Source organism: Enterococcus sp. DIV1067f (assembly GCF_050543505.1).
GTDB lineage: Bacteria > Bacillota > Bacilli > Lactobacillales > Enterococcaceae > Enterococcus_D > Enterococcus_D entomosocium.
Genome location: NZ_CP172940.1, coordinates 998,529 through 1,055,000, shown reverse-complemented (window position 1 = coordinate 1,055,000; position 56,472 = coordinate 998,529). Strand labels below are relative to the sequence as shown.

The following is a 56,472-nucleotide window of genomic DNA, read 5'->3' as shown; positions in this document are numbered from 1 at the left end:
CGTTGTACTTCCCATTGTAGCACGTGTGTAGCCCAGGTCATAAGGGGCATGATGATTTGACGTCATCCCCACCTTCCTCCGGTTTGTCACCGGCAGTCTCGCTAGAGTGCCCAACTAAATGATGGCAACTAACAATAAGGGTTGCGCTCGTTGCGGGACTTAACCCAACATCTCACGACACGAGCTGACGACAACCATGCACCACCTGTCACTTTGCCCCCGAAGGGGAAGCTCTATCTCTAGAGTGGTCAAAGGATGTCAAGACCTGGTAAGGTTCTTCGCGTTGCTTCGAATTAAACCACATGCTCCACCGCTTGTGCGGGCCCCCGTCAATTCCTTTGAGTTTCAACCTTGCGGTCGTACTCCCCAGGCGGAGTGCTTAATGCGTTTGCTGCAGCACTGAAGGGCGGAAACCCTCCAACACTTAGCACTCATCGTTTACGGCGTGGACTACCAGGGTATCTAATCCTGTTCGCTCCCCACGCTTTCGAGCCTCAGCGTCAGTTACAGACCAGAGAGCCGCCTTCGCCACTGGTGTTCCTCCATATATCTACGCATTTCACCGCTACACATGGAATTCCACTCTCCTCTTCTGCACTCAAGTCTCCCAGTTTCCAATGACCCTCCCCGGTTGAGCCGGGGGCTTTCACATCAGACTTAAGAAACCGCCTGCGCTCGCTTTACGCCCAATAAATCCGGACAACGCTTGCCACCTACGTATTACCGCGGCTGCTGGCACGTAGTTAGCCGTGGCTTTCTGGTTAGATACCGTCAAGGGATGAACGTTTTACTCTCATCCTTGTTCTTCTCTAACAACAGAGTTTTACGATCCGAAAACCTTCTTCACTCACGCGGCGTTGCTCGGTCAGACTTTCGTCCATTGCCGAAGATTCCCTACTGCTGCCTCCCGTAGGAGTCTGGGCCGTGTCTCAGTCCCAGTGTGGCCGATCACCCTCTCAGGTCGGCTATGCATCGTTGCCTTGGTGAGCCGTTACCTCACCAACTAGCTAATGCACCGCGGGTCCATCCATCAGTGACGCAAAAGCGCCTTTCAACTTTCTTCCATGCGGAAAATAGTGTTATACGGTATTAGCACCTGTTTCCAAGTGTTATCCCCTTCTGATGGGCAGGTTACCCACGTGTTACTCACCCGTTCGCCACTCTTTTTCTTTCGGTGGAGCAAGCTCCGGTGAAAGAAAAAGCGTTCGACTTGCATGTATTAGGCACGCCGCCAGCGTTCGTCCTGAGCCAGGATCAAACTCTCATAATGATTTGTTTGAATGACCATACGGTCATTAAGCTCATAAAAATTAACTTTGCTAGCTATTGCTTGCATGTATTTGTTTCAATAAATTGAAACGTCCTACACATTGGTTCGTTTGCTTGCTTTGTTCAGTTTTCAAAGGTCTACCGTGCTGTGTTAGCAACTTTTATATCATATCAGAGCGACAGTTGATTGTCAACTCTTTTTTAAAAGTTTTTTTCAAGAAGTTGTTATTTAACTTCTTTCTTAACCTCAGCGACTTTTTCATCTTACCATCTCAACCGTTATATGTCAAACACTTTTTTGAAAATTTTTTTTGATTTATTAGGTTTTTCAGAGATGATATTTTTTCGACTTTGTTATAATAACACTTGTAAAATGTTTCGTCAACAACTAATTTCAAAAAAGTTCAATCAGTGTTTGTTACAAATGTCTTAACAAGGACAAGTAATAATATAGCAATTCTTAAAGGAAAAATCAACTAAAAAAATAGGCTTTTGGGCAACTATTTTTATAAGCGAATTATTCATTGTCAAACGATTCGAACGTTCGCTTATAAGAAGTATTTCACGGCTAAATCTATCAATAATGGATAAAAAAAGAGAACTTAAGCTTTTCGCCTAACGTTCTCTTTTCGTCCGATCTTCCGTTTGAAGAATCGGTATATAAATTCGAAAGATTGTTCCTTGGCCAATGACACTCTCCGCCGTGATTTTTCCTTTATAGCTTTCCAATAGTTGTTTTGCTATAGATAACCCCAAACCATTGCCACCTTTGGTTCTAGCACGAGCTTTATCTACCCGATAGAAACGATTGAAGATCTTATCGAGGTCTTCTTTGGAGATGCCTTCCCCGAAATCTTGGATGGCAATTTCAAAAGATTGACGATCCAATGAAATGGATAGATGAACTTCTTTTCGATCAGTGGAATACTTTACTGCGTTATCCAAGACAATAATAATGATCTGTTCAAAATGATTGCGATAGATTTTCAGCTTCAACTCATGATACAAATCATCATCCAATGTAAAGACAAAATCCGGATACAGTATTTTAAAGTTATTGAACACTTGATAGACAACTTCTTTTGCATTAGTTGTTTCATTTGCATAATGAACATCCACTTGTTCCGCTCTTGAGAGATCCAACATTTCCTGTACTAGCGTCTTCATTCGACTGATCTCTTGCATACTGGCTGCGAGGGACTCATCCAAGATCTCTGGATCATCTTTCCCCCAACGTTGCAACAAATTCATGTGTCCTTCAATGATTGCTACGGGTGTCCGTAACTCATGAGAAACATCTTCAACGAATCGCTCTTGCTGCTCAATGTACAGGCGCATGCGATCCAACATCTCATTAAATATATCTGCTAAATCAGACAGTTCATCATTCGTATTTAATTCTGGCATATGCACGGTTGACTGCGGGTTTTTCCGAACAGTTTCCATCGTATCCCGTAGTACCTTTAACGGCTGAAGGAAATATGCTGATAAAAAGAACCCGAGTACACTGCTGAGAATCAGAGAGACGACTTCTAAGATAATCAAAGTCAGCAGCAGTTTGCTGCGTATTTCATAAAAAGAAGTCAACTCATAAAAGGTTTGTGCATAGCCAATCCGCTCTCTGGTGCCTTTTGAATAAATGGGTTGGATCGAGAGAAAGCCTGTGATACCATCCAGCGTTACGATAGTTGGCGCTTTGCGCTGCGTGTCGATCAGTGCTAAATCATTTTCATGGGTTTTAAACACAAGGTCCTCATTCAAATTATAAACAAACAGGCTCAATGGTGCTTGGCCTAATTCCGAAATAAAGGAGTCGATTTTCATTAAGTTGCCATCGATTGTTGAAGTGCGATCATAAATGCTCGTCGTTCCCGCATCATTTTTGGTTAAATTACGATACGTTCGGACCAATGTTAGTTCTTGATCCGAATTGGCTAAACGAGAAGCAACCTCTGACATCGTCCGCTCCACATTGTTTTCTTCTTTAGCGACGATCAAATTCACCGATGTTTTATAGGTGATCACGGCAAAGATCGTAAATACGACGAATATAAAGAAAGAACTTGCGAAGGCCCACTTTACAGTTAAAGAAGGCCCCTTCAGTTCTTTTAATTTTTTCATTCTTTTTTTAAGGTTCACGACCGCATCACATAACCTGTACCACGAACGGTTTGGATATAGCTTTCCTCCCCTGGTACATCAATTTTATTCCGTAAGTAGCGGATGTAAACATCGACAACGTTGGTTTCAACTTCTGTCTCATAGCCCCAGACTTTGTTTAATAAAACATCTCTGGCCAAAACGACATTAACGTTTTCCATTAAAGTCAACAATAGCTCATATTCGCGTTTCGTTAGTTCAATGACATCTGTTCCGCGACGAACGACACGATTTTCTTTTTCAATCGTTAGGTCTCGGTATGTGATCGTGGTTTGTTTTGCAACGTTTTTGTCCCCTTCGATATCGATACGGCGAAGCAACGCACGTAAGCGTGCCAGCAATTCTTCAATTGCAAAAGGCTTCACAATATAATCATCGGCACCATGATCTAAACCTGATACTCGATCAATCACGGAATCTCGTGCGGTCATCATGATGATCGGGGTGTTCTTCGATTGACGCACGCGGCGGCAAACTTCTAACCCATTTAACTCAGGAAGCATCAGATCCAATAAGATCGCATCCCATTCATTATTCAGCGCCGCATCCAGTCCCGTCCGTCCGTTGTAATGAACTTCAGTATTATACCCTTCATGCTTCAATTCTAATTCCACAAATCGAGCTAAGTTCTTTTCATCTTCAATGATTAGAATATTACTCATTATTGATAGCCCCTTTATTGATTATTCTGCCTTTAAATTAGACATTATCTGTCTTATTTTATCATGTATCTAAAAAATAAAAAAGAGATTGACCGAAAGTTCTCACTTTCGGCCTTTCTCTTTTGGATTCTCTTAAAGCTTACGCTTCGTCATACCATGAATAATGGAAAATTCCCTCTTTATCTGTCCGTTCATACGTATGCGCTCCGAAGTAATCCCGTTGTGCTTGGATCAAGTTCGCTGGCAAACGATCAGAACGATAAGAATCGAAGTACGCGATCGCAGATGAGAACGTCGGCACAGGTACACCGGCTTGGACAGCTAGTGCAACTACTTCACGTACAGAAGATTGATAACGTTTCGTAATATCTTTGAAGTAGTCATCTAATAGTAAGTTTTCAATGTCGGCATTCTTGTCATAAGCATCCGTGATTTTTTGTAAAAATTGAGCCCGGATGATACAGCCTGCACGCCAAATTTTGGCAATTTCACCAAAAGGAAGATCCCAATCATACTCTTTTGATGCTGTACGTAATTGCGCGAATCCTTGTGCATAGCTCATGATCTTACTGAAGTATAATGCTTCGCGGATCTTATTGATAAACTCTTCTTTGTTTCCTTCAAAAGCAACTGCTTCTGGTTTTGGTAAGACTTTGCTGGCATTGACCCGTTCTTCTTTGTAAGCCGAGATATAACGGGCAAAAACAGATTCAGTGATCAATGGTAGTGGTACGCCTAGGTCTAAGGCACTTTGGCTTGTCCATTTCCCAGTTCCTTTATTACCAGCAGCATCTAAAATCACATCAACGATTGGTTTGCCTGTACCTTGATCGTCTTTGCGAGTCAAAATATCCGCTGTGATCTCAATTAAGTAGCTATCCAATTCGCCTTTGTTCCATTCAGCAAAAATATCAGCCATTTCATCAACAGATAGACCTAATATGTTTTGCATCAAGTCATAAGACTCAGCAATCAGCTGCATGTCCCCATATTCGATCCCGTTATGAACCATTTTTACGTAATGGCCTGCACCGTTTGGTCCAATATAAGTCACACAAGGTGTTCCATCTTCGGCTTTTGCAGAAATTTGTTCCAAGATTGGCGCAACCAATTCATACGCTTCTTTTTGTCCTCCTGGCATGATCGAAGGACCTTTCAAGGCGCCCTCTTCCCCACCAGATACACCTGTACCGATAAAGTTGATTCCTGAGTTTGCCAACTCTTCGTTACGACGAACCGTATCTTTAAAGAAGGTATTTCCGCCATCGATCAAAATATCGCCTTTGTCTAGATGAGGCAATAATTCTTGGATCGTTGCATCTGTCGCAAATCCTGCTTTTACCATTAATAAAATACGACGTGGTTTTTCAATAGATTGAACAAATTCTTCTATCGTATAGGTTGCTTTAAAATTTTTATCTGGATGTTCTTTTACTACTTCTTCTGTCTTTGAACCAGTACGGTTAAATAAGGCAACTGAATAACCGCGGCTTTCGATGTTCAACGCTAAGTTTTTGCCCATAACAGCCATACCGACAACGCCGATTTGTTGTTTTGTCATCTTTCATCCTCCTAAGATTCAATTATCTTTTTCATTATAGCGCAAATGTACCTGCTTTTGAACTATTCTCTTTCGCTGGACAAAAATATTTCTGAAAAGTTCCATATTAGTCAAAAAAACAAAAAAACCTCAGGCTCCATGGTTAGCCTAAGGTTTTAGAATCCTCTTTCTGAAAAAAAGGAATTATGCTTCTTTTGTTGCTACGTCTTTGCCATCGTAATGACCACAGTTTGAGCAGACATGGTGGCTTTTTTTCATTTCACCACAGTTTGCACATGCGTTCAAACCGTTGATTGTCAATTTGTAATGTGTACGACGTTTTGCTTTCTTCGCTTTCGAAGTTTTTCTAGCTGGTACTGCCATTTTGCTACACCTCCTTGTTAATGAACGCAACCTTGAGGCTGCAATTTATTCCAATCCTACGCGTTATCGTCATCTGATTCAGTGAATAATTCGGATAATTTTGCAAGACGAGGATCAACTTGTTGAGCTTGCGCTTCTTTTTGATTTGCAAAGTCTTCTTCTGACAAAACAGCCCAATCGTTGCCAGATGGCATTGCTGAACCTTGCTTTTCTTCTTCTGTCAGGACTTGCAAAGGAATCGCAAGTAATAGGTTATCAGCGACTGATTCATCTAAGCTGATGGTTTGACCTTCAACGATCAAAACTTCTTCTTCGACGATCGTTTCATCGCGACGCTGAAATTGCTCTGGTGTCATGAAGTGTTCATCCACTGAAAAATCAAAAGGAATCGCTACAGGTGTCAAAGAACGAGTAGATGGCAATGTCATCGTCGTTTCTACTTGATAGTGCAGCAAGTATCCTTGCTTATCAACACTCATCAGCCCTTTTACTTTTACAGGAGACAAATCAATGATCTGTCCATCGCGTTTTATCAGTTGACTCTTTAAGTCAAGTGTTTCTTCAAACATCAGCGGTGTCTCTTGGTATTTTTTTAATTCCAATAAAGACCATTTCATTTTTATCACCCCTAAGCAACAAAAGCAATTATACAGGGCTTCTGAGGCTTTGTCAATGAAATTTTCTTGACACCTTTTTCATTTTTGATCGTGTCATTTTAATGCCCTTTCTCAAGGGATTTCGACCCTCTCAAAAAAACAACAGGAAGCGCACAACGTGCACTTGCCTGTTGCTTGATCAATCGTTAAAAATCATTAGATCGCTGTTGTTTCTCCACGATAAACGATACCGCGACGAGAATCAAGAGTAACCAATTCGCCATCTTTGATGGTTGTTGTTGCGTCTTTGGCACCAACGATGACTGGTAGATCTTTCGCGATTCCGACAACTGCTGCATGAGAAGTCAAGCCGCCATCTTCAACAACTAAAGCTGCTGCTTTTTCGATTGCTGGCATATATTCTTTATCTGTTGTTGGTACAACTAAAATCATGCCATCTTTTGCTTTCGCAATTGCTTCTTCGGCACTGTGAGCGATCACGGCATTGGCAACAACTGATTTTTCACCAATCCCTTGCGCTTCAAGCAATTTTGAACCGATCAATTGGATCTTCATGACGTTGGTTGTTCCGCGTTCACCAACAGGAACACCGGCTGTGATCAAGATTAGATCGCCTTCTTTAGCAAAACCTAAATCAACTGCTTGTTTTGCTGCTAATTCAAACATTTCATCAGTTGTTGATGGTTTTTCAGCAACGGTTGGGTAGACACCCCAGTTAAGCATCAAGCCACGTTTTGTACGTTCATCAAATGTAACAGCTAAAATGTCAGCATCTGGACGATATTTAGAGATCATTTTTGCAGTGTAGCCAGATTCAGTCGCTGCAACGATTGTTTTAACCCCTAGGTTTTTCGCCGCACGAGCAACAGATAAACCGATTGTTTCTGTTACATCTGTTTTATCGAATTGGTTGATTTGGAATGTGCTGTTTTCTGATAAAGCTTTTTCAGCTTCAACGTCGATCCGTGCCATTGTTGCTACTGCCTCAACAGGGTAGTCACCGTTTGCTGATTCACCAGAAAGCATTGTTGCATCGGTACCATCAAAGACAGCATTGGCAACGTCAGAAGCTTCTGCACGGGTTGGACGTGGGTTTTGTTGCATTGACTCTAACATTTGTGTTGCTGTGATAACTGATTTACCAGCAGCGTTACATTTTTTAATGATGCTCTTTTGAACCATTGGTACTTCTTCAGCAGGGATCTCAACACCCATGTCCCCACGGGCAACCATGATACCATCAGAAACTTTGATGATTTCATCGATATTATCGATACCCTCTTGTGATTCGATTTTAGAGAAGATTTGCACATGAGTCATGTCTTTTTCTTCTAAAATTTCACGAATTTCTAAAACGTCTTGCGCTTTACGTACAAATGAAGCGGCAATGAAGTCGATATCGTTATCAAGACCAAAACGGATATCTTCTGCATCTTTTTCAGTAATACCAGGTAAGCTGATTGATACGCCAGGAGCGTTGACCCCTTTACGTGATCCTAACATTCCAGCATTTTTAACAACAACCACTAATTCGCGGGTTGCTTCGTCTTTTTCTTTGATTTCCATGTCGATCAAACCATCATCAAACAAGATGTGTCCGCCCACATGAACATCTTCAAATAAACCAGGATAAGTTACAGCAATTTTTTCTTTTGTTCCTTTGTGTTCTGGATCCATTGAAATGCGTGTTTCATCGCCAACGTTAAATTGGATGTATCCAGCACGACCAAAGTCAGCTTCTGTCGTATTTTGTACAGTTGTACGGATTTCAGCACCTTTTGTATCTAAAAGGATACCGACATCTTTACCAGTTTTCTTCACGGCTTCACGAACCATTGTCATACGCGCTAATTGTTCTTCATGATCTCCATGAGAGAAGTTAAAGCGGAAGACATTCGCACCGGCTTCAATCAGTTGAGAAATAATTTCCACACTGTTACTTGCTGGTCCTAATGTACTTACGATCTTTGTTTTTTTCATTACTAAACGCTCCTATTCATTTATTTAAAATAGCTAATAAGCTTTTTTTACAAAATTACTGTTGCGTTGCTCTAAAAAATCTCTTTAGAATGAGATTTCTTTGTTCAAGTTATACAAGCTAAGATCTGGCTTGTGACGATTGTTTTCAAGGGTTTCGATAATATCAGAAGCAATCATTTCATTGTTTTCGATACCGATACATAGACCGCCTTTGCCTTGTTGCAATAATTCAACGGCATATGAACCAAATTTACTTGCTAACACACGGTCACGAGCGCTTGGTGAACCACCACGGACAACGTGTCCTAGAATTGATACACGTGTATGGAAATCGCCGTATTCAGAAAGTTTGTCAGCAAAATCATTTCCGCCCATCACGCCTTCGGCTAAAACGATCAAGCAATGTTTTTTCCCGCGGTCGCGTCCTTCACGGATACGATCAGCAACAACTTGCATGTCAAAATCATGTTCTGGGATGATGATTTCATCTGCACCACCGGCCACACCTGACCATAAAGCGATATCGCCAGCACCACGTCCCATTACTTCGATCACAAATGTGCGGACATGTGATGTCGCTGTATCACGGATACGGTCAATCGATTCTAAGACAGTATTGATTGCTGTATCAAAACCAATCGTGAAATCTGTTCCTGGAATGTCGTTATCGATCGTTCCTGGAATCCCGATTGCTGGGAAACCGTGGCGAGTAAGTGCCATCGCACCATGATAAGATCCATCTCCACCAATCACGACTAGCCCTTCGATGCCAAATTTCTTTAATTGCTCGATTCCTTTTAATTGCCCTTCTTGTGTCGCAAATTCTGGATAACGTGCTGAATATAAGAATGTTCCACCACGTTGAATTTTGTCACCAACATCAGCAACATCTAAGCGACGAATGTCGCCTGCGACTAGTCCGGCATAGCCATAGTTGATTCCGTATACTTCAAGTCCGTCAAAAATACCCTTTCTGACAACTGCGCGAATCGCTGCGTTCATTCCTGGTGCATCGCCGCCACTGGTTAGAATTCCAATGCGTTTCATTATTCTTTCACCTCATCAAAAGATTTTGTTTAGGGAAGCCCCTGTTTGCTAGTTTTCAAGTAATAACCACGAGACATATTCTACCATTATTCCATGAAAATGTCTTGAAATAGTGGGAAAAAGTTGAAAAAAGTGTAAGTTGAATTATCGTTTTCGGAAAATTACTTGAAAATTACATTTCCATTTCCTAATAATGCCTTCAGTTGTGTGACAAAGTTCGGCTCATCCGTTACCCAGTTTTCTTCTGCTAATAACACTTTTTTGCCACTACTTTCATAAAACATCACCACTGGAATATTTCCTTGATGCTGCTTCATTTCCTTCGACAATGCTTGCAGGTGCGACGTTTCGGCTTCAGCAGAAATCTTTAAGTAGCAAGTTTGTGGCGCAATTTTATTTTGAACGTTTTCTGCTAAGTCTATTTTATCAGCAATGAGTTGGATTTCACCATTGTAACGACTTACCTCGACCTTTCCTTCAATATAGAGAACAGCATTTTCTTCGATCAAGGAACGCACTTGTCGATAAACGATGGGAAAAATCGTTACTGAAACTTCTTTGCTAGCATCCGTTCCTTCAACAAATGCCATCTGTTCGCCTTTTTTTGTACGTATCTCCCGAATCTTGCGGACATACAAAAGGATGCGGACCCGTTCATTCGGAACCAGATCGGCAATATCGGTGATTTGTTTTAATTGATGCAATTTTTGAAACTGTTCTACGGGATGGCCAGACAAATAAACACCTAAGTATTCTTCTTCCAAAGCCAGTTTCTCTTCCAGTTTGTAATCGGCAACGGCTTCTTCTTTTAAAGCCATGGTTTCTAAGAGATCCAAACTGCCGCCACTATAAGTAATATTTTGGATTTTCCCTTCTAGTTGGATCAATGCTTGTTTTCGATTAGGCGCAATCACATCGAATACACCGATGCTCAAAAGCGGCAATAAATAGTCCAACTTTAACCACTTGCTGTTCCGCTGATTCAAGCGAAGTAAAAATTGATCCATGGACGTGAAATTGCCATGCTCTTTTCGTTCTGTCAAAATGTCTTGGATCATGTCGCGCCGAATCCCTTTGATACTGCTGAACCCAAAGCGGATTTGTTTCTCATTTTGCAGTTGAAAACTAAACCCACTGGTATTGATCGATGGTGGCAATACTTCTACGCCATAACGTGCGGCTTCATTTAAGTATTCTTTCATTTTGCTTGCAGTATTGCGTACCGAGTGCAAGATCGAAGCAAAAAAAGGTGCCGGATAGTGCACTTTCAAGTACGCCATTTGAAAGCCGATAAAGGAATAGGCAAACGCATGGGAACGGTTAAACCCATAGTTGGCGAAGCGCTCAATATAGTCATAGACCAAATTGGCGGTCTTCTCGTCATAATGATTGGCCAACGCACCTTGCACAAAATGGCGACGTTCTTCATCCAACACGTCTTTTTTCTTTTTACTGATTGCTCGCCGCAAAATATCTGCCTGTCCTAGGCTAAAACCAGCCATTTTGGAAGCTACTTGCATGATCTGTTCTTGATAAACAATGATTCCGTAAGTGTTTTGCAAGATTGGAATCAAGCTGTCATCCGGATAAGAGACCCGCTCTTGTCCTTTTTTCCGCTTGATAAAAGTATCAATATTTTGCATCGGTCCCGGGCGATACAAGGCATTGACTGCAGCAATGTCTTCGATACTTTCTGGCCCTAGCTTGCGCAAGACATTGCGTATTCCCGCTGATTCAAATTGGAAGATCCCTGCCGTCTCCCCTTTTTGAAACAAACGCAATGTTGCTGGATCATCAAGAGGAATCTCTTTTTGGGTTACGATTTGTTGGCTGATTCGTTTGATACCTTTCAAGGTATTATCAATGATCGACAAGTTTCTCAAACCTAAAAAATCCATCTTCAATAGGCCAATGGCTTCCACGTCATTCATGGTAAACTGGGTCAGCCAAATCCCATCGCTGCCTTCTTGCAAAGGCACCAAATCAAGCAGATTCTTGTCACTGATCACCACACCGGCGGCATGGGTCGATACGTGACGGGGCAGTCCTTCTAAGATTTTGGCGACTTGAAACATTACTTGATTCCGCTCATTGAACGAAACCAGCTCTCGCAGCTGATTGGATTGTTCATAAGCAAGATCTAAGGTCATTTTCAAGGCATTGGGGATGGCTTTTGACCAGCGATTAGCTTCACTTTGCGAGAGACCAAAGACCCGAGAAACATCTCGCAAAACCATTTTGGCCGCCATGGTACCAAACGTGGCAATCTGTGCCATATATTCTTGCCCATATTTTTGGCGCACATACTGTAAAATCTCGTCTCTGCGATTGTCAGGAATATCTAAATCAATATCAGGCATCGTGTAACGTTCTGGATTCAAGAATCGTTCAAACAAAAGATCGTATTTGATTGGATCTACGTCGGTGATCGATAAAACATATGCCACCAGTGCTCCAGCAGCCGATCCCCGTCCAGCGCCGGTAACGATCTCTTGTTGGTGGGCAAAGTCCATGACGTCCCAAATAATCAAGAAATAGTCATCAAAGCCCATCTTATGGATAACGGACAACTCATAATCCAAACGCTGTTCGTACGCCGATGTAACGTGGGCAACACGCTGAGGCAGACGCTCAAAACAAATTTTCCGCAAATAGTCCGCAGCACTTTCTTCGGCTGGTAGCGGGTAATGAGGCAACAGCCGCTGATGCAGCGGCAGCTCGACGGCGCATTCAGCTGCAATCCGCTGATTATTCATCAATGCCTGCGACGCTTCGCCAAATGACGCAGTCAATTGGTCTGCCGGTTGTAAAAAAAGCTGCGTAGTCGCTTGCTCTTTTGCCTGACGAAAGTCTTCAATTTGCGAACCATCTTTGATATGGGTCATCACTTTGACTGCAAAGGCTTCTTCTTGTGCTAAAGCCGCGATGGGTTGATACGCACATGGTGCAATGTTTTGCTCGTTAAACCAAGCGATCGTTTCTGGATCTAGCCCTTTGCTAGTAATCCCTAAAAACAAGCTCTCAGAATCAAATTTATGGCTGATTGCTCGCAGTGCTTCTTGATTGGCTTCTAGATCATCGTGCTGAGAAGGCAGAAACCCCTCGCCTTCAGGCAGCAAACCAAAGAGATCCTGCAAAGAATCACAAGCAGCTAAATTCAACTGCTCGGTGATCATTTTTTCACTTGATAAACGCATCAAGGTTTGATAGCCCTTGAGGTTTTTGGCAAATACGTACAATGGAAAGGACATTGATCCCTCTCCGAAGGTACAGTCGAACAAAGCGCCAAAAATCGGCTTGATGCCCTGTGCTAGGCATTGTTGATAAAACTCGACCGCGCCATAGAGAACATTATGATCGGTCAGCCCCAATGTCTGATAGCCCATCTTTTTGGCTTGCTCTATATAGTGAGGAATTTTGATCGTACTTTGCAGCAACGAATAGGCGCTTAAGGTGGTGAGCTGTGAATACATTGAAATCCCTCCAAAAATGAAAATTCTCTTTCTTTCTGCTAGTAAATAGATTTGAAAAACAAAATGAAAAAGTGAAAATCTTTACAATAAATATTTTTGTGATAAACTAAAGTCGAAATGGAAGATACGCAGAAAAGAGGTGTCGTCATGCGTTACCTAGTCACTTTATTTTGGACTTTTGTATTAGGTCAAGTCGTTGGCTATCTAGGCAGCTCACTTGCTGGAGCAACTTATGATTTTCAATTAACTTCAATCATCTCTTTGGTCACAGGTGTGGTGATCATTCTTGTTGGTATTATCGCACCAGCGCCTGAAAAGACAAGCCATTAAAAAAAAACCAGTTACCTTTATTGTAACTGGTTTTTTTTTCTTTTCAACTATTCACTGATGTCCGTTTTACGTAAGCTTTTACGGAAATTAAATCCTGAGATAAAAATATTGATCAGTACAAACCCACTAGTTACCCAAAAGACAGCGGGATAACCAAAACCAGCTGCCACCGTTGAACCGACCATCGGACCTAACACTTGCCCAAAGTTAGAAAACATTTGGTTGTAGCTGTAGATGCGGCTGACCCCTTCCATCGGGGTGATCTTGCTGATCAGTGTATTGATGGACGGCATCAAGGCACCGGTAGAAAAACCAAGCAAGAAGCGTAACACGCCTAATTGAAACGGAGTAGAAACAAAGCCCATCGGAATGAAACAGAAAAATGATAGCACTAAGCCCCCCAATAGTACTTTGTGATTGCCATAACGATCACCGATTTTGCCTAAAAACGGCGAGGAGATAATCGCTGAAACACCGGCAACAGAGACGATCAATCCGCTGACGAACAAAATATTGCCCGTATCCCCGCTTAAATCACGAATATACAATGTGAGGATTGGGCTGATGCTGGTTACACCTAGCTGTAAAATCAGTGACGTAATAAACAAGCCAACAAGCAACTGCATATTTTTGATTTGACCAAAAATTTCTTTGATGGACAGCAGATCGCCCTTTTCAACCGGCTCAAAATCTTCTTGAACGAGAAAAATCGTGAGCAAGAGCGTAATTAGCAGCACGACACCGGTAATGATAAAAACATTTTTCATGCCGAACCATTGCGCCAACGCCCCACCCATGGAAGGACCAATCAAATTCCCTGCGATGGCTCCTGTAGCCAATGTCCCAAGCGCCCAACCGCTTTTTTCTCGAGGCGCCTGCGAAGCGATCAACGCAGTCGCATTTGGAATATACCCCGATAAAATTCCGGTAAAGAAACGCATGATCAATAACCAATAGACATTCGGTACAAAAGCCAAAGAACCCATCGTCACTGTCATCCCCGCAGCCGCGCGAATCATCATTAAACGACGACCTTTTTGGTCTGCTAGATTTCCCCAAACTGGAGCAATGATAGCCGCCGCAAACGCCGTTACTGAGATTGCTAATCCAGAAAACAACTCAATTTGACTCTCTGGAGCGCCTAACTCTTCTATATATAAGGGAATGAATGGCATGACAAGACTAAAACTGGCACCCGTAAAAAAACAACCTACCCATGAAATCAGTAGATTTCGTTTCCAATCAATCTTCATTTACAAACCTTCTTTCACAAATACTATACCGTATCGTGAGTAATAATCAAATAAAAAATCTTTCTGCATTTAAAATACAGAAAGATTTTCATCATTAAACTTAACTGATCAAAGCCAAAATGACAAAGTTCAGGATAAACAACGCATTGACGACCCAGATGATCGGAGACACTTCGTTGGCTTTTCCTTTCACTACTTTCACTAATGCATAGAAAATGAAACCAACAGCGATCCCATTTGAAATACTGTAAGACAAGCCCATAAAAATGGACGCGAAGAAGGCTGGAACTGCTTCTTCTAGATCAGTCCACTTGATGTCCGCAAAAGAAGCCATCATCATTACCCCAACCAAGATCAACGCCGGTGCTGTCGCTTGTGCGGGAACGATTGAGATCAGTGGAGAAAAGATACTGCTGATCGCAAAGAGTGCTGCCACCACAACGGAAGTCAAGCCCGTGCGTCCACCAGCACCGATGCCAGCTGCTGATTCCACATAAGTCGTTGTATTTGAGGTCCCTACGATGGCCCCTACAGAAGTGGCTACGGCATCTGCAAAAAGAGCCTTATCCATCTTCGTATTCAACCCATTACTGTTTTCAACCGCTTCTTCATCTTTTTTCGAAAAGATCCCAGTACGACGTCCGGTCCCAATAAAGGTACCGATCGTATCAAAGACATCTGATAAACTAAACGCTAAAATCGTCATGATTACTTGAGGGATTTTGGCAGAATCACTGAATAATGAGCCCATTCCTTCAGAGCCAAACGCAGCCCCAAAGGTGATGCCTAGTTCGCTGATGGAACTTCCTAATGAATTCCCGTGCCAATCAATGGCACTTAAATCCACCACACCCATCAAAATACCAATGATCGTCGTTCCTAAAATACCAAAAATAATTGCCCCACGAACATTTTTCACCACTAATAAAGTAGTCACTACTAAACCAATCACTGCTAACAAAACAGGTGCATTATTGAAATTCGCCAAAGCTGGGACGATCCCCCCATTAAAATTAGCACTCACGATCGTCTCACCGTCGACAACTGAACCCGTCACTGCGGCAGTGTCTGCACTGAAGTTTAGCAAGTTGGCATTTTTGATCCCTACATAAGCCACAAAGATCCCGATCCCGCCGCCGATTGCATGCTGCATGCTTTCTGGAATCGCATGAATGATCATTTTTCTGATTCGAGTCACCGTGATAAAAATGTTGATCAGGCCGCAGATGAAAACCATCGCTAATGCTTGCTGCCACGTATACCCCAAACCAAAAACAACGGTAAAGGTGAAGAATGCATTAAGTCCCATTCCAGGCGCTTGCGCGTAAGGCACATTTGCAAATAAGCCCATGATCAGGGTACCAATCACTGAAGCGATGATTGTTGCTAAGAAAACAGCTTGAAACGGCATGCCTGCAGCAGATAAAATCGTCGGATTCACAAACAAAATATAGCTCATCGCGAAGAAGGTGGTGACCCCAGCCATCACTTCTGTGGAAACCGTCGTTTTATTCTCCTTTAATTTGAAAAACTTTTCCATGTTATGTTTCACTCCTGAACTTTAATCGTTTCTATGAAAAGAAAAAATGAATAATTGCGCTTTTCATCGAACAATTACAAATTATAAGGGAATAATTTTCGCTTTTCAAACCTTTTTCCGAATAAAACGAACCAAAAACGTTTAATGTTCGTGTTTTACTTTGTAACTATTATGAAAACTTACTTGTATTGTGAAATGACAGAAATATGTTACACTTAAGCCACTACCATAAGAGAATGGAGCGAGTCTTTTGAAACCAAAAATCATCGCCATTGATTTAGATGGCACAACCTTAAATACTGAATCCCAACTTTCCCCTCGCACACGTGAGGTACTGGTTCGCGCCACCAAAGCGGGACACTTTGTTACCATCGCTACAGGAAGACCTTTTCGTATGAGTGATCAATTCTATAAAGAATTGGCGCTCACAACACCAATGGTCAATTTTAACGGTGGGTTGGTCCATAAACCTCGACAAGTCTGGGCAAACGAAATGGAGCACTCGATCTCTCGAGAAATTGCGTTTGAGCTCATGGCACAAAAAGAGCAGCTGGGCCTGACGTTTGTGGCAGCAGAAAATCGTGAAACCTTTTTCATCGATGACCTAAGCGGATTTGATCAACACTTTTTCTTTTCGGGTAATGCTTCCGAAAAAAATCTATTAGCAAATTTAAAAACGGATCCCACTTCATTACTGGTGAAAACCGAAAATGAATTAGCAGAATCTGTTTCTTTACGTATCAAGGATCAATTTGACGATGCAGTCGATGTTCGCACGTGGGGCGGGCCTCAAGCCATCTTAGAGATCGTACCAAAAGGGGTCCATAAAGCACTTGGTCTTTCGGTGATCGCGGATTCTTTGTCTTTGGATCGGCAAGATATCATCGCTTTTGGTGATGAACACAATGATTTGGAGATGCTGGATTATGCGGGGTGGGGCGTTGCTATGGCAAATGGCACGCAACAATTAAAATCGATCGCCAATGATGTTACTGACAAAACCAATGCGGAAGATGGCATGGTCGATTACTTGGAAAAATATTTAGGTCTATAAAAAAAGCCGATGCGGGATTGTCCGCATCAGCTTTTTTTTGCTTCCATATTCAAATCAAAGTGTTTCATAAACGATTTCTTTGGCTTCGGGAATCGATTCATCAATAAAGAATACTTTGTACCAGGTCAAGAACGTAAAGATCGTCCAGATTTTTCGCTGAAGATTCGGTTTTCCTTGGCGATGGTCTTCTAGCATTTGCAAAATCGCTGTTTGATCAAAGAAGGTTGCTGCAAAGTCTGACTCAAAAAGGGCTTTAACTGCTTCATACCCTGTTCCTTCTTTCAGCCATGCCTTGATTGGTACAGGAAAGCCTAGCTTTTCACGGTTTGCCCATTCTTTTGGCAAATGACGGTTTGACGCTTGTCGAAACACATCTTTCGTATTGTTTTGATTGATCAAATATTTCGTCGGGATCGTTTGCGCCAATTTTTGCATCTCGATATCCAGTAACGGAACCCGTAATTCTAAAGAACTCGCCATGGACATTTTGTCTGCTTTTAACAAAATATCCTTCGGCATCCATTGATGAAGATCCAAATATTGCATCTTGTTGACCTCGTCTTTGAGACCATTGACTTTCTCATAATGAGGCGCAACGATTTCAGCAACAGATGGTCCTTTTTGATACGTTGGTTTTAAAAGCTGTAGTGCTTCCTCTTCTTCAAAGACCAGGGCTTGCCCGATAAAGAAGTCTTGGGCAGGTGCCGTTGCTTCATAAAGATGAATTCGACCATGGAAGTTTTTCATTTTGCCGATTTGACGCCCTAAACGAAAGCGGATGTTTTGCGGCAGTTTTTTCAAGCCTTGGGCAAAAACGCGAACCGCTTTAGAGTTTGTGTGGAAGCCATAGGCAGCATAACCGGCAAATAATTCATCTGCCCCTTCCCCAGATTGAACGACCCGCACTTGCTGTGCTGCTAGGTTGGCTAAAAAGTACAAAGGGACACAGCTTGGGTTAGAATCCGGTTCGTCCAAGTGATACTGAATCAGCGGAAATGCCTCAAAGGACATTTCACCATCGATGACCGCTGCTGTGTTGTTCAAGCCGAGCTTTTCCGTCAATTTGCGGGCTTCGATCGCTTCGTTGTAGGTTTTGTCATCAAACCCAATTGAAAATGAGTGATCTGGGCGCAAGACCGAGGCCACGTAACTTGAATCGACACCACTGGATAAAAATGAGCCGACTTCAACATCACTGATTTGATGAGCGGCAATTGATTCTTGGACTGCTTGATCGATTTTATCGACCCATTCTTCTCTTGAATGATTTTCTTTCACTGAAAAATCTGCATCCCAGTACTGCTTGATCGTCAATCCCTGTTCATTAAACAGATAATAATGCCCTTCTTGCAAACGATGAACGCCTTTAAAGAAGGTTTCTCCGTTCAAAGGCGAGTATTGGAACGTCAAATAAGGTTTCAACGCCTCCTGGTTTAATTCTTTCTTGAAATCTGGATGAGGCAAAAAGCTTTTGATTTCAGAGCCAAACATGAAACTGCCGTTCATTTGTGCATAGTAATACGGTTTGATGCCAAAGTGATCCCGCGCGCCGAAAAGCTCTTGTTTTTGAGTATCCCAGATGGCAAAAGCAAACATTCCCCGCAGGCGTTGCAAAACATCAATCCCCCACTCTTCATAGCCATGTAAGACTACTTCGGTATCCGCATGGGTAGAAAAGACATGACCTGCTTGGATCAATTCCTCACGCAATACTTGAAAGTTGTAAATTTCACCATTAAAAATGATTACTTTTGTTCGATCCTCATTAAAAATTGGTTGTGAGCCACCTTCTAAGTCGATGATCGATAAACGACGAAACCCTAATGCCACTCGGTCGTCGGTAAATTTCCCTGAACTGTTTGGTCCGCGATGAACGATCCGGTCCATCATGCGTTCAATAATGATTTCTTTTTGGTCTTTTGAATTGACAAAGCCGACAATTCCGCACATATTTTCACATCCGTTTTCATAATCCATTTTCATTTTCTAAAGTAAATCATACCATAGAATTCAAGAGATACGATCTCTTTTTCAAAAAAATACAATCAATATATTTTTGCACAAAACATAATTTGAAGATAAACCTTATGATATCAAGGTTTCCAATCATCTCATACTCTCAATCTTACAAATTTGTTATCTAAGAAAATAGCTATCCTCAAAATTCTTAAGAAATTTTTTATGAATTCTATTTTTCTGAAAATATACAAAGATACTTTTCCCGAATTTACTGACTCCAGCAAACTTCTTTTGCTTCCATTTTCAGCATTGATTTCCTGAAAATAATCAGTCAGATTTGTTCGTTTGATAGTTTTATTGGACTATTGTGAAAAAAAGTGTTATTCTAACTATGGAATTTCGTTATCAACTAACCGTTGCCTTTCAATGACAAGTTTTAAGAAAGGAGAATGACTATGACATTCTATAACACAGATCTACAATATCGTGTAACTCTGGATACCAAATTGAATTTATTTATCGTTTTCGATAAAAAAGATGCGAATCATTTTGCGACTGGAATTACGATCGAGCAAGCTGTACAAGAATTGAAAAAAACTGCATAAGGAGTTTATCCAAATGAAGGATACCGATTCGTACTGAAAGCACCTCGCTAAGGAAATAATTAGCTAGGTGCTTTCTTGTTTTTTGGCTCGCTTTTGTCTTTTGCAGCATCCACTTCTTGCTTCTGTCCACTTTGCTGTTCATCTAGCTGTAAGATTTCATCAACAGATCCTTGCGTAATAAACTTACTCAATCCCTGTGCCGCAACTTTTGTATAACGCATAAAATAATCTTTTTCTTCAAAATCCATCTTCTTGCCTCCTGCTGATACAACTGTGCTTTTATTAAGTTTACCATCTATTTCACTAGTCATTCTTGAGCGTCATTCCTTTAATACTTATGAATGATCCATTAATAGCATACACGTTACATTTGTCAAATCATCCTTTTCCTCTATTCATGAAAAGACAAATCTGTTTTCTGGTACAGAACATAGTACTATTGTCTTTTCAGGAGACTTTTATTTAGGAGGAATTTTTATGGCTACGTTTTTCGCCATTTTGTTTTTCATTGGATTGTTCTGTTTCGTTTTTGGCATTGTCTTATTTTATATTGGGCTAGTAAAACAAAATGCAAAACGAGATCGAAACGTTTTGATCATTGTCGCTTCCGCTTTTATTGCCTTGTTTTCTTATGGTGGCTTGTCCTTCTACCAAGATGTGACATCTTTCGATAGCATCACTGCGCAATTAAGCCTTTCTTTACGTAACGAATCAAGGCAAAGCGAATCCTTTGGCGATGCCGCTGCTTCCATGGAACAACCACAAGGAGAACAAAAAGCTGGCAACAACGAAGCAAGTAGCGCACAACAAGAAGAACCCGCGAACAACGAGCAACATACACCTGAACTTTCTCGTGAAGAAAGAAATGCACTGAATCGTGCAGAAAGATACTTATCCAGCAATGCGTTTTCTCAGTCGAGCTTAAAACGCCAACTACTCTATGAAGATTTTTCTGAGAGCGCAGCAGACTTTGCCGTAGCCACCGTGGATGCCGATTGGAACGAGCAAGCATTGAAAAAAGCGATTCGCTACTCGCAAAATTTATCCTTATCGGATGAGCGTGTGGCGAGCCAACTTTCCTTTGAAGGCTTTACTTCTGAACAAATTGAATACGCCTTAGCACGTTTGCCCGATTGATTCTTTTCGTTTGTTGCAGGACCACAAGCAAAAAAGATATCGGCAAGTTGACGGAACAATTATGCTGTTTTCTAGACCGAGTGTAGGTTAATCGCTTTTCAGATGGTTATCGATCAACCTCGGCAGTCATTTATATTCTTCTGCCCACAACAAACAAAAAAGCCTATCTCGAAAGATAGGCTAAACGCTCCAAAGCGTTGGTATAAGGAGAGTACAGGATTTGAACCTGCGCGCCGGGATGAACCGGGTCGGCGGATTTCGAGTCCGCTGCATTACCACTCTGCCAACTCTCCATAACAGTTATTTTCGCTAGTTTTACAAAAAATGTCAAGAAAAATCTGCATCCAAAATGGAAATGGATACAGATTTTTTGTTCTTTAATCGAAAATATAGTTTTCTTTCTTTTCGATTACGCCTGCGATCGTCTCGTTGATGATTTTGATGATCTGATCATCGGTGGGTGTGATGATACCCGCCGACATTAAGGAAGCCAAACCAGTCACAACGATCCATGCGCCATTATGTAGTGCATTTATCGCATCTTCGGATAGATCTGCATATTTTTCTTCTGATTTGATCAAGGATTTGAAATAGGTGGATGAAAAATCATGCATCAATTTCCCACCGCCGTAGTCGTCGATAAAAAGGGCGATGTAGAGATTGTGCTGCTCTTGCGCGAAGCGTATATAATTCAGGCCTAAATCAACAAGTTTGTCTCCTGTTCGAACGACTGGAAAAACATTTTCCGATAAATCTTTGAAAACAGCCTCCACCAAGGTATTTTTTAAGTCCTGCATATTTTCGAACTCAAGATAAATTGGTTGAGTAGAAATTCCCATGTGCTTAGCGATATTCCGGGCCGTAAAGTTGCCAAAACCTTCTCTATTGATCAGTTCATAAGCGGCCTTCAAAATGTGTTCTCTTGTATAGACCTTCCTTCGCATCAATAAATCCCCCTTTTTATATTTATTTAATTGTAACCGAGATATTCATTTTTTAAAAATAAAACACTCCTTCCGTTATCTTATTTCTATTCACTTTGTTCACTAAAAACGAATGTTTAGTAATAGGAAATGTTCTGCTTTTTTCATTTATCACAAAAAATCCAACGGATGGCGTTCTAGTTATTTTTCAAATCTACTTTTCTTTCTTGTTGAAAACTCGCTGAAATTGTACACTAAGAGTGTAGCACGCAAATTCGATTGAAAAAGGGGTTTGGAAATGGCTGAATCAAAAGAGCTATTATTGGAGACCTGCTTATTAGCAGGGAAAATCATGATGGAAAACGGCTCGGAAGTGTATCGCGTGGAAGATACGATGAATCGAATTGCGGCAAACGCTGGAGAGCAAGGTAGTATTAGTTATGTAACAGCAACTGGACTTTTTATGGGCTTACGCAGTAGCCACTATGCACAAGTAGAAAATGTTCATGATCGAGTCATCAATCTCGAAAAAATCGTTGCCGTCAATGGGCTCTCTCGCGCCTATGCGGAAAATAAACTTTCCTTAGCGGAACTGCATGAGGCATTAAAAAAGGTCAATCAGACAACACCAAGTTTTCCTTACTGGCTACAGGTTCTTAGTGCTGGCGTGGTCAGCAGTACCTTAATGATTATTTTTGGCGGTGCTTGGTTTGACTTTCTAGCGACCTTCGTCATTGGCTGCCTTGGCTTTTTGTGTGCGTATTGGGTCAAGAAACTGATCGACATTCGCTTTTTGGATATGTTTTGTGCCTCCTTACTGATCGGTACTTTGTCTGTCTTAGCGGTCTCTCTTCATATCGCAGAAAACGTCGATAATTTGATTATCGGTGCCGTCATGCCCTTAGTTCCTGGTGTAGCAATCACCAATTCCTTTCGAGATATCTTGGCAGGCCATCTCATTAGTGGCACAGCTCGGGGAACAGAGGCCATCTTTACTGCTGCCGCGATCGGTGTCGGCATTGCCACGGTCTTCACCTTATTTGGAGGGATCTCATGACGATTTTTATTCACCTTTCCTTCAGCTTCTTAAGCACTGTAACCTTCGGCATCTTGACCAATATTCCTAAAAGAGCCTTAGTTGCCACAGGCATTGCTGGAACGGTTGGCTGGATGATCTATTGGTCATTGCAAACGATTGGCTACGGTCTAGGCAGTGCCAACTTCTTAGCCGCATTTGCCGTCGGTTGCGTCAGCATCTTTTTTTCCCGCAGAAAAAAAATGCCCATGATCATTTTTAACATTCCCAGCCTCGTTCCCCTCGTACCGGGTGGCCCTGCCTACAAAGCCGTTCGAGAATTCGCTTTGGGCGACAACTTTGTCGGTTTTGAAAATCTGATGATCGTTGTCATCACCGCTGGGGCGATTGCCGGCGGATTCATGATGACGAGTGTGGTTGAAAAGATCGTCAATCGCTGGCAAGTGAAACGCACAAAAAAACGTCATCCAGATAAAAAAATCTCCTGAAACTATTGGCGCGCAGAAACTATAAATTTTTCTTATTTCAGACTTTAGTACAATGTTTTCTTTTCGGACTTCTTTTATAATAAGGGCATACCTTACAAAACTGTTTGACGTTTGTCATTTGTTTTACTGGATTTTTCTGGTCTCACCCCGTATAGTGAGATTATGAAACATAAAGGAGATGAAGTCCTGTGAGCATAGCAACTTCTCGTCGTATCATTAATACGATTTCTATTATTGGCTTAGGTTTATCGATCGCGTTAACCATCTATTTTATCAATCTAGGTGTTTTCAAAGACATTAATGCACTGCGAGGTCTAGTTGGAAATTCCGTTATCTTAGGACCAATCGTCTTTATCCTATTGCAGATCTTGCAAGTAGTAATCCCGATTATTCCCGGTGGTGTCTCCAGCGCTGCAGGTGTCTTGATTTTCGGTCCTTATCTAGGATTCGTTTATAACTATGTAGGAATCAGTATTGGTTCTGTCATTATTTTCCTGCTTGGCCGACGATACGGTAAACCATTCATTTTAAGTATGATCAGTGACAAAACTTACGATAAATATATCGGCTGGTTAGACAACCAAAGCCGATTTGAAAAACTGTTCGCCCTTGCAATCTTTCTACCGGTTGCCCCAGATGATGCCCTTTGTCTAATGGCTGGCTTGACCAACATGACAGTGAAGAAATTTACGTTGATTATTTTGTTGGCAAAACCTGCTTCAATTTTCTTGTACAGTATGGCATTGATTTACGGTGGAACATTCTTAACTGGTTTGTTAGGCGGATAAGAATCATATGTAAGAAAAACAACGATCAATTCAGCGAGCCGAACGTAAAGAAGCTGCTTTTCAAACAGGGAACTATGCCTGTGGCAAATGTGCTTCTAAAACTGTTCGGCTCTTTTTTACCGCCTTTCTAGAATAAATTGAACCACAATACTTACTTTGTTAGGATGACGACCATGAATTATTTAAAAAACAGCTTAGTCAACACGTGGGATTTTTTGAAAGACAGCAATGCCTACTTCCGTGATGTTTTATTGATGCACGGTGCCTTGTTGTTCTTAGTGATCCCGATATTATCGGCTTCCACCAAGTTCGTCTTAAAGCGCGGCGGCTTGCCTTACCTTTCTTTCGATAATATCGGTAGTATCTTTACAGATCACCCTGTTGTGTTGCTCTCATTAACCCTGATTTTGCTTTTGATCTTATTAGCCGTCTTTTTTGAATTTACTTTCTTGCTGCTGAGTGTCTATTTTATCAAAAAGAAGCAGCCCATCAGCTTGCGGCAATTGTTACGAATGACTATTTTGCAATTGCGCAAATTACGGCCGATGACCTTTTTATTTTTCCTTTTTTACTTCTTACTGATTTTACCCATCGGTGGATTGAGTTTTAATTCGGATTTACTCGCAAAAATCAAAATCCCTGCTTTTATCATGGACTTTATTTTTGCCAATCGTGTCTTGATCATTGGGGCAGTGCTTTTGGTTTATGTTTTGTTGATTTACTTGGGGATTCGCGTGATCTTTGCCTTACCGGAAATGATTTTACGTGATCTGCCCTTTCGAAAAGCGATCAAAGAAAGCCTCCAAGTAACAAAACGCCGTTTTTTTGCCATCGTTGGTCAATTTGTCTTTATCGGTGGTAGTATCTTATTGATCACGACTCTGGGCTTCACGCTGCTGATTACCCTTCAAGCGGTGATTGAAGTTGTTACACCGGACTATGCGTTGTATAGTGCTGTTTTTATTATGACTTTCTTGCAGTTTATTTTGTTACTGAATGTCATTTTATCGACCGTGGCTATTTTTTACATCATCGTTGATTTCATGGATGATGAAGGCTTTTTACCAGAGATCCCTTCGTGGTTCCACCAAGAACCATTGAACCAGCGACATTTTCTAGGACTGAAAAGTTCCTTGTTTACCTTGGTCACGGTACTTTTTGGTGTTGGGGTTAGTCTGTATAATATGAACTATCTGACCTCAGCTGCTTCGATCCATCCGGTAACGATCTCCCATCGAGGGGTAAGCGACGGACAAGGGGTCCAAAATTCCCTTGAAGCGTTACGTTTTACTAGTGAGAAATATCAGCCGGACTACGTGGAAATGGACGTCCAGCAAACAAGTGATGGTCATTTTATTGTCTACCATGATTTTTCTTACCGGCCTTTGACAGGCAGCAAAGGAAAACCCGAGCAATTGCCCTTGAGTTACGCCGAATCACTGACGGTTTCAGAAAACAACCAGACAGCCCGTATTCCAACTTTTGACGAGTACTTGGCGCTTGCCAATCAGTTGGACCAAAAATTACTGGTGGAGATCAAAACCCAACAAAAAGATACTGCGGCACTCGTAGATGCCTTCTTAGACCGATACCAAGAGGATTTAGTTGCAAATGGGCATATCATGCAAAGCCTCTCCTATACAGTAGTTGAAGAATTAAAAGAGAAGGCGCCTGAATTGACGTCGGGATACATCATGCCTTTCAATGTCGTAGGGCCGCCACTGACCAGTGCCGACTTTCTGACAATGGAATACAGTACGATCAACCGCAATTTCATCGCTTCTGCCCGGACCGATGGCAAGGAAGTGTTCGTTTGGACCCCCAATGATGCGGATACTATCAGCCGAATGCGTTTTTACGGTGTAGACGGGATCATTACTGACCAAATGGGGATTTTAAATGAAGAGTTGAGTTTGTCGGAAGAAGACATGACTTATTCAGACAAACTATTGAATTTCGTGATTGGCGTTGGCTGATCTCACACAAAGAAAAATACTGCTCACGGTGATCCGTTGAGCAGCATTTTTTGCTAGTTGGTTAGGCAACGTTCGTTTGCGTACAAATTTTATTGAAACTGACGATCATCCGACGATTACAAGCTTCTACTTGTGCTTGATCTTCTTCTTCATAACTTGAAGCGACGATCAACGCCGTATGTACGTATAGTTTTTCCACCACACCAATCACAGGCTTGCTCGCCCCGACAGGTCGGCAGACATATTTTTCACCGATCGTAATATTCTCCATATCCTCACCTCAACCGTTTTCTTTCATAAAGATATAATAACAAAAAAGCATCAAATTGAAAACGTTTTATTTCAATTTATCACGCATTTGTCACCAAGAAATGACAGTTTCGTTCGTTCAAACGCACTGGTTTGTTCGTGCCACTTCTTAAAAAGCATTTTATACTAAAGGAAATCAAAAGGAGATGAGTCAAATGCCAATTATTCAAACCTGTATCTTTGGACTATTGTCTGCTGCGTTGCTTTGGGGATTAAAAGAAGACCGCTGATTTTTTGGATCAACTATCGAGTAACACAACAAACGCGAAAATAAAACAACGCCTTGTGCCAATCAGAACTGGCACAAGGCGTTTCTTTGTCGAATTATAGACGTTCGTTCAATTCTTTTGCAAGATCTTCGAAACCTGGTTTGCCAAGTAAGGCGAACATGTTTTTCTTGTACGCTTCAACCCCTGGTTGGTCAAATGGGTTCACACCGTTTAAGTAACCAGAGATACCTACAGCGATCTCAAAGAAGTACATCGTGTAACCTAACGTGTACGCATCCATTGTAGGAATTTTTACTAACAGATTAGGTACATCCCCATCTGTATGGGCAAGTAACGTTCCTTCAAAAGCTTTCGTATTAACAAAATCAACTTCTTTTCCTTCTAAGTAGCCAAGACCATCAAGATCTGCTTCTTGTGTAGGGATCGCAATTGATTTGCGTGGTTTTTCAACTTTTACGACAGTTTCAAAGATATTGCGACGGCCTTCTTGGATGTATTGACCAAGAGAATGCAAATCTGTTGAGAAGTTTGCACTTGAAGGATAGATCCCTTTTTGGTCTTTTCCTTCAGACTCACCGAATAATTGTTTCCACCATTCTGAGAAGTATTGCATGCCTGGTTCGTAGTTGATCAGCAATTCGGTTACTTTGCCTTTGCGATAAAGGATGTTACGCATTGCTGCATATTGATACGCTTCATTTTTTTCAAGGTCGTCACTTACGTAAGCATCGCTAGCATCTGCTGCCCCTTGCATCAAGGCATCGATATCTGCTCCGCTGGCAGCGATTGGTAATAAACCAACAGCAGTCAATACAGAGAAACGGCCGCCGACGTCATCTGGAATCACAAAGGTTTCCCAGTTTTCGGCATCTGCTTCAACTTTTACTGCACCTTTCGCTTTATCCGTTGTTGCGTAGATCCGTTTGTTGGCTTCTTCTTTACCGTATTTTTCAATCAAACGTTCTTTGAAAACACGGAAAGCGATCGCTGGCTCAGTAGTTGTTCCTGATTTTGAGATCACATTCACAGAGAAGTCACGGTCACCAATGATTTCGATCAAATCTGCTAAGTAAGTTGAAGAAATCGAATTACCGGCAAAAAAGATTTGTGGTGCTTTGCGTTCTTCATTTGGTAACAAGTTAAAGAAAGAATGATTTAAGAAATCAATCGCTGCTTTCGCTCCTAAATAAGATCCGCCGATCCCGATCACGACTAGTACTTCAGAATCAGATTGAATTTTTTCCGCCGCTTTTTTGATACGCGCAAATTCATCTTTGTCATAATTTTTAGGAAGGTCGATCCAACCTAAAAAGTCGCTACCAGCACCTGTTCCTTCGCGTAATTGTTTGTCTGCTGCTGTAACTTGACTTTGCATGTAGCTCAATTCGTATTCGTTCACGAATGGTGCTACTTTCGAATAGTCAAACTTGATGTGTGACATGATTTGTCCTCCTTGAAAAAATAGTTTTTCATACACTACCTACTTTACGTTTTTTTCCAACTTTTTTCAAGTAATTCCTGATAGATAGCCTGTCAGGTGATTTTAGACAAGTCCTTGAGCAAACATTGCTTTAGCAACTTTTTCAAAGCCTGCTACGTTCGCACCTAACATAAAATTATTTTTTTGATCGAAGGTTTCAGCTGTATCACGGCATGCTTCATAGATCGACTTCATGATATCATCCAATTTGGCATCGACTTCGGCTTTTTCCCATTGCAATCGTTGGGAGTTTTGACTCATTTCTAAAGCAGAAACGGCTACGCCGCCGGCATTGGCTGCTTTTCCTGGGCAGTAGAAAATTCCTTCTTCAATAAAATATTCTGCTGCTTCTAATGAGCTAGGCATATTCGCGCCTTCAGAAACGACCCGGACGCCATTGGCTTTTGTACGTTTGGCTTGCGAGAGATCAATCTCGTTTTGGGTCGCACAAGGAAAGGCTAATTCCGCTGGAGTATCAAAATCCCAGACAGTTGCCCCTTCATGATATTCCGCTGTTGGCCGTTCCTTGGCGTAAGCCATCAACCGTTCGCGTTTCACTTCTTTGATCTCTTTTAATAAGGCCAGATCAATGCCGTCTTTGTCATAAATAAAACCAGAGGAATCAGAACATGTGACAGGGATCGCACCTAATTCTTGCAATTTCTCAATTGCATAGATCGCAACATTGCCGCTTCCAGAAACGATCGCTTTTTTGCCTTCAAATGTTTCACCTAAGTCTGTCAATAAATGCTTAACGAAATAAACAGCGCCATAACCCGTTGCTTCTGTGCGGTTTTTACTGCCCCAGAAGTCTAGTGGCTTACCGGTTAAAATCCCGGCATCGTATTGTTTCAATCGTTTGTAGGCACCAAACAAATAGCCGATTTCCCGACCTCCGACACCAATGTCGCCAGCAGGAACATCTAGGTCAGGTCCGATATGTTTTGACAGCTCCGTCATAAAGCTTTGGCAAAAACGCATCACTTCGGCATCTGATTTGCCTTTTGGATCAAAGTCACTTCCGCCTTTGCCGCCGCCGATCGGCAGACCCGTCAAGCTGTTTTTGAAGATTTGCTCAAACGCCAAAAACTTCAAAATACTCAAGTTTACACTTGGGTGAAAACGCAAGCCGCCTTTGTAAGGCCCCATTGCAGAGTTGAATTGAATCCGATAGCCACGGTTTACTTGCCAGTTGCCTTGATCGTCTTGCCACGGGACTCTGAATTGGATAAAACGTTCTGGTTCAGTTAAGAGTGCAAGGATATTTGATTCAATATATTCTGGATGCTCCTCTAAAAAGGGAACGATCGTAGGCAAAAATTCGTCAATTGCTTGAAGAAATTCCGGTTGGTGTTGGTCTTTCTCGTGAATCTTCGCTTGAATTTCTTTCACGTAAGCTGAAGCTTTGGTCATAGTGCATTACCTCCTTTAAGATATTTTCTATTTTAAAGAAATTTTCTGAAATTGCACGCTTTTTTTTAGAATTGTCAGAATTTTTTATCATTCGAAAAAAATCGCCCTCTCCTTTCAGCAGTCATAGGCGATGTGTTACAATCCCAAAGAGGTGAGAAGAATGGAAAAAACCTATGATGTCATCGTTGTTGGTGCAGGTACGAGCGGTATGATGGCTGCGATCACCGCTGCCAAACAAGGTGCTAGGGTCTTATTAATCGAAAAAAACAAAAAAATCGGCAAGAAACTATTGATGACTGGCGGCGGACGCTGCAATGTAACCAATAATCGGCCGGTAGATGATTTAGTTGCTCATATTCCAGGAAACGGCAAGTTTTTGTATAGTACGTTTTCCCAATTCAATAACTATGATGTAATGGCGTTTTTCGCAGACTTAGGTGTCGTCTTAAAAGAAGAAGACCACGGACGGATGTTCCCTGTGACGAACAAATCAAAAACCATCGTCGAAGCGCTGCTTCAAGCAATCAACGATCATCACGTCACCCTGTTGACGAATACGGTCGTAACCAAGCTGATCCATGATGGCAGCCAAATACGCGGCGTACGAACCGAAACCGATGAGTTCTCTGCCCCAAGCGTGATTTTGACGACGGGTGGCCGCACCTATCCTTCCACGGGCGCGACGGGGGACGGCTATAAGATGGCGAAAAAAGTCGGGCATACCATTACGCCGCTTTATCCAACCGAATCGCCGCTTGTTTCAGAAGAATCTTTTATTCAAGAACGGACCTTGCAGGGCATTTCCTTACAAGACATCACCTTGAGCGTCTTGGATCAAAAAGGAAAGCCCATCGTCGCCCATACCATGGATCTTTTGTTTACCCACTTTGGGTTATCTGGTCCAGCTGCTTTGCGCTGTTCCTCTTTTGTGAACCAAGAATTGAAAAAGCAGCAACCAGTGACGGTTGTTCTGGATTGTCTGCCGACGAAAGCCCAGGAAGCCTTGACCCAAGAATTAATTCAGTCTGCGGCTTCGAAGAAACAATTGCCGAATGCTTTAGCTGGCTTTTTGCCTGAGCGCTTGATGACCTTCTTTTTGCAGCAGCTAGACTTGCATGAGCTGGTTGCTGAAAAAGCCTCACCGGAACAGTTGACGGCGCTCGCTTCCTTGATCAAAGGCTTTTCAATCACCATTGTCCGCACGTTCCCATTAGAAAAGTCCTTCGTGACGGGCGGCGGGGTCCATCTGAAAGAAATCAACCCTAAGACCATGGAAAGTAAGAAAATCAATGGCTTGTATTTTGCCGGTGAATTGCTGGATATCAATGGTTATACAGGTGGTTTCAACATCACCGCTGCGTTTTGCACGGGTCATGTTTCTGGAAAAAACGCAGCAGAAACAGCTAGTTATTTCAATTATTGATCGACGACCCGGGTGTTCGCAGCAATATCCTGGCCTGTAGCTGCGAACACCTGGTTCTCCCCCTCTTTTTGCTTATTAGTTGGGTTTTTCTCAAAGTAGGCGTAGACTAAAGATAGCAAGATCGAGGGAGGTTTTTTTTATGAAACGAATTTCAAGAGGTAAATTTGAACGAATGCAAAAACTTTCAAATGAGGACGGTGTGATTGCCGCACTAGCGATCGACCAACGTGGTTCCATGAAAAAAATGATGAAGGCGGCAACTGGACCGGATGACTTTACGATGGAACACATTTATGAATTCAAACAGTTGGTTTCCCAAGAACTGACCAAATATGTCAGCAGTATTCTGTTAGATGAGGAATATGGCTTCTTAGGGATCGAAGCAAAGAATCCCAATGCTGGCTTGATCCTTTCCTATGAAAAAACAGGCTATGATGTCAACACGCCGGGTCGTTTGCCAGAGATTTTACCCAATGAATCGTTGCAGCGCTTGGTGAAAAAAGGTGCGGATGCTGCAAAAGTCTTGGTTTATTATAATCCAGATGAACCCCAAGAGATTTTAGATACCAAACATGCGTTTTTGGAGCGTTTAGGTACGGAGGCACAGGCGGCCGATATTCCCTTATTTGTGGAACCGATCGTCTATGATGATGAGATCACAGATGACAAATCACCTGCTTTTGCCAAGATCAAACCGAGCAAGGTCATCCGAACCATTCAGGAATTGACGAAAGATCACTACCATATCGATATTTTGAAAGTCGAAGTACCGGTTCAGTTCGACTTAGTGGAAGGCTTCCAAAAAGAAGGCTTAGAGGCCGTCTATACGCAAGAAGAAGCAGCCAATTACTTCAAAGAAGCCAGTGACGCCGCGACTCGGCCATTTATCTATTTGAGTGCGGGAGTTCCAGCGAATGTCTTTCGCGATGAATTGACCTTTGCTGGTCAACACGGTGCTAAATTCTCAGGAATCTTAGGTGGGCGAGCAACTTGGCGCGATAGTGTGGAAATCTATGGGAAGCAAGGCGCCAAAGCATTACTGGAATGGCTGGACACCCAAGGGAAAGAAAATGTTGAAGAATTAAACGCCATTCTAAAACAATATGCCACTCCATGGTTTGACTTTTATGGTGGTTTAGAAAATATTGAGGTTTTCGATATTGAAGTAATGGAATAAAATAGTACAAAATAATCCCCGTGAACGGCATTTCAAGATGGTTCACGGGGATTTTTTATTCGTGTTCAGGTGCCAACAAATCGGCAAAGATCGCCCTAGTCAATTGTTGCAACGCTTGTGGGGCAAGCCCCATCTGCAACCCGCGCTTTCCTGCAGAAACCACGATTTCTTCCAGTGTCTGCGCCCCACGATCAATATAAGTAGGAAAGAGCTTTTTCATCCCGATCGGCGAACAGCCGCCGCGAATATAGCCAGTCGTTTCTTCTAAATCTCTCAGATGCAGCATCTCTACTTTTTTGTTTCCACTGACTTTGGCTAACTTTTTCAGATCCACTTCTCTGTTTCCAGGAATCACAGCCACTAGCGGACCTGTTTTGTTGCCCAGTGCCACCAGCGTTTTGTAGATGGCTTGCGGGCGTGCTAGTTGCACAGCGACGGATTGCGCATCGAGATGGTCTTCCGACCACTCATAGGTGTATTCGTTATAAGCGATTTTCTGTTGTTCTACTTGACGGATCGCATTGGTTTTTTGTTTCTTCTTCGCCATTTTATCCCTCTTTTGTTTTGGTTTCTTTTAAGAGAAGGCCTTGGCTGGTCTTACTCATTGAGTGAAAATTCTTGTAAGTAGTTGGTCATTCGTTCGATCGGTATTTGTCCAGGTGCTGAAGCACCTTGCAACGAAGCAAAAGTAAAGACCGAACCAGTCAATGCCCCACTAATCCGGCTGATTTTCCCCAGCTCCCCCATCGACATGATCGCCAACGGCAGTTGGTTGAAGCCACGCGCTTTAGTAATGATCCCCATCAAACGTAAAACATCTTGGACTTGCTTGGGCATCATCGCTAACTTGCCAACATCGGCACCAAATTGATTCATTACGCCGATCTTTAAAATCAACACAGCATCTTCTGGCGTTTTCTCAAAATCATGATTGCTCAATATCAGCTTTACCTGTGCCTTTTTGATTTCTTGAATAAAGGCTCGACCTAAAAATTCAGCTTTCTCTAATTCGACATCGATCCAATCGATCAAGCCTGAATCAGCAGCAGCTAAACACAATTCTTTGTACTGGGTCAATGTGAACGCCCGCTCGCCCCCTTCTTCCAAGGTTCGAAAAGTGAAGAGCAGCTCTTTGTGCTTTAATGTCGTGCGAATATGTGATAACGCATCTAAGACCGCTTGCTGGTCTTCGACATGTTTGTAATGATCAACACGCCATTCGACGATCTGTGCCTCTGATTCCTCAGCAGCAATGGCTTGTTTCAAGATCTCTTCATTGGTTTTCCCAATCAATGGCACACAAATCAACGGTGTTTTCCCGTCTAACGTTACTGGTTTTGATCGGCTCATCTCCTTCACTCCTTTTTCATTTGATAAAAGAATACTTTCAGATAGTTCCCTTCGGAAAAATGCTTATCTACCGCAAAATCAGCTGGTAGACGATAACTTTGAATACATTCATAAGCAACGTGTGCTTTCTCTAAGGATGCTTCGATCATTTCTTGAAACTTCCTCGGTGAAAGATTGGCCGCATTCGTTGAGGCGATCAACAAGCCATCAGGCGCTAAAATCGCCAAACTATCAGTGACTAAGTCGCCATAATTTTTCGCAACCGAGAAGACCTTTTTCTTGTTGCGGGCAAAACTCGGCGGATCTAAAACGATCACATCAAAGCGCAAGTCTTTTTTGCTGGCATAATTGAAGTAATTGAAAACATCCATGACATGGATACGCTGGGTATCTGGATCAATGCCGTTGACTGCAAATTGTTCGCGGGTCTTTTCTAGACTGCGTTTTGCCAAATCGACGCTCGTTGTTTGAGCAGCGCCACCGACAGCAGCAGCGACAGAAAACGCCCCCGTATAACTGAACATATTTAAAACCGTCTTGCCAGCTGCCAAGCCATCAACAAGTTGCCCACGAACTTCTTTTTGATCCAAAAAGATGCCCGTCATTAGTCCTTCGTTCAAATACGTCGCATACGTGACGCCATTTTCCTTCACCAGTAAGGGTTCAGGTGCCGTTTTTCCATAGACCCATGCTGATTCAGGCAGCTCAGACGTAAAGCGGATTTTTTCATAAGCCCCTTTGATCTCGGGAAATATTTGACGAAAAGCCGCCACGATCGCTTTTTTATGTTGATAAAGGGTGGCATTGTACCAAGAAAAAACGACATACTCGCCATACAAATCTACGGTAAGTCCCCCCAATTGATCCCCCTCGCCATTAAACAGACGAAAGGCATCTGTCAGGTCATCTTGATAGTAAGCAATGCGTTTGCCTTTTGCTTTCGCAAAGCGTTGCGCAAAGAATGCTTGGTCGATCACTGTTTCTTCAAAGGATACGACCCATCCGATCCCTTTATTTTGTTCCCCAAGATAGCCGACACCTAAGAAATGGTTGGCCTGATCAATAAAGGTGACCCACTCCTTCGTCTCGATTGCTTGTTGAAGATCTTCTCGTTGGATCAACGGATTCTTTTTGCGAAGCTTCGCTGATCCTTGCTTCGTTAGTTTTATTTTCATGTTCATCTGCTCCATTCATTCTCCTTTTTAGTATAGCAAAAAGCGACAGTATTGTCTGTATCCTTGAAAGTAAAGAAATACTTAATTCCGCGTCATGACAAGGAATTCATTTGACACGTCTTTCACAGCCTAGTAAAATGTACTGTGATGTAAAATCGTAATTTACCGGTTATACTGGAAAAAGAGAGGACGATTCCTTTGAAAAAAAATAAAGTATCCACCTTTGTGAATACAAGAATGGGCTTTTTTTTCCTATTAGCCCTATTATTTTGGCTAAAAAATATCTTTGCCTATATGGTGGACTTCCACCTAGGTATTGAAAGCAGCATTCAGTACTTCATCTTATTCATCAATCCGATCGCAACGACTTTGTTGTTGCTGTCGATCGCATTGTACGTAAGAAGAACCAAAGCAGCTTATATCACGATGCTTGTGATCTATTTCTTGATGACTCTGCTGTTGTTCTCTAATGTTTCGTACTATCGAGAATTCACTGACTTTATCACCATCAACACGATGCTCGGTGTAGGAAAAGTAGCAAGTGGTCTAGGAGAAAGCGCAATTCGCTTGTTCCGTCCCTACGATGTGTTGTACTTCATTGACTTTATCGTGTTAATTGCAGCCTTTTCAATGAAGAAAATCAAAATGGACACTCGTCCTGTACGGGCACGGATGGCTTTCGCCATTTCAACATTGGCTGTCATGGTCTTTTCTGCCAACCTTTTCTTAGCAGAGGCGGATCGTCCTGAATTGCTTACTCGAACGTTTTCTCGTGACTATTTAGTCAAATATCTTGGGATCAACGCCTTTACGGTTTATGATGGGGTACAAACTTATCAAGCTTCGCAAGTACGTGCCGAAGCGAGTCCCAACGACATGAACGAAGTAGAGAGCTATGTTAAAGAACATTACGCAGAACCAAATGATGATCTGTTCGGTATCGCAAAAGGCAAGAATGTCATTTATATTCACTTAGAAAGTGTTCAGCAATTCTTGATCGATTATAAATTGAAAGATGAAGATGGCGTGGAACATGAAGTCATGCCGTTTATCAATAGTTTATACCATAGCGATAGTACCTTTAGTTTTGATAATTTCTTCCACCAAGTAAAAGCTGGGAAGACCAGTGATGCCGAAACATTATTCGAAAATTCCCTGTTTGGATTGAATCAAGGAGCGTTATTCACTCAACTGGGTGGGAAAAATACCTTTGAGGCAGCGCCAGATATTTTAGGTCAAACGCAAGGCTATACCAGTGCTGTTTTCCACGGAAATACCGGTACCTTCTGGAACCGAAATGAAACCTACAAACGGTTTGGCTATGATTATTTCTTCGACGCATCTTATTATGATGTCAATGATGAAAATTCATTCCAATACGGTCTACATGACAAACCGTTCTTTGAACAATCCGTACAATACTTAGAACGTCTGCAACAACCGTTCTATTCAAAATTCATTGCGGTTTCTAACCACTACCCATATTCTGAATTTACCAATGAAGAAGGCGGCTTCCCGCTAGCGAACACTTCTGATCAAACGATCAATGGCTATTTCGCAACCGCGAATTATTTGGATAAAGCCGTGGAAGAGTTCTTCAATTACTTGAAAGAAAGTGGCTTATACGAAAACTCAGTCATCGTTTTATATGGTGACCATTACGGAATTTCCAATTCTCGTAACCGTAACTTAGCAGAATTGCTTGGAAAAACAAGTTCTACATGGACAAACTTTGACAATGCCTCGTTACAACGTGTGCCTTATATGATTCATATTCCAGGACAATCAAACGGCGGCATCAATCATACGTATGGTGGCCAAGTCGATGCCTTGCCAACCCTATTGCACTTACTGGGTGTGGATACATCAAACTATATCCAATTAGGACAAGATTTATTCTCTGATCAAAACGAACAACTGGTTGCTTTCCGCGATGGCGACTTTGTGACACCAGACTACACCTACTACAGCAGTACATTGTATGACAATCGTACCGGCATGCCGATCAACGATCCATCCGATGAATTGCAAGCCAAAGTCGATGAATGGAAAGCCAAAGTCGACAAGCAGCTTTCGGTTTCTGATCAGATCAATAATGGTGACCTTTTACGATTCTACGCGAAAAGCGGTCTAGAAGAAGTTGATCCTTCGACCTATAACTACAAAGACGCCCTTCAGCAAATGATGGACATTGAAAAGAATCTAGGCAGTGATTCAACTAGTGCCTTTTCTCAAAATGGCAATCAATCGACCGTCGATCTGTATCAAACAAAAACCTTCCAAGAATACCAGCAGATGACGGAACAAGATAGCGGCGAGTAAAGTAAGAACAACCAATAATCAATCCAGTAAGGCACCTGCCTTGCTGGATTTTTTTGCACTATTTGATAAGAAAAAGTCGAACTTTCTTGCCACTTTTTTAGCTTCGATATTTTACTACAAGAACTTCATACTTTATTCAAACTCCCCTTTTATACTATGTACTAGGATGAGGTGACTTAGATGAAAACTATACATTTTGCGATTGCCAGCATTTTTTATCATAAAAAAGCCATGGTGCTTTATACGCTTGTATCCTTCTTTGCCGTGATTGGCTTGATCGTGACGTTTGCCTTGATCTATTCGATGGATCAAGTGATCGCTCAAACAAGAGATCTCTTGGCGACAGAAGATCTGCAAACGAAAGTAGCCGAAGAGATCCAACCAGTCACGACAATTTATCATCAACTGTTCTATTTGATTTTTAGTGCCTTTACACTGGTCTTTATTGGCTTTCAAGTTTACTATCAATTATATAAACGCTCGGAATACACAGCTTGGTTAGCAAGTGGCGCCACCACCAGACAATGGGTAGCGATGCAGATCATTGAAATGCTCTTGCCGCTCTTAGCAGCCGCTGTGATCGCCTTTGTCTTATTGCTACTCTTCCAGCCTTATTTCCAGCGGGAATTACTTAGTGGGCATATCATTGCCCTTGATCGAGAGCGTGCTTCTGATAACTTTTGGGAGGCTGTACAAAGTCTTCCTGGACAAGAATTCGCCATTACGATTCCGCAGAATAGTCAAATTCTGGTCCAAAATGTCGATTTGAACAGCACCACTTGGCTTGCTATTTTATTTGAAAGCACACGCCACACACTTGTCGTCTTACTTGCCGCTGTTACCAGTTTTACTGGTTTGATTGCCAGCGGACATAGTCTGTATTGGAGGAAAAAACAATGGAAAAACCAACTCAGCTAACGAAACCAATTGGTTTCTATTATGTTTCGAAAGACAATGAAACAAAAACTTCTGAATTAAGTTTGCTGCTTTCACAAAAAAAAGCCATCTTGATTCGTGCTCAATGGCCTTCCGTTCCCTTTTTATCCGTCATGGACAATGTATCTCTTGCAAATAAAAAAGGGGGCGATTTAGAGGGTGTTCTGCCTTATGTTCAGCTTCCCTTATCGGCTTTGAAAAAAGAGCGGACAGAATTAGGCCCCTTTGAGGAGATCAAAATTCAGCTGCTCTTAGCGTTACTTTCAGAAAGAGAAACCCTTTTAATCGAAAATGTCTTGAGCACGTTAACAACAGAAGAGGTCCAAATCCTGCTACCTTTGTGCCAAGAAATCGCCGAACAATTTGCTGTTGCCATCTATTTGATCCATGAAGACGAATGCTTTGCCCATACGCCCTATACCACTTATCTATAGTTTACATAGCCCTCATACAAAAAGGCTTGCTTGCAAAAGCAAGTCTTTTTGTTTGGGCTGCTGCCAATGAACCGCAAAAAAATCGACCGGCTAAGCGAATTGCTGCCGGTCGATTCCTTATTCTTCATTTAAGTCGATATCTGGAAAAGAGATTTTAAAGGTCGTACCTTTGCCAAGTTCACTTTCTACACTGATCTTTCCTTTGTGCAGGCGTACGAGCTGTTCAACGATTGATAAGCCTAGACCTGATTCGCCAAATTGACGGTTTTTACGGGACGGATCGACTTTGTAGTAACGATCCCAAATATTTTTGACTTGTTCTTCAGACATACCGATCCCCGTATCACTGATTTCGATAATCGTTTCTAAATAGCCTTTTTCTATTCGGACCCGAATTTCTCCATCTTCCGTAAACTGGATCGCATTTTGTAAAATATTGACCATGATCTGGACGAAACGATCATAATCCGCGTAGACATCGATTGGCTCGGTTGTTTCTAAAATCAGCACATCTTTGGCAATTTCTGCCTTGCTCTCCAGTTGCGTCAACAGATTTTTGATGGTTTGCGTCGCATCAAATTTTTTGATGACCATCGAGATTTGATTGGTCCTGATTTTTTCGTAGTCAAGGTTTTCGTTGACTAATCGAATCAAGCGATTGGTTTCATTTTTCATCAAGCGGATCGCATTGTCTTTTTGATTCTCAGGAATTGCGTTGTACTCTAAGCCCTCCAATAAGCCATTGATGGTCGTCAACGGGGTACGCATCTCATGAGAAGCATCCGCCATAAATTGCCGACGACGTTCTTCTTGCCGTTCAATTTCTTCTTGGGATTCTTTTAAGGATTTCGTCATTAAATTAAAATCTTCGGCTAATTCATCAAATTCATCCCGATTATGCACCGGCAAGAAAATATCAAAATTGCCATTAGTAATTTCTTTGGTTGCTCGTTTCATTCGATTGATCCGTCTTACTTGGAACGTAGCGAAAAGGTAACTGATCAATAATGAGACAACGATCGAGATCAAACAAACTTTAAACAAGTTTTGATTAAAAGCACTGACAAGATTCAAAATACTGCTTGCCGATTGCGAAACCACCATTACACCGTAAAAATCCGTGCGATTGACAGAAAAAGGTATCAACACATAGGAAGTCAGTTCTTTTTCCCCGTATAAATTTGTGGCGGAAGTCAGTTGTAGACGCGCCCCATTTTCTAAGGATTGCCAGTCTTTTTCAGAGATCGGAAAATCAACAGCATGAGCGGTATCTAGTGGATAAATAATGTCATCAGGACTTTTAAAGAAAGCAAAGGAGATATCTTGGTTGCTCAAAATATTCTCAGCCAAACGCAAGGAATACTGTAGATAGCCATCCCGGGTCATATTTTGCTGTAAATATTCTGAATCACTGATTTGCGAAATCGTCGCGACCGACGAAGCATACCCCATTAACTGCTCATAATTTCGTTCTTGTAACGTTTGGCGTGTCATTTGAGTAAACGCAATACCAATCGTCATCAAGATCACGAAGATCACCACGAAAAATGCAATCAGCTGTTGATACAGGTAGCGCATTAAGCAGCACCCGCATCATCAAATTTGTACCCAACGCCCCAGACGGTTTGAATGATCTGTGGCCCCACTTTTTCAATTTTTTGTCTTAGTTTTTTGATGTGTGCATCAACGGTCCGTTCATCGCCAAAGTATTGGTAATCCCAAACCAGTTCTAACAGCTGTTCTCTCGAAAACACTTGTCGCGGTTTTTTCGCTAACGTATAAAGCAAATCAAATTCTTTCGGCGTCAACCCATCGATGGGTTTGCCATTTAAATAGGCTTCCCTTGTTTTTGTGTTCATTTTGAAATGATCGGTGACGATATCAAAGGTGGCATCGGAAGCTTCAGGTGTTGTTTTTTCAACCAATTCACTGCGGCGGTGTAATGCCTTGATCCGTGCAATCAAGGTCAATGGACTAAAGGGTTTCGTCACATAGTCGTCCGCCCCCATCTCTAACCCGATGACTTGGTCGCTTTCTGAATCACGGGCCGTCAACATAATAATAGGAACTGTACTAGAGATTTTACGAATTTCGCGCGCCACCATCATGCCGTCCATGGAAGGAAGATTCAAGTCAAGGGTGATCATATCCCACTTGTCTGGTTCAGCAGCAAAGGCCTCTAGTCCTTCTTTGCCATCGTATTTAAATACTGCTTCCCATCCTTCATTCAAGAAAAACATTTGCATCATTTCAGAAACAGATTCATTGTCTTCAATCATTAATATATTCATTTTCTTCACCTCTATGTTCTTTATCAAATCGTTGCAGATTTTCTTCGATCAGGCCAAAGATCGGCACGATGAACCAAGGGATCACGATCATTTCAACTAGAAAAAAATTGGTCCATTCTTGCCATTTCAAGACAAACCCAATGAGCGCCATGATTCCGCCAAAAAGCAGAAAGAATCGGGCAGATAGTTTTTGGGCCTGTCGCCAATTGCGTTCATTTTGTTTTGCTAGATAGGAACGGTATCCATAAATAAGGTTCATTTTTTTTGATGGAAAAAGAAAAAAAGTGAGACCAATCAAGAAAAAAATGCTGCCAATTACTAAAAAAATCATCGTTTCACTCCATTCTTCCTATAGTATACTCGAATTTCTTTCTTCTACCAACAACTTCACCGATTATTCATAAAGGTTTGCCTTTTTTTCAATCTTTGATAAGATTGTGAGTGGACTATGACTATAAACCTTAGGAGTAAGATACATGACCTATAAAGCATTAACTTTTTTTGATCTTGACGGTACACTTTTAGATGCGCACTCGCAAATCACTTCGGAAATTGCTGAGGCGATGGCGAGGTTGCGAAAAAACCAAGTACTGCCGATCATTGCAACAGGCAGAACCGAACCTGAAGTTACCGCTATTCGTGAAGCAGCTGGTATTACCTCGAACATCGTCATGAACGGTGCTTTTATCCGCATTGATGGCAAAGAAGTTTTTTCCGATACCCTTGAGCCTGAGCTTTGCGCAAGGATGTACCAAGCCGTCAAAGACAATGGCGATGAGCTGTGTTATTACAATGAGAAAGGCTATTGGGCGACTGGTCACACCGAGGAAATGGTTGGTGCATATAACTACGTCCGTAGCCCTCTACCAGAAATCGATCCTCTGCATTATGAAACTGATCGGACCAATATGTTGTTGGTTTTAGGTGTCGGCAACGATGCTTATTATCATGAGCGTTTTCCCGAACTAACTTTTTATCGTAATACGCCCTTTTCAATCGATGTCGTAAAATCCGGGACTTCTAAAGGGACTGGCGTAAAAACCTTGGTAGAATTATTGGGTCTAGAAGATGTACCTACCTTTGGCTTTGGTGACGGCAGCAACGATTTCGCCCTTTTAGAAGCTTGTGACCACAAGATTGCAATGGGAAATGGGATTCAAGAGTTAAAAGAGCTGGCAGACTTCGTGACCTTGAAAAATACCGAAGGCGGGATCGTACACGCCCTGAAACATTTTGACTTAATCTGATTCTTTGCACACGCACGAAAATATGGTATACTAGTGAATGGTAGCGATACCCCTTTTATCAAGGGGATGTTACGGATTCGACAGGCATAGTTGAGCCTGAATTGCGCTTCGTAGGTTACGTCTACGTTAAAACGTTACAGTTAAATATAACTGCTAAAAACGAAAACTCTTACGCTTTAGCTGCCTAAAAACAGTTAGCGTAGATCCTCTCGGCATCGCCCATGTGCTCGAGTAAGGGTCCTATTCTAAGTGGGATACGTTTTATCTTTCCGTCTGTAAGATAAAAAAGAGATCATCAGACTAGCGATACAGACTGCCTGTCACTCGGCAAGCTGTAAAGCGAATCTACAAATGAGTTGACTATGAGCGTAGATTTTTAGGTAGCAATATGTTTGGACGCGGGTTCGACTCCCGCCATCTCCATTTTAAACTGTCAGTAAGTGACACTAAGAGCCAAAACCTTGATTTTACAGGGTTTTGGCTTTTTACTTGTGCCAGTATGTGACACTATTTGACTACCAATCTAAATAGTTTTTTCAAAAGCACGCAAAAAAAATCCCGCCACTCCGAAAAGTGGTGGGCTAGAAGTGATGCCGTCCGCTGGCGTGCTTCCTAAATCCTTCTGTGTCGCCTTCTCTGATTTCTATAGGATATAAAAACAAAGAGAACCTTAGAATAGTCACGTCGCTACAGTGTGATTACGATATTCTAAGTGTTCTCTTTTTTGCCTTAGCCTACTTTTCAAAAAGTTATTTTTTCGTGAGTCTGATAATTTCTGAAATATCGTCAATTTCTAATGCATTAGCGATTCTTTCAATATGTTGAAGGTAAACTTTCTCTCGTTTTCCATTTGCCAGCTTATTAATAATCGAAGGTTCAATATCCGATAAGCGTGCTAACTCTCTTAGAGAAATTCCTCGGCTTTTTACAAGCTCTTTTAAGCCTATTTCTATTCTTCTGTTCATGTGTTCCCCACCTTTTCTGCAAACAGATGTTGTTCCTAGAGACATCATATAGTAAAATAGGATTAAAAATGGTGTCTATACAAACATCAATAAAATCAGAATGGAGGCGTTACGTTGAAAGAAATAGAAAAGATGGGTATTAAGACGAGTAATAAGCAGCCGGTAAAAGAAATTAGCTACCAGGACATATATGGTTTAGGAGATACTTTGGAGCAATTGAAATCTTGGCAAGAACCACTCGGTGTATTAGAAAAATTTTTCAGTGACAAAAAAAGACCCGTGAATAAGCAGAAAATCATCCGAGATTATCATGCCTGCTCCTTATTATTCCATGTTTTTCTCACAGACTTAGGTAGCTCCCTCGAAAAACTGGAACTCCAGATTGGTGATTTAAAGACTCGAAGAAAAGTTTAATACCAGAACGATAGGTTGAGCTCCTATCAAGGTATAGACTATCGTTCTCTTTGCTAATTGGTTTGATAATTGAAAATGTTTAACAGCTTATTCCCTTAGTTCTTCCCATTTGATATGATGAAAGCATCAAACGAAGGACGTGATTAGATGAAACTAACCTTACTGGCTCCCTCTTTTTCTGTCATCCAAGTAAAGAGTATTGATCCTTCGATACTGAAGATTGTTCCTCTTTTTTTTGCCCATACGTCAGAAGAACTTTCTTTGGTGTTACCAACTGCAAACGTTCCAGCTGAAACGCTAAACAGAGAAGATGGATGGAAAGCGATGAAAATAATTGGTGTGCTGGATTTTAGCTTGATTGGCATTATTGCAAAAATCTCTTCCCTTCTAGCCGAGGAGTCAATCAGTATTTTTGCTGTTTCTACCTTCAATACTGATTATATTTTAATCAAGGAGCATCAGGTAGAACAAGCTCGTACTGTTTTAACCGCCAATGATTATTCTTTTGTCAATTGAGAAAAAACTTTTTCTTCCTTACTACAAGTTACTCTCGATCGCTTTATGAAATACAAAAGAACGACTGAACCAAAGAAGTTCAGTCGTTCTTTTGTATTTCACTTGTCGTTGAAGAAAGATAAGAGTACTGGGTATCCCAAATAAAAGACTTCCCCAAGCTTTCATTTTCCCCAGTACTCTTCATTGCTCGTTGTTAAGATAATCATAATACAAAAATGATTTTTATTCAATAACTATGCTTTAAAAATAAACAAAATGCTATTTTGTGACAATTTATAGGGGTTTCACTTCATTTCTAGCTAATATTCCCTATATCTGTTTATATTCTAAATCGTTACGTGAAGCATCAGTTGATGAGATGCGATCCCTTCGATAGCGATCCTCCTTCTTTTAAAGTTTTGAATTTGAGGAAATTCAGCCTTGTCAATCTCGCATTCCCATGCTAACATGAATATGCAAACGTTAACATTAAAATGCACACGTGAACATTAGTTTGAGGAGGATTTTTAATGGCAAAAATTACAGATGTACAAACAGCGTATTATCGGATACCTCTTCCGGAAATCATGGAAGATGCGAAGCACGGCTTACACACCCACTTTGAAGTGCCTATCGTCAAGATCGTTACTGATGAGGGACGTGAAGGTGTGGGCTATACGTATTCTGGTGGCTTCGGTGGCGAATCGATTGCCAAACTGATCGACAAAGAACTAAAAGCAATCCTCTTAGGGAAAGATCCAGCATGTGTGGAGGCCTTGTGGGATCAGATGAACTGGGGCATTCACTATGTTGCCAGAGGCGGTTTAGCGAGTTTCGCCATTGCGGCTTGTGATATTGCCTTATGGGACTTACGCGCGAAAAAAGCACAAGAACCCCTCTACAAACTTTTAGGCGGCGCAAGTAACAAAGTCAAATGCTATGGTGGTGCGATCGATCTAAACTTTTCTCTTGAAAAACTCTTAGCCAATAATCAAAAATATTTAGACATGGGATTAAAAGCGGTCAAAATCAAATTGGGCCAAAAAACACTTGCCGAAGATATTGCTCGAATAAAAGCGGTCAGAGAATTGATTGGTCCCGATGTTGTCTTTATGGTGGATGCCAACATGAGCTGGTCTGTTGAAAAAGCGATCAAAGCCGCCAAACTGATGGCGCCTTATGACATTTTGTTCCTTGAAGAACCAACAATCCCCGAAGATTACGAAGGCTACGCTCGTATCGCTAAAGAAGGGCAAATTGCAGTCGCAGGCGGGGAAAACTTGCGCACCCCTATTGAGTTTGCTCATATGATCAAATATGGCAATGTCGATTTTCCACAACCCGACGCTTCCAATTGCGGTGGGATCACCGGCTGGTTGAAAATTGCTGCCTTAACACAAACAAGTAACTTATCTGTTTCTACACATGGCATGCAGGAATTACACGTCAGTCTACTGGCGGCGATGCCTAATGCTGGGTATCTTGAAATGCACAGTTTTCCAATCGATCAATACACCACGAGACCATTAGTGATCGATCCATCCGATGGCCGTGCGATTGCACCAGAAGAACCAGGGATTGGTGTCATATTTGACTGGGAGAAACTTGCTCCTCATAAACAACCCTTTTAACTGAAAACCCACGATTATTTCCTTTAGGCTTAGGAAATAATCGTGGGTTTTTATTACAGAATCAATGGCTTTTCTTCAAATGGAAGCCACCGTTCATCAATAAGGGAACGATACCAAGCGGCTGATTTTTTTAATGACCGGGTCCGTTCTTCATTTAACTCAATTCGGACGAGACCATAGCGGTTCTTAAATGCATTCATAGGTGAAACACAATCGGTAAATGCCCAAAGCATATAGCCTTCGCAGTTGGCGCCTTCCTCGACGGCTTTTAGCAGCCAGTAAAGATGTTCGGTAATAAACTGAATCCGATAATCATCTTGGACTTGACCTGTGGCATCCATATACTGTTCTTCATTTTCCCGCCCCATACCATTTTCAGTGATCAGCCATGGAATATTGCCATAATTTTCTTTAAGATAATTAGCCATATCGTACATGACCTTCGGATAGATTTCCCAGCCACGGGAGTTATTCATTTGTTTTCCTGGCAAATCAAATGTCTCATAAAACATTTCTGGATGAAATGGTGTATCCGAATGCCATTGATATCGTGGTGCCCGCACGCGTTTCGGGTAGTACTGATTGACACCTAAGAAATCCACCGTATGGGTGCGGATCGTTTCCAAATCTTCTTCTGTCGGATCAAAGTAGATGTCATAGGTTTGGCAAAGTGTGATAAGTTCCTCTGGATAATGACCTTTGACCATTGGATCAAAAAAGATCCGGTTGAAAAAGAGATCATACATTTTTTGCGCTTTTTGATCCTCCGGTGAGGAAGAGCGTGCGTAAACCATTTCTGGATTTAGCACACAACCGATGCGCCCCTCGTAGCCCTTTTCATGATAGACAGCCACCGCTTGGGCGGACGCCAATACTTTGTGATAGTTCCAAAGCATCCATTTTTTTGTGTTTTGCTCATGGGGCCAGCGGATCGCATCGAGATAGCAACGAGTCTGAATAACGATCGGCTCATTGAAGGTAAACCACTGTTTGACTCGATCACCGTAACGCTCGAAGGCGATTTCGGCATAACGGGTATATAGATCGACCACTTTCCGCGAGCTCCAGCCATCATAGGCATCCATCAAACTAGCTGGCAGTTCATAATGTTCCAAACAAAGCATCGGTTCGACGCCAGCCGCAAGCAATTGGTCGATAAGCTGATCGATATGAGCAGCATAGTCTTCGTCAACGATCAGCTGTTCATGGTCGGTAAAGAAGCGCGCCCAGTTGATCGATGTTCGGTAATGGGTCAAATGAACCTCCTGCATCAGTTCAACATCCTCTGAAAACTTTTCCATAAAATTCGTCGCAACAGCCGGCCCGTAGCCATTATGCCAGACAAAGCGTTCTTCTTTGTACCAGCGGTCGAGATACGAATCTTGCCCTTCTTTCTTTCCTTGCCAGCCTTCTGTCTGCCAAGCAGACGAAGCAGCCCCTAAAATAAATGTTTCAGGTATTTTTACCATTTTTTTAAAACTCCTTTATGCAACTTCATTGGTCGTACGATTCATTACCAAAACAAAAGGTAGATAGATCAAAATCGCCACGACAATACAGATCACTTGCGTGATCACAGCCCCGATATCCCCAGCAGTAGCTAGATAAGCATTGACGATCGGTGGCATCGGCCATGGGACCATTACCACCGCTTTAGCGGCAAAGCCTAGATTTGTCGCCACGTACCCAATCGTTCCTGTTACTAACGGTGTCAGGATAAAGGGAATCGCCAAAATGGGATTCAGCATAATTGGCATTCCGAAGATCACTGGCTCATTGATATTGAAAATCCCAGGTGCTAATGACAATTTAGTGATTTGGCGCATGTCCTCCCGTTTACCGACGATCAAAATTGCAATCAGCAAACCAATCGTCACGCCAGAGCCGCCCATACTCATATACATATCCCAAAACGGCATCGTAATGATATTGGGTACTTCTTTCCCAGCTTCAAAAGCTTCCGTGTTGACGGCGATCGCTGCCAGCAACAATGGTTCTCGAATGGGTTTGACCATCTGGTTCCCATGAATCCCGATGACCCAAAAGACTTGTGCGATAAACATCAACAACAAGATGCCTGGTAAGCCTTGGACGATTCCTTCCAGTGGTCGTTGGACGACATTGTAGATGATATCGTAGGCATACATCCCTGTGAGTGCTTTGATAGCAAAACCAGCGGTGGCGATGATGGTCACGGTGAAAATCGTTGGAAACAATGCCGAAAAACTTGCCGAAACATTCCCTGGAACACTATCAGGCATCGTGATCTGCAGCCGTTTTTGTCTTCCTAGCCACGCATAAAGCTCGATGGAAACGATTGCAACGAACATGCCTAAAAATAGACCTTTCGTGTCCGTGTATTGCTTAGCCAGCACGTTTTCGGCAACCACCGTCGCATCTTCGTGCAAAAATTCAAAGATCATTGGATTAACAGAAAGATAAGACATCACGGCGATGATTCCTGGAAAGACCCCAGAAATCTTATTTAGTTTTGCTAGCTCAATCCCAATCAAAAACACTGCATAGATCGTTAAGAAACTCAATGTCACATAACTGACCGCAGATGAGATTGGTTTTAAACTTTCTAAAAAGCGCAGTACCTCGATTTGTGCCAATCCATTTTCAGCATCAAAAACCATTGCTGAAAACAATGTACCAAATGCCCCTGTAATGATTACTGGAATCAAAGCAGCAAAGGCATTTTTAATGACCATGATGTAGCGTAAATTGTTGATCCTGTTGGCAAATTTTCCCAAAACGTCAGCGAGTCGATCCATAAATCCTTGCATAAAACTCCCTCCTATACCTTATTCTTCAATTGATGGAAAACGATTACATTACAAATGTAATTCATTTATTGAAGAATGTAAACGCAGGAAAAGCCTTTAAAACAGGGTATGTAAAGCTCCACGTTTACATACTTCGTTTTATCACTTATTATTATTTTGAGGTGAAGCAAATGGCGAACTACCATGACATCGCTGCCGATTTACGGAGCAAAATCAATCACGGGTTTTACGAAGAAGAGAAAAAATTGCCGAAGCAATCCGAACTGGCTGCGGATTATCAAACGAGCCGCGTGACGATTCAAAAAGCATTGAATATTTTACAAATGGAAGGCATTATTTACGGTAAAAAAGGCACGGGTACGTTTATCAGGGATTCCTATTCAACCTTCGATTACAACGCCAAGATCAATCGCGGGCTGACCAAGCGCCTTGGAGAAACAGGAAAGATCACCAGCAAGATCATTTCTTTTGCCATTCTTTTTCCCGATGAGAAAGAACAAGAAAAACTAAACATTCGCAGTGACCAGCAAATTTATGATATCGTTCGTTTGCGTCTATTTGACGATATACCCGTTGTTTTAGAATATACCATCATGCCGCTTCATGTCATTCCTGGCATTACCGAAGAAGTCTTAGCCTCTTCCGTCTATAGCTACATCACGAACCAACTCCACTCCTCGATTGGAACATCTGTCCGTCGTATCAAAGCGGATCGTGCAGACACCTACGACCAGCAATACTTAGCTTGTGCTGCCACCGATCCCATTTTAGAAGTGGAACAAACGGTTTACCTCGGCGATGGGACGCCTTTTGAATTTTCCCAATCACGGCACCGCTATGATATGGGGGATTTTATTGTTGTAAATAATTAATACGCTGCGTATCGATCCTCACTCAGAGGCACTCGATACGCAGCGTATTTTACTTAAAATACTGCTGATAGACTGTTTGACCAATTTCTCTTAGCCAACTGATCCCTCGGCCACTACCGGCTTTATCATAGGAAAATGCCGCAATGATGATCGTCGTTTCATTGGCTTGTAAATATGCTACATCGTGTTCGATGCGGTCAAGACGACCTGTCTTATTAAAAATGCGGCAAGAAGGCTGCGCAGTTTCAGCAAAATTCCCCGCTAATCCATCTTGAAATTGCTGCTGATTTAAAGGTGAAAATCCTAGTGCAGCTTCTTCTCGTTCCACACACCTTAGTAGCAGTTTGGCAGCCACCGAGGGTGTCAAGCGGTTCTCTTTGTCTTTGATCGGTCGCATCATATACCGTTCAAATTGGATCTCCGGCTCCTGAATCCATGCCTGAAGCGTGGGCAACCCTACTAAGTCCAATAGTACATTGGTCGCAGTATTATCAGATACGGCGATCATTGCCGTGAGAAGTTCACTGATGGTCCAACCTTTCTTCTGAGGAAAAAGACGGATCACCCCAGCACCCCCTGTCAGATCAACAGGGCTCACACAAATTACCTGTTGGGGATCGATCTTTTTTTCGATGATTTGTTCAAGATAATACGCGTACAAAACAAGCTTACTAATACTCGCTGCCGAAAACGACTTTTGACCCTGATAGTCAACAAGACATTCCGTTGGCGTACCGATCCATACCCCCATTTCCAACGTTGCCTGGTAGTTTTTTAGAATAGGATCAATTGCTACACGCAAGTCATCTTTTCCCATCAAATGCCCCTTTCCTTACGATCATGAAAAGAATGTTCATGAGTATTCCTGTGATTCATTCGGCTGGTTTTGCCAATAACGCGCCACAACTGCGAGTTCTGGTTCATAATTAGAGCCAGTGATTTTGGTTTTCATGACCCGTGACCCAGGTGTTCTTGAATGAATCATTTCGTCATCCCCCAAATATAGACCGACATGATGGACTTCGCCTTTTCCTTCTTCATAAGCAAACAACAGCAGATCCCCTGGTTGTGCCTGACTGTAAGGTACGATGTTTGCTTGTTGTGCTTGCTCGATCGTATCTCGGGGGATTAAAATACCATGAAGTCGATGCAGCGAATACATGAATCCAGAACAGTCAAAGCCACTGCCGCTAATGCCTGCCCAGACATAGGGCTGGTTTATAAATTGTTCTGCCAAGGCTATTATTTTTTCTGGGAGCTTTGCCCATGTGTCCGATAGGACGTGAGCAAAAGCTTTAGCGATCGTTGCTGGTCCATTAGGCGTAGCCACTTGATAGGAATCTGCGGTTTCCCCAACAAGTGGTAAAACTGTTCCAAAAGAAACAAGTCGTGTGGTCGAGTCAAAAACAAGCACGGCTTCTTTTGCAATCACACCAATCCTTCTTTTGGCTGTTGCATAGTCTGGTGACAATGGCTTCAATACCTCGTTCGGCAGATAACCCGGATACCCGAGTGGGTGTTTATTGCTTATTTGATCCAAGACGATCACATGGGACCAACCATCCGTTTGGGCGATGACTTCTACAATCGTCCCATATAATACTTCGGAGTCCACTAAGCTTTCCTGATAAAGCCGCATCGTATCTTCATCAGTCAAAAAAGTGTGCAGTGCTTCTAAAGGAAATGCTTTGATTTTTGCTAGTACTTTGTTTTCTTTGGGTTCCTTCCATAAGAAGGAAGAGCCAGCCTGAACAATTTGTTTCATCTTTGCTCCTCTCATAACTGTTTATTCGTTGATTCCTAGTCCGATGCGTTCGGTGACGCTCAAGCTTCCTGGACGCTGAAGAATCCCTTGCATTTCAGGGGAAGTCGTTTGGGTCTCCCACATAAAAGGAACATCCAGATCATAAAATTGGACATCCGCCATCCCCAAGGCAAAATGGGCGGCTGCAGCCATTCCCCCATACCCTTCAATCATCGAACCGACCATCACCGGCATTTGATGCTCTTTTGCCAATTGATAAATTTTTTGTCCCTCTTTGATCCCGCCGCTTTTCATCAATTTAATGTTCATATAATCGCAGCAGTTTTCAGCAATCAAACGTTTGGCATCCTCATAGGAAAAAAGACTTTCGTCTGCCATGATCGGAATCGTCGTCCGAGCAGTCACATAGCTGAGTCCAGCAAAATCATTGGCTTTGACGGGTTGCTCAACAAACTCGATCGGAATGTCTTGCCATTGGTCTAAAATCTGCACCGCTTCTTCTTTGGTCCAGCCTTGATTGGCATCAATTCGAAAGGGGATCTTTCCTGCCAAGCGTTCATTGATGCAGCGAATTTTCGCAACCTCCTCTTCGATCGCACCTACCCCTAGTTTGATTTTCAAGGAGCGAAATCCCGCCTGGACTTTCGCTTTGGCATCATGCAGCATCTGCTCCTGTGAACCAACACTGATCGTATAGTCGGTTGTCAGTGTATTGGCAGAACCACCTAAATAGCGGTAAAGAGGCAAGTTTGCCGCTTTTGCCAGTGCATCATGCAACGCGATATCAATCGCCGCTTTAGGGCTCGTATGATGCTGGATCAACGCATGAAGCTCATCCATTACCAGCAATTGGGCATCTACCTTTCTGCCTAACAGGAACGGGGCAAAGACAGTTTCGATATCTGTTAAAATACTTTCTTTTGTATCACCGGTGATCACTTCGGTAGGTGCTGCTTCTCCGATGCCAACGATCCCATTGTCAAAAGAAAGCAACACTCGAATCACTTCGACGGCGTGCACTTCTCTGAGCGCCGTTTTAAACGGTGCATTCAGCTGGATCGGAATTCGTTTGGTTTCAACTGCTGTGATTATCATTCATGTTCCCCCTAAAAAGAAAAGCCGTTCTTATCTAGCTGGAATGAATGATTCCTCTTCACTGCTAGATAAAGAACGGCTTTATTCCTTGTTCTCAAGTTGCTGAACGCTCGAATCGCGTTCTTCTTTTCTGCAGTACTGTTTGACTACGTCAGTCGGTAGATGTATGAAAAAATTGTTTTTTTACTTATTCTTCGACAAATACATTTTTATAATCATAGGCAGCACCGACACTATGAACGATAAGTCCTTTGATCTTTGATGACCGCAGATGTGCTTCTGCACTTTGGAAAAGCGGTATAACACCCAAATCTTCATTTAAGATTTTTTCTGCTTCCACCATATTTTCCCAACGGGCTTCTGGGTCGTTGGCATTTTCATTGGATGCTTGTTCGATCAATTGGTCGTAGTCATCATTTAGCCATTTCCCACGATTGTAGGAACTGTCTTTTTTGAACAATTCCAAAAAGTTGATTGGATCTGCATAGTCTCCGATCCAGTTGTTCATGACCATCTCAAAATCGCCGCTATTTGAACGATCCAAGCGCACAGAAAAAGGAACGTTTGTGACTTCGACAGTCAATCCATCCAATGTTTGCTGCAAGGTTCCTTGAATGTATTCCGCCATTTTTTTCGATTGGTCGGTATCTGAGGTCAGCAACTCGAAAGACAACGTATCGATCCCCAGCTCAGCTTTGGCCTTTTCCCAATACTCTTGGGCTTTTTCTTCGTCATAGTCTAACGTCGTTGCCGCATCCTTAACAAAGTCAGCTTTTGTCTCTGGATTGAAGGCTAGGTCAGAAGGAACAAAACCGACAGCCGGTAACGAGCCGTTGCCTAAAATATTGTCAACGATTTGTTGTCGATTCATACTATACGAAATGGCTTGCCGCAGATTCGTATTTCGAAAAGGCGAATCTTCTGGTGCTTGATTCATTTCTAAATACTGAGTGGTTGCACTAGGCTGAACAATGTAATCAGCATGGTTCACATTCTGCATCGCCAATTCACCGCTCAAGATAATGTCATCGGCTTGTCCGCTTTCGTACAAGTTATAAGCAGTCGATGAGTCTTTCACGACATCAAAATTAACTTTTTCAAGTTTAACTGAATCGGCATCCCAATAATCCGGATTTTTTTCCAATGACCACTGGATGTCGGTGCCTGGGCCTGCATAATTGGTCAATAGGAATGGTCCATTGTACGCCGCGTTTTCACTTGTTAAGGCGTATTGATCACCAAATTCCTCCACGACACGTTCATTTTGTGGGAAAAAGGTTGGAAAAGCCAGTAAAGATAAAAAGTAAGGCGTCGGTTTTTCTAACGTGATTGTCAATTCATGGTCATTGACTGCTTCGATTCCTAACTCGCTTTTATCCAGCGTGCCATCTGAAATAGCCGACGCATTTTTAATGGGTGCCAGCATATAGGCATAATTAGAAGCTGTAGCTGGATCAACCGTTCGCTGCCAACTGAAAACATAATCAGCCGCTGTAACTGGATCACCATTCGACCATTTTGCCTCTTCTCGCAGTGAAATGGTGTAGGTCAGCCCATCTTCACTAACTTCAGCGTCTTCACTTGCCCCAGCAATCATGGGAACATTTTTCTCATCCAAGCGATAAAGGCCTTCATAGGCATTGTTCAGAGTAATAAAGCTATAAGAGTCGGTTGCTAAAGAAATATCGGCACTGCCCATCTCCGCCGAAAATTGCACATTGATCACTTGCTCTGCGGAAGAAGCTGCTGATGAATCCGTCTCGTTTTCTTGATTGCCATTTTGACAAGCTGCTAAAAAAAAGCTGCTTAGTAACACAAGCGATACTGCATATTTGCTGCGTTTCCCCATTTCTACTCATCCCCTTCTAACATTCAGATAATTCAAAAAATTCTGTTTGTTGTACCGAGTTTACCGCATGTTTATGCAGCCTGTCAATTTAACACGACCAAAAAATGTAAGAGGTTACATAGTTGTGTCAGAAGTTCTCTTCTGAATGTTAAAATTAGAAAAGAGCGACTTTATGCTAAATATCGTTGAAAGGAGTAGTTCCAAGAAACCACACAAAAAAGTTCTGATCTCCTAGCGATCAGAACTTTGGCTGCTCTCTTATACATCATTTCGAAGAAAAATGGATAAAAAAACTCCCACTATTTTCCTAACATTTCGCAAAAAAAAGAAGACACAAATTTTGTCTTCATAGTGCTTTCTCAGAACCTTCCCACTTTTTCGGCTTTCACCTCAAGGAACAAAAGAAATCTCCTCAGAAAGTAAAATAAACGTATCTATTTTAAAATGAGAGTGGTACACTAAACAAACGAAGAGTACTGCACGTGAGAAAAGAAAGACTTCCCCAAGTATCCATTTTCTCCAATACTCTTCGGACTCTTCAGTACGTATATTAATTATACGTACTTTTTTCATTTGTTCAAGGCTTTTGAGGAATTTGATCAAAAAATGACTATCGATAAAAAGCTTACAAGATTCCATAGCTAATTGACAATCATTCTCAATTAGCGCTATACTAAACCAAATCGTCCCGAGTCAAAGGAGGAATTTCATGTATATCCGTACCGTTGCTTTTGAAGTCATTCCAGAAGGAAAAGAACTCTTTCTTGCTAAAATGAAAAAAGATACCGCCTCAATGAAAACATTTGCTGGCTGTCACTCTGCTGAAGCTTGGTTTTCAGAATCAAAAGACAGCCTCGTTTTCCAGTTGGTGTCAAAATGGACCGAGAAAAAAGCCTTTCAAGCTTGGTTAAAACGTCCCGAACATTTGCAAAAGCACCGAGAGGCGTATCGAGCAGAAAAAGAAGGAACTGCAAAACCGAACCTTGTTTTGTCCAAGACCGGTCAAGAATTTGTCTTGATCAATGAAGAACCTACTACTCCTATTTAATGAAAAGAACACCTCTCAAACGCTCAAAGATTGATCGAGCATTTTGAGAGGCGCTTTTTTCTTCTGTGCTTCTTGGCAATTCTACTCCACCGTTCGCTCGTTCAAGGTTCTTCCTTGCTGATCTTTTAATTGCAGCCAACCATTGGTGCCCCCATAGTAAAGAAACATTCCTACCTCGTTGACACTTTTTAATACAACGTCTTCAATCGTGTGTCCCTCTTTGATCGCCGCTTGGTTTTCTTGCCGAATTTTTTCCGCTAAACGAGCAGAAAAACCAACCGATCCGTCTTTATTCAAGGGAATCTCTTGACTCAAAATTGCGCCTTTTTCAATTCGAACCTCGTTGCGTTTTTGCCAATAGACCCTTGCTTTACTCCCTTGATAGTCAACCATGAAGGGTTCATCTTGTAATTCTTTTGACCATTTGTGTCTTGGTTTGCCCCCTTTTTTTGCCTCTTTTGTCGTCTTTTTGCTCGTAGATCCATAGCCAAGAAAATCGATAAAACGATCAAATGGTTTTGCGCTAGCAGCAATGGTTTGCTGCAACTCTTGTGGGATGCCGATGGATGCTTTGGACCCACTAGTTAACTGATATTGTTCTTGATAATAGGCTGCTAAATAAGGAGCCATGATCTCCCAAGATGGTGTGAGGATCATCAAGCGGTCGTATTCTAGCTTGTCGTCAAAGGCTTTATCGTCTGCTACTGAGAAAATTTGGCCGTCTTTGATAAAAAATAGCACAGTATTTTCTTTGACTTGTGCTAGACTTCCCTTAACAATTTGCAGTTGGCCTGCTTCATTCGGCCATTCAAAAAGCAACTGCTGCTCCTCAACGATCGTCTTTTTTAGTTCCATCCTAATCCCTGCTTTCTGTTGTTTTCTCGCCTATTATAGCACTTCTTTTGCTAGATACCTGAGTTTAAGAATCAAAAAAGAGACTGCTTCTGAGAAACAGTCTCTTTTTAAGGGAATTAGTTTACATGCATGGTTTCATTTTATTTTGATTGGTTGATTACCAATGGATCAGCTAAAAAAGCACTCAACTAGCGCTGGTTGATAGATCTCATTGTATTTTGCAACTACTCGTCCGCAACGTTCTTCGATGTCTTCATGATCGATCCCATCGTACCGGATCACATTTAATACGACACATCGTTCCATTTTTCTGACCACTTCACCAATCACGCGGCTTTGTAAGCCGACTGGTTTACATTCATATGCTTTACCTAATACAATTGTTTCTGCTTCCATAATTCTCTCCTTAAAAACTCATTTTTCTAATTGTATTATCATATTATCATCTAATTTTAATTAAATAAAGTAATATGCCCGACATTTTTAAATAATAACTAAAAAAAGCGTTCATTATTCAATGAACGCCCCACTTAAAAACATTATGTTGTTTTATAGTTAAAATTAAAAAACAAGTACTTTATTGACGACTTGCTACCAATAAAGCAGCAAATTCTTCCAGATATTTCTGATCGATCGCATCATAGCTGTTCGCTTTTCCACTATCGATATCCAGCACTCCAAGCAAC

The 56,472-nt window shown here is 42.0% G+C and carries 51 protein-coding genes, 1 tRNA gene, 1 rRNA gene and 1 other RNA gene (2 of these 54 running past the window's edge); 20 read left to right on the top strand and 34 right to left on the bottom strand.

All coding sequences use genetic code 11. The features are described from left to right. From IGJ42_RS04935 to dnaE, 9 genes are all read right to left on the bottom strand, one after another. Positions 1–1,270, bottom strand: a 16S ribosomal RNA gene (locus IGJ42_RS04935) (it extends 290 nt beyond the left edge of the window). A gap of 614 nt (positions 1,271–1,884) precedes the next feature. Further along, positions 1,885–3,390, bottom strand: a complete 1,506-nt coding sequence (locus IGJ42_RS04930) for a HAMP domain-containing sensor histidine kinase (protein ID WP_034872519.1) — start codon at positions 3,388–3,390, stop codon at positions 1,885–1,887. 14 nt (positions 3,391–3,404) lie between these two features. Continuing rightward, positions 3,405–4,091 carry a response regulator transcription factor gene (locus IGJ42_RS04925; RefSeq protein ID WP_005229193.1) on the bottom strand — a complete coding sequence of 229 codons (687 nt, stop codon included), beginning with the start codon at positions 4,089–4,091 and terminating at the stop codon, positions 3,405–3,407. Between the two features lie 139 nt (positions 4,092–4,230). Then, complete coding sequence (gene gndA, locus IGJ42_RS04920) at positions 4,231–5,652, bottom strand: NADP-dependent phosphogluconate dehydrogenase (protein ID WP_005229192.1); 1,422 nt, start codon at positions 5,650–5,652, stop codon at positions 4,231–4,233. Positions 5,653–5,835: 183 nt separating this feature from the next. Beyond that, complete coding sequence (gene rpmF, locus IGJ42_RS04915; RefSeq protein ID WP_430615987.1) at positions 5,836–6,015, bottom strand: 50S ribosomal protein L32; 180 nt, start codon at positions 6,013–6,015, stop codon at positions 5,836–5,838. 56 nt (positions 6,016–6,071) lie between these two features. After that, positions 6,072–6,632: a YceD family protein gene (locus tag IGJ42_RS04910; protein ID WP_005237175.1), complete on the bottom strand. Its 561-nt coding sequence runs from the start codon at positions 6,630–6,632 to the stop codon at positions 6,072–6,074. A 195-nt stretch (positions 6,633–6,827) separates the two neighbouring features. Continuing rightward, positions 6,828–8,612, bottom strand: a complete 1,785-nt coding sequence (pyk, locus tag IGJ42_RS04905) for a pyruvate kinase (protein ID WP_005229179.1) — start codon at positions 8,610–8,612, stop codon at positions 6,828–6,830. A gap of 84 nt (positions 8,613–8,696) precedes the next feature. Continuing rightward, positions 8,697–9,659: a 6-phosphofructokinase gene (pfkA, locus tag IGJ42_RS04900; protein ID WP_005237177.1), complete on the bottom strand. Its 963-nt coding sequence runs from the start codon at positions 9,657–9,659 to the stop codon at positions 8,697–8,699. A 161-nt stretch (positions 9,660–9,820) separates the two neighbouring features. After that, entirely contained in the window at positions 9,821–13,132 is a 3,312-nt protein-coding gene (gene dnaE, locus IGJ42_RS04895; protein ID WP_086332185.1) for a DNA polymerase III subunit alpha, read from the bottom strand. Between the two features lie 147 nt (positions 13,133–13,279). Here dnaE and IGJ42_RS04890 point away from each other — a divergent pair, with 147 nt between their 5' ends. Then, a complete protein-coding gene (locus tag IGJ42_RS04890; protein WP_008377814.1) occupies positions 13,280–13,462 on the top strand; it encodes a YjzD family protein in 183 nt (60 codons plus the stop codon). 47 nt (positions 13,463–13,509) lie between these two features. Here the strand turns inward: IGJ42_RS04890 and IGJ42_RS04885 are convergent, their stop codons facing one another. Next, positions 13,510–14,715: a multidrug efflux MFS transporter gene (locus IGJ42_RS04885; RefSeq protein WP_016619879.1), complete on the bottom strand. Its 1,206-nt coding sequence runs from the start codon at positions 14,713–14,715 to the stop codon at positions 13,510–13,512. Positions 14,716–14,815: 100 nt separating this feature from the next. After that, positions 14,816–16,255, bottom strand: coding sequence for an NCS2 family permease (locus tag IGJ42_RS04880; protein WP_005237180.1), 1,440 nt, complete (start codon positions 16,253–16,255; stop codon positions 14,816–14,818). 250 nt (positions 16,256–16,505) lie between these two features. Between IGJ42_RS04880 and IGJ42_RS04875 the strand changes: the two genes are divergently transcribed. Then, positions 16,506–17,309: a Cof-type HAD-IIB family hydrolase gene (locus tag IGJ42_RS04875; RefSeq protein WP_005229159.1), complete on the top strand. Its 804-nt coding sequence runs from the start codon at positions 16,506–16,508 to the stop codon at positions 17,307–17,309. Between the two features lie 54 nt (positions 17,310–17,363). Here the strand turns inward: IGJ42_RS04875 and asnB are convergent, their stop codons facing one another. Continuing rightward, positions 17,364–19,259: an asparagine synthase (glutamine-hydrolyzing) gene (gene asnB / locus IGJ42_RS04870; RefSeq protein ID WP_061054487.1), complete on the bottom strand. Its 1,896-nt coding sequence runs from the start codon at positions 19,257–19,259 to the stop codon at positions 17,364–17,366. Between the two features lie 464 nt (positions 19,260–19,723). Between asnB and IGJ42_RS04865 the strand changes: the two genes are divergently transcribed. Beyond that, the gene (locus IGJ42_RS04865) at positions 19,724–19,873 is read left to right on the top strand and encodes a hypothetical protein (RefSeq protein WP_005229155.1); all 150 of its coding nucleotides are present in this window, start codon (positions 19,724–19,726) and stop codon (positions 19,871–19,873) included. A gap of 59 nt (positions 19,874–19,932) precedes the next feature. Here the strand turns inward: IGJ42_RS04865 and IGJ42_RS04860 are convergent, their stop codons facing one another. Next, positions 19,933–20,121 (bottom strand): hypothetical protein, encoded by a 189-nt coding sequence (locus tag IGJ42_RS04860; protein WP_008377804.1) that lies wholly within the window; start codon positions 20,119–20,121, stop codon positions 19,933–19,935. A 229-nt stretch (positions 20,122–20,350) separates the two neighbouring features. On the opposite strand from IGJ42_RS04860, the gene IGJ42_RS04855 reads away from it, so the two are divergent. Further along, on the top strand, positions 20,351–21,010 hold the full coding sequence (locus IGJ42_RS04855) for an Ltp family lipoprotein (RefSeq protein WP_008377802.1): 660 nt from the start codon (positions 20,351–20,353) through the stop codon (positions 21,008–21,010). A gap of 205 nt (positions 21,011–21,215) precedes the next feature. On the opposite strand, the gene IGJ42_RS04850 is transcribed toward IGJ42_RS04855, so the two are convergent. Together IGJ42_RS04850 and IGJ42_RS04845 are read right to left on the bottom strand one after the other, a co-directional pair. Then, positions 21,216–21,303 (bottom strand) — tRNA-Ser (locus IGJ42_RS04850). 84 nt (positions 21,304–21,387) lie between these two features. Beyond that, a complete protein-coding gene (locus IGJ42_RS04845) occupies positions 21,388–21,954 on the bottom strand; it encodes a TetR/AcrR family transcriptional regulator (protein WP_086299272.1) in 567 nt (188 codons plus the stop codon). Positions 21,955–22,231: 277 nt separating this feature from the next. Between IGJ42_RS04845 and IGJ42_RS04840 the strand changes: the two genes are divergently transcribed. The 4 genes from IGJ42_RS04840 (at position 22,232) to IGJ42_RS04825 (ending at position 26,221) form a co-directional block, all read left to right on the top strand. After that, positions 22,232–22,990 (top strand): threonine/serine exporter family protein, encoded by a 759-nt coding sequence (locus IGJ42_RS04840; RefSeq protein ID WP_086332184.1) that lies wholly within the window; start codon positions 22,232–22,234, stop codon positions 22,988–22,990. Next, positions 22,987–23,457, top strand: coding sequence for a threonine/serine exporter family protein (locus tag IGJ42_RS04835; protein ID WP_005237187.1), 471 nt, complete (start codon positions 22,987–22,989; stop codon positions 23,455–23,457). Before IGJ42_RS04840 ends, IGJ42_RS04835 begins: the two co-directional genes overlap by 4 nt. Before the next feature lie 188 nt (positions 23,458–23,645). After that, positions 23,646–24,245: a TVP38/TMEM64 family protein gene (locus IGJ42_RS04830; RefSeq protein ID WP_005229140.1), complete on the top strand. Its 600-nt coding sequence runs from the start codon at positions 23,646–23,648 to the stop codon at positions 24,243–24,245. Between the two features lie 173 nt (positions 24,246–24,418). Next, positions 24,419–26,221, top strand: coding sequence for a glycerophosphoryl diester phosphodiesterase membrane domain-containing protein (locus IGJ42_RS04825; RefSeq protein WP_086332183.1), 1,803 nt, complete (start codon positions 24,419–24,421; stop codon positions 26,219–26,221). Between the two features lie 61 nt (positions 26,222–26,282). Here IGJ42_RS04825 and IGJ42_RS04820 read toward each other — a convergent pair whose 3' ends face one another. The 3 genes from IGJ42_RS04820 to gdhA all read right to left on the bottom strand — a co-directional run bounded on the left by IGJ42_RS04820 (position 26,283) and on the right by gdhA (position 29,653). Beyond that, complete coding sequence (locus tag IGJ42_RS04820) at positions 26,283–26,492, bottom strand: hypothetical protein (RefSeq protein ID WP_086332182.1); 210 nt, start codon at positions 26,490–26,492, stop codon at positions 26,283–26,285. 362 nt (positions 26,493–26,854) lie between these two features. Continuing rightward, positions 26,855–28,201, bottom strand: coding sequence for a glucose-6-phosphate isomerase (locus tag IGJ42_RS04815; RefSeq protein WP_086332139.1), 1,347 nt, complete (start codon positions 28,199–28,201; stop codon positions 26,855–26,857). A 102-nt stretch (positions 28,202–28,303) separates the two neighbouring features. Further along, positions 28,304–29,653 carry an NADP-specific glutamate dehydrogenase gene (gene gdhA, locus IGJ42_RS04810; protein WP_430615986.1) on the bottom strand — a complete coding sequence of 450 codons (1,350 nt, stop codon included), beginning with the start codon at positions 29,651–29,653 and terminating at the stop codon, positions 28,304–28,306. 160 nt (positions 29,654–29,813) lie between these two features. On the opposite strand from gdhA, the gene IGJ42_RS04805 reads away from it, so the two are divergent. Beyond that, positions 29,814–31,076 (top strand): NAD(P)/FAD-dependent oxidoreductase, encoded by a 1,263-nt coding sequence (locus IGJ42_RS04805; RefSeq protein WP_016613916.1) that lies wholly within the window; start codon positions 29,814–29,816, stop codon positions 31,074–31,076. Between the two features lie 139 nt (positions 31,077–31,215). Then, the gene (locus tag IGJ42_RS04800) at positions 31,216–32,253 is read left to right on the top strand and encodes a tagatose 1,6-diphosphate aldolase (RefSeq protein ID WP_005237193.1); all 1,038 of its coding nucleotides are present in this window, start codon (positions 31,216–31,218) and stop codon (positions 32,251–32,253) included. Positions 32,254–32,308: 55 nt separating this feature from the next. On the opposite strand, the gene ybaK is transcribed toward IGJ42_RS04800, so the two are convergent. Genes ybaK through IGJ42_RS04785 form a run of 3 tightly spaced genes read right to left on the bottom strand, consistent with a single transcriptional unit; the run spans position 32,309 to position 34,778 of the window. After that, positions 32,309–32,800: a Cys-tRNA(Pro) deacylase gene (gene ybaK / locus IGJ42_RS04795; protein ID WP_008377655.1), complete on the bottom strand. Its 492-nt coding sequence runs from the start codon at positions 32,798–32,800 to the stop codon at positions 32,309–32,311. A gap of 50 nt (positions 32,801–32,850) precedes the next feature. Next, complete coding sequence (gene aroD / locus IGJ42_RS04790) at positions 32,851–33,603, bottom strand: type I 3-dehydroquinate dehydratase (RefSeq protein ID WP_008377653.1); 753 nt, start codon at positions 33,601–33,603, stop codon at positions 32,851–32,853. A 5-nt stretch (positions 33,604–33,608) separates the two neighbouring features. After that, a complete protein-coding gene (locus IGJ42_RS04785) occupies positions 33,609–34,778 on the bottom strand; it encodes a class I SAM-dependent rRNA methyltransferase (protein ID WP_010749701.1) in 1,170 nt (389 codons plus the stop codon). A 237-nt stretch (positions 34,779–35,015) separates the two neighbouring features. Between IGJ42_RS04785 and IGJ42_RS04780 the strand changes: the two genes are divergently transcribed. The 3 genes from IGJ42_RS04780 to IGJ42_RS04770 all read left to right on the top strand — a co-directional run bounded on the left by IGJ42_RS04780 (position 35,016) and on the right by IGJ42_RS04770 (position 38,470). Then, positions 35,016–37,100 carry an LTA synthase family protein gene (locus tag IGJ42_RS04780; RefSeq protein ID WP_016613914.1) on the top strand — a complete coding sequence of 695 codons (2,085 nt, stop codon included), beginning with the start codon at positions 35,016–35,018 and terminating at the stop codon, positions 37,098–37,100. Between the two features lie 180 nt (positions 37,101–37,280). Further along, positions 37,281–38,018: a hypothetical protein gene (locus IGJ42_RS04775; RefSeq protein ID WP_005237197.1), complete on the top strand. Its 738-nt coding sequence runs from the start codon at positions 37,281–37,283 to the stop codon at positions 38,016–38,018. After that, complete coding sequence (locus IGJ42_RS04770; RefSeq protein ID WP_005237198.1) at positions 37,997–38,470, top strand: hypothetical protein; 474 nt, start codon at positions 37,997–37,999, stop codon at positions 38,468–38,470. Before IGJ42_RS04775 ends, IGJ42_RS04770 begins: the two co-directional genes overlap by 22 nt. A gap of 117 nt (positions 38,471–38,587) precedes the next feature. Here IGJ42_RS04770 and IGJ42_RS04765 read toward each other — a convergent pair whose 3' ends face one another. From IGJ42_RS04765 to IGJ42_RS04755, 3 genes are read right to left on the bottom strand one after another with little or no spacing between them, the layout of a single operon-like run. After that, positions 38,588–40,048, bottom strand: a complete 1,461-nt coding sequence (locus IGJ42_RS04765) for a sensor histidine kinase (protein ID WP_005237199.1) — start codon at positions 40,046–40,048, stop codon at positions 38,588–38,590. Beyond that, positions 40,048–40,761 carry a response regulator transcription factor gene (locus tag IGJ42_RS04760; protein WP_005237200.1) on the bottom strand — a complete coding sequence of 238 codons (714 nt, stop codon included), beginning with the start codon at positions 40,759–40,761 and terminating at the stop codon, positions 40,048–40,050. The genes IGJ42_RS04765 and IGJ42_RS04760 overlap by 1 nt, the downstream gene beginning before the upstream one ends. Next, positions 40,742–41,092 (bottom strand): SdpI family protein, encoded by a 351-nt coding sequence (locus IGJ42_RS04755; protein ID WP_005237201.1) that lies wholly within the window; start codon positions 41,090–41,092, stop codon positions 40,742–40,744. The genes IGJ42_RS04760 and IGJ42_RS04755 overlap by 20 nt, the downstream gene beginning before the upstream one ends. 145 nt (positions 41,093–41,237) lie before the next feature. On the opposite strand from IGJ42_RS04755, the gene IGJ42_RS04750 reads away from it, so the two are divergent. Beyond that, complete coding sequence (locus IGJ42_RS04750; protein ID WP_016613911.1) at positions 41,238–42,008, top strand: Cof-type HAD-IIB family hydrolase; 771 nt, start codon at positions 41,238–41,240, stop codon at positions 42,006–42,008. 62 nt (positions 42,009–42,070) lie between these two features. Continuing rightward, positions 42,071–42,434, top strand: a transfer-messenger RNA (tmRNA) gene (gene ssrA / locus IGJ42_RS04745). A gap of 323 nt (positions 42,435–42,757) precedes the next feature. Here the strand turns inward: ssrA and IGJ42_RS04740 are convergent. Next, complete coding sequence (locus IGJ42_RS04740) at positions 42,758–42,973, bottom strand: helix-turn-helix domain-containing protein (protein ID WP_034872498.1); 216 nt, start codon at positions 42,971–42,973, stop codon at positions 42,758–42,760. A gap of 114 nt (positions 42,974–43,087) precedes the next feature. Between IGJ42_RS04740 and IGJ42_RS04735 the strand changes: the two genes are divergently transcribed. The 3 genes from IGJ42_RS04735 to IGJ42_RS04725 all read left to right on the top strand — a co-directional run bounded on the left by IGJ42_RS04735 (position 43,088) and on the right by IGJ42_RS04725 (position 45,513). Then, a complete protein-coding gene (locus IGJ42_RS04735; RefSeq protein WP_016613909.1) occupies positions 43,088–43,387 on the top strand; it encodes a hypothetical protein in 300 nt (99 codons plus the stop codon). Between the two features lie 147 nt (positions 43,388–43,534). Continuing rightward, positions 43,535–43,903, top strand: coding sequence for an ACT domain-containing protein (locus IGJ42_RS04730; protein ID WP_005237205.1), 369 nt, complete (start codon positions 43,535–43,537; stop codon positions 43,901–43,903). 509 nt (positions 43,904–44,412) lie between these two features. Continuing rightward, positions 44,413–45,513 carry a mandelate racemase/muconate lactonizing enzyme family protein gene (locus IGJ42_RS04725; protein WP_086332136.1) on the top strand — a complete coding sequence of 367 codons (1,101 nt, stop codon included), beginning with the start codon at positions 44,413–44,415 and terminating at the stop codon, positions 45,511–45,513. 53 nt (positions 45,514–45,566) lie between these two features. On the opposite strand, the gene IGJ42_RS04720 is transcribed toward IGJ42_RS04725, so the two are convergent. Both IGJ42_RS04720 and IGJ42_RS04715 read right to left on the bottom strand, forming a co-directional pair. Further along, a complete protein-coding gene (locus IGJ42_RS04720; RefSeq protein WP_008377640.1) occupies positions 45,567–46,982 on the bottom strand; it encodes a glycoside hydrolase family 1 protein in 1,416 nt (471 codons plus the stop codon). Positions 46,983–46,997: 15 nt separating this feature from the next. After that, positions 46,998–48,302, bottom strand: coding sequence for a PTS sugar transporter subunit IIC (locus IGJ42_RS04715; RefSeq protein WP_430615985.1), 1,305 nt, complete (start codon positions 48,300–48,302; stop codon positions 46,998–47,000). A 170-nt stretch (positions 48,303–48,472) separates the two neighbouring features. Between IGJ42_RS04715 and IGJ42_RS04710 the strand changes: the two genes are divergently transcribed. Next, positions 48,473–49,174, top strand: a complete 702-nt coding sequence (locus IGJ42_RS04710) for a GntR family transcriptional regulator (protein WP_042890247.1) — start codon at positions 48,473–48,475, stop codon at positions 49,172–49,174. A 49-nt stretch (positions 49,175–49,223) separates the two neighbouring features. Here IGJ42_RS04710 and IGJ42_RS04705 read toward each other — a convergent pair whose 3' ends face one another. From IGJ42_RS04705 to IGJ42_RS04690, 4 genes are all read right to left on the bottom strand, one after another. Next, positions 49,224–49,991, bottom strand: a complete 768-nt coding sequence (locus IGJ42_RS04705) for a serine hydrolase (RefSeq protein ID WP_005237210.1) — start codon at positions 49,989–49,991, stop codon at positions 49,224–49,226. A 36-nt stretch (positions 49,992–50,027) separates the two neighbouring features. Continuing rightward, complete coding sequence (locus tag IGJ42_RS04700; protein WP_008377632.1) at positions 50,028–50,939, bottom strand: C40 family peptidase; 912 nt, start codon at positions 50,937–50,939, stop codon at positions 50,028–50,030. A gap of 21 nt (positions 50,940–50,960) precedes the next feature. After that, positions 50,961–52,034 (bottom strand): dipeptide epimerase, encoded by a 1,074-nt coding sequence (locus IGJ42_RS04695; protein WP_086332134.1) that lies wholly within the window; start codon positions 52,032–52,034, stop codon positions 50,961–50,963. Positions 52,035–52,221: 187 nt separating this feature from the next. After that, positions 52,222–53,883: a peptide ABC transporter substrate-binding protein gene (locus IGJ42_RS04690; RefSeq protein ID WP_008377628.1), complete on the bottom strand. Its 1,662-nt coding sequence runs from the start codon at positions 53,881–53,883 to the stop codon at positions 52,222–52,224. Between the two features lie 709 nt (positions 53,884–54,592). Here IGJ42_RS04690 and IGJ42_RS04685 point away from each other — a divergent pair. Further along, positions 54,593–54,931 carry an antibiotic biosynthesis monooxygenase family protein gene (locus IGJ42_RS04685; RefSeq protein WP_086332133.1) on the top strand — a complete coding sequence of 113 codons (339 nt, stop codon included), beginning with the start codon at positions 54,593–54,595 and terminating at the stop codon, positions 54,929–54,931. Between the two features lie 81 nt (positions 54,932–55,012). On the opposite strand, the gene IGJ42_RS04680 is transcribed toward IGJ42_RS04685, so the two are convergent. The 3 genes from IGJ42_RS04680 to IGJ42_RS04670 form a co-directional block, all read right to left on the bottom strand. Further along, complete coding sequence (locus IGJ42_RS04680; protein WP_086332132.1) at positions 55,013–55,786, bottom strand: hypothetical protein; 774 nt, start codon at positions 55,784–55,786, stop codon at positions 55,013–55,015. Between the two features lie 168 nt (positions 55,787–55,954). Beyond that, a complete protein-coding gene (locus IGJ42_RS04675; protein ID WP_005237217.1) occupies positions 55,955–56,182 on the bottom strand; it encodes a hypothetical protein in 228 nt (75 codons plus the stop codon). Between the two features lie 181 nt (positions 56,183–56,363). Then, positions 56,364–56,472, bottom strand: partial view of a GAF domain-containing protein gene (locus IGJ42_RS04670; RefSeq protein WP_086332131.1) — the final stretch only. It continues 353 nt past the right edge of the window; 109 of the gene's 462 nt are visible here — the last part of the coding sequence; its start codon lies beyond the right edge, outside the window — the gene reads right to left on this strand; it ends in the stop codon at positions 56,364–56,366.

Excerpts from the sequence above, each read along its gene's own strand:
- IGJ42_RS04820 (WP_086332182.1), bottom strand. The coding sequence starts at position 26,492 with ATGGAGAATATTACGATCGGTGAAAAATATGTCTGCCGACCTGTCGGG.
- asnB (WP_061054487.1), bottom strand. The coding sequence starts at position 19,259 with ATGTGCGGAATTGTCGGCTTTGTCAATTCAAAAGACCAAAAAGAAATC.
- IGJ42_RS04840 (WP_086332184.1), top strand. The coding sequence starts at position 22,232 with ATGGCTGAATCAAAAGAGCTATTATTGGAGACCTGCTTATTAGCAGGG.
- rpmF (WP_430615987.1), bottom strand. The coding sequence starts at position 6,015 with ATGGCAGTACCAGCTAGAAAAACTTCGAAAGCGAAGAAAGCAAAACGT.
- IGJ42_RS04725 (WP_086332136.1), top strand. The coding sequence starts at position 44,413 with ATGGCAAAAATTACAGATGTACAAACAGCGTATTATCGGATACCTCTT.
- IGJ42_RS04755 (WP_005237201.1), bottom strand. The coding sequence starts at position 41,092 with ATGATTTTTTTAGTAATTGGCAGCATTTTTTTCTTGATTGGTCTCACT.
- IGJ42_RS04800 (WP_005237193.1), top strand. The coding sequence starts at position 31,216 with ATGAAACGAATTTCAAGAGGTAAATTTGAACGAATGCAAAAACTTTCA.
- IGJ42_RS04685 (WP_086332133.1), top strand. The coding sequence starts at position 54,593 with ATGTATATCCGTACCGTTGCTTTTGAAGTCATTCCAGAAGGAAAAGAA.
- IGJ42_RS04845 (WP_086299272.1), bottom strand. The coding sequence starts at position 21,954 with ATGCGAAGGAAGGTCTATACAAGAGAACACATTTTGAAGGCCGCTTAT.
- pyk (WP_005229179.1), bottom strand. The coding sequence starts at position 8,612 with ATGAAAAAAACAAAGATCGTAAGTACATTAGGACCAGCAAGTAACAGT.
- IGJ42_RS04815 (WP_086332139.1), bottom strand. The coding sequence starts at position 28,201 with ATGTCACACATCAAGTTTGACTATTCGAAAGTAGCACCATTCGTGAAC.
- IGJ42_RS04750 (WP_016613911.1), top strand. The coding sequence starts at position 41,238 with ATGACCTATAAAGCATTAACTTTTTTTGATCTTGACGGTACACTTTTA.
- IGJ42_RS04780 (WP_016613914.1), top strand. The coding sequence starts at position 35,016 with ATGGGCTTTTTTTTCCTATTAGCCCTATTATTTTGGCTAAAAAATATC.
- IGJ42_RS04695 (WP_086332134.1), bottom strand. The coding sequence starts at position 52,034 with ATGATAATCACAGCAGTTGAAACCAAACGAATTCCGATCCAGCTGAAT.
- IGJ42_RS04775 (WP_005237197.1), top strand. The coding sequence starts at position 37,281 with ATGAAAACTATACATTTTGCGATTGCCAGCATTTTTTATCATAAAAAA.
- IGJ42_RS04885 (WP_016619879.1), bottom strand. The coding sequence starts at position 14,715 with ATGAAGATTGATTGGAAACGAAATCTACTGATTTCATGGGTAGGTTGT.
- IGJ42_RS04835 (WP_005237187.1), top strand. The coding sequence starts at position 22,987 with ATGACGATTTTTATTCACCTTTCCTTCAGCTTCTTAAGCACTGTAACC.
- IGJ42_RS04930 (WP_034872519.1), bottom strand. The coding sequence starts at position 3,390 with ATGAAAAAATTAAAAGAACTGAAGGGGCCTTCTTTAACTGTAAAGTGG.
- IGJ42_RS04700 (WP_008377632.1), bottom strand. The coding sequence starts at position 50,939 with ATGAAACAAATTGTTCAGGCTGGCTCTTCCTTCTTATGGAAGGAACCC.
- gdhA (WP_430615986.1), bottom strand. The coding sequence starts at position 29,653 with ATGACCAAAGCTTCAGCTTACGTGAAAGAAATTCAAGCGAAGATTCAC.
- IGJ42_RS04715 (WP_430615985.1), bottom strand. The coding sequence starts at position 48,302 with ATGCAAGGATTTATGGATCGACTCGCTGACGTTTTGGGAAAATTTGCC.
- dnaE (WP_086332185.1), bottom strand. The coding sequence starts at position 13,132 with ATGTATTCACAGCTCACCACCTTAAGCGCCTATTCGTTGCTGCAAAGT.
- IGJ42_RS04730 (WP_005237205.1), top strand. The coding sequence starts at position 43,535 with ATGAAACTAACCTTACTGGCTCCCTCTTTTTCTGTCATCCAAGTAAAG.
- IGJ42_RS04880 (WP_005237180.1), bottom strand. The coding sequence starts at position 16,255 with ATGGAAAAGTTTTTCAAATTAAAGGAGAATAAAACGACGGTTTCCACA.
- IGJ42_RS04765 (WP_005237199.1), bottom strand. The coding sequence starts at position 40,048 with ATGCGCTACCTGTATCAACAGCTGATTGCATTTTTCGTGGTGATCTTC.
- IGJ42_RS04770 (WP_005237198.1), top strand. The coding sequence starts at position 37,997 with ATGGAAAAACCAACTCAGCTAACGAAACCAATTGGTTTCTATTATGTT.
- IGJ42_RS04680 (WP_086332132.1), bottom strand. The coding sequence starts at position 55,786 with ATGGAACTAAAAAAGACGATCGTTGAGGAGCAGCAGTTGCTTTTTGAA.
- IGJ42_RS04890 (WP_008377814.1), top strand. The coding sequence starts at position 13,280 with ATGCGTTACCTAGTCACTTTATTTTGGACTTTTGTATTAGGTCAAGTC.
- IGJ42_RS04710 (WP_042890247.1), top strand. The coding sequence starts at position 48,473 with ATGGCGAACTACCATGACATCGCTGCCGATTTACGGAGCAAAATCAAT.
- IGJ42_RS04825 (WP_086332183.1), top strand. The coding sequence starts at position 24,419 with ATGAATTATTTAAAAAACAGCTTAGTCAACACGTGGGATTTTTTGAAA.
- IGJ42_RS04760 (WP_005237200.1), bottom strand. The coding sequence starts at position 40,761 with ATGAATATATTAATGATTGAAGACAATGAATCTGTTTCTGAAATGATG.
- IGJ42_RS04855 (WP_008377802.1), top strand. The coding sequence starts at position 20,351 with ATGGCTACGTTTTTCGCCATTTTGTTTTTCATTGGATTGTTCTGTTTC.
- IGJ42_RS04705 (WP_005237210.1), bottom strand. The coding sequence starts at position 49,991 with ATGGGAAAAGATGACTTGCGTGTAGCAATTGATCCTATTCTAAAAAAC.
- aroD (WP_008377653.1), bottom strand. The coding sequence starts at position 33,603 with ATGAGCCGATCAAAACCAGTAACGTTAGACGGGAAAACACCGTTGATT.
- IGJ42_RS04925 (WP_005229193.1), bottom strand. The coding sequence starts at position 4,091 with ATGAGTAATATTCTAATCATTGAAGATGAAAAGAACTTAGCTCGATTT.
- IGJ42_RS04805 (WP_016613916.1), top strand. The coding sequence starts at position 29,814 with ATGGAAAAAACCTATGATGTCATCGTTGTTGGTGCAGGTACGAGCGGT.
- IGJ42_RS04860 (WP_008377804.1), bottom strand. The coding sequence starts at position 20,121 with ATGGATTTTGAAGAAAAAGATTATTTTATGCGTTATACAAAAGTTGCG.
- IGJ42_RS04740 (WP_034872498.1), bottom strand. The coding sequence starts at position 42,973 with ATGAACAGAAGAATAGAAATAGGCTTAAAAGAGCTTGTAAAAAGCCGA.
- IGJ42_RS04910 (WP_005237175.1), bottom strand. The coding sequence starts at position 6,632 with ATGAAATGGTCTTTATTGGAATTAAAAAAATACCAAGAGACACCGCTG.
- IGJ42_RS04675 (WP_005237217.1), bottom strand. The coding sequence starts at position 56,182 with ATGGAAGCAGAAACAATTGTATTAGGTAAAGCATATGAATGTAAACCA.
- ybaK (WP_008377655.1), bottom strand. The coding sequence starts at position 32,800 with ATGGCGAAGAAGAAACAAAAAACCAATGCGATCCGTCAAGTAGAACAA.
- IGJ42_RS04785 (WP_010749701.1), bottom strand. The coding sequence starts at position 34,778 with ATGAAAATAAAACTAACGAAGCAAGGATCAGCGAAGCTTCGCAAAAAG.
- IGJ42_RS04865 (WP_005229155.1), top strand. The coding sequence starts at position 19,724 with ATGACATTCTATAACACAGATCTACAATATCGTGTAACTCTGGATACC.
- gndA (WP_005229192.1), bottom strand. The coding sequence starts at position 5,652 with ATGACAAAACAACAAATCGGCGTTGTCGGTATGGCTGTTATGGGCAAA.
- IGJ42_RS04690 (WP_008377628.1), bottom strand. The coding sequence starts at position 53,883 with ATGGGGAAACGCAGCAAATATGCAGTATCGCTTGTGTTACTAAGCAGC.
- IGJ42_RS04720 (WP_008377640.1), bottom strand. The coding sequence starts at position 46,982 with ATGGTAAAAATACCTGAAACATTTATTTTAGGGGCTGCTTCGTCTGCT.
- pfkA (WP_005237177.1), bottom strand. The coding sequence starts at position 9,659 with ATGAAACGCATTGGAATTCTAACCAGTGGCGGCGATGCACCAGGAATG.